Below are 54,207 nucleotides of genomic sequence, written 5' to 3' on the forward strand. Positions count from 1 at the left end.
GAGCGCCGCCCGTACCGCCAGGTTGCCGGCCGCGAGCAGCGCCTCCGGCACCGCCACCGCCAGGAACGCCGGAAACGAACCGACCAGCAGGTACGCCAGCGCGGCGACCGCCTGACCCACCTGGAGGACGGCCCGGAGCGTACGCGGATCCCATCTGTCGGCCAGCGCGCCCAGCGGCACGCTGGCGCTCAGCCCGACCAGCCCCGCGACTGTGAGCCCGGCGCCCACCGAGGTGGCGGAGAGGCCCACGTCCCGGGTCAGGTAGAGCGCACCGCCCGCCAGCCACAGCCCCGCGCCGACGGTGTTCACCAGCGTGGCGTACGCGAGGGTGCGCAGCGGCCCGGGCGGCGGGAGCGGCGAGACGCGTCCCATCAGCGGCGTCCGGCGAGGGCCATGCGATCGACGCTAAGCGTGGGCCAGCTGTCGCGGCGTCCCGGAACCGGCGACCCCTGTCACACCCGAGGGCTCGGGAGGCATGTTGCGTCGCCGAGCAGCCGTCCGGTCCAGTCGGTGAAACCGCCGTCGCCGAGCATCGGACGGACCGTGTCGGCGAGCGCGTGGCGGCTACCGGCTGGCATTGCCGCTCACACCCGATTCTCGGCCGGCCGGTGACGTGGCGGCACCGAAACGGCGCTCGGCCCGGCGTGGCTGTGTCAATCGCGGCCGGCAGCTCCCCGCGGAAAGGATGAGCTTCCGAGCGTTATGCCTCTCAGTCATAAATATGACCGAGAGGCATAATGCCGGAGGGACAACCCTTCTGTTCCGGCGCGACACGCCGCTTCCGGGCGGGCGCGTTAACCGGTCGACCGGGGGCGCGGACCGTGCCACGATCGCGCGGTGCCCGCCTCCGTGACCGCCTCCGTGCCCGCCCTGCTGCGCCGGCAGTTCGACCTGACCTGGGCGCTCGCCGAGTACCACCTCGACCGGCTGGAGCCGGGTGATTTCCTCTGGGAACCGGCCGCGCTGTGCTGGACCATGCGCCAGGACCCGGCCGGCGGGTGGCGTGCCGACTGGGCCGACACCGAGCCGGACCCGGTCCCGGTGCCCACGATCGCGTGGCTGACCTGGCACATCGGCTGGTGGTGGTCGGTGGCGGCCGACCACGTGCGGCAGCGGCCGGCGCGGGAGCGCGACGACATCCGCTGGCCCGGACCGGGCGCGGAGACTGTGGCGTGGCTGCGGGAGCTGCGGTCGGAGTGGACGGACACGCTGGACGGGCTGACCGAGGCCGGCCTGGACCGGCCGTCCGCGTACCCCTGGCCCGCCGACGCCGGGCTCACCGTCGCGGACCTGGCCGCGTGGGTGAACGCCGAGCTGATGAAGAACGTGGCCGAGATCGGGCAGCTCCGGCTTATGCGGGCGGCAGGGCGGGCGGCCTGAGCCGGGCCGCGCTCAGTGCGCGCCGCCGAGGTTGAGCACCACCACCCCGGCGATGACGAGTCCCGCCCCGACCACCTTCGTCACGCTCAGCGGCTCACCGAGGAACGCCGCGCCGATCGCCATGATGGCGGCGGTGCCGAGGCCGGACCAGACTGCGTACGCGACGCCGACCGGGATGTCCTTCACTGCGAGCGAGAGCAGGCCGAACGCGGACAGGTACGCCACGGCGAGGCCGACAGTGGGCCAGAGCCGGGTGAAGCCGTCGGTGGCCTTGAGCAGGCTGGTGCCGATCACCTCGGCGGTGATCGCGCCGAGCAGGAACAGGTACGCCATCGCAGGACCGTACCCGGTCCTGCGATGGCGCCTGAGTGGAGCTCGAATCCCGGTCAGGAGACCGTGCAGGCCTTTCCGTTCAGCGTGACAAGCCCCGGATCCGGGTTGGGAGACCGGGAGGCGGTCCCGTTGAAGCCGAACGTGGTGGACGCGCCCGGTGCCAGCTTCGCGTTCCAGGACAGGTTCTTCGCGGTGACAGTGGCGCCGCTCTGGCCGAGCTGCGCCGACCACGCGTGGCCCACCTTCTGGTCGCCGAGGAAGGCCCAGCGCAGGCTCCACCCGTTCACCGCCGTCGTGCCGGTGTTGCGCACCGTCACCTGGGTGGTGAAGCCGGACGGCCAGCTCCCGTGCGTGGTGTAGGTGACCGCGCAGGACGGCGCCGGCACCGCGCCCGCGTCACCCTGGTCGGCCAGGAACGACGCGAGCCACGCCAGCGCCGAGTTCCAGTTGATCGCCACCTCGTTCGTCGCGTACGAGTTGATGTCGTCGACGTAGCAGAACATCGGCGCGCACCCGGCGAGCAGGTTCGCCGCGAACGGGTCCTGGAGCGCGGCGTTCGGACCACCGGCGAGCGAACCGGCCGGCGGGCGCGGCAGGTCCGGGTTCAGCTGGTGGCCGAAGATCCGGCTGTGCTGGTTGCGGGCGTGCTGCTCACCCCACCCGGTCACGTACGACATGTTCAGCGCGTTGCGGCCGAACAGGTAGTCCGCGGCCTGCACCGCGCCGTCCCGGTACTTCGCGTCCCGGCTCAGGTCGAACGCGGTGGCGAGCACGATGGCGTTGTTCACCAGGTTGCTGTTGCTGCCCCAGACGTACGCGTCGGCGCTGCCCGGGAACGGCAGCCCGTACGCCTGGCCGGCGATCGTGGCCAGGTAGCTGTCGGCGGCGGCGGTGATCGACTCGCGGATGCGGGTCTTCTCCGCGGCGGGCAGCGTGTTCGGCACGGTCGCCAGGTCGAGGCGGCCCAGCGCGGCGACGCTCTGCCAGCCGAACGCGCCGTTCGGGGCGAACACGTCGGCGGTGTGCAGCGGCGAGCCGGTGACGTCGGCCAGGTACGCCTTGTCGCCGGTGGTCAGCCACAGCTCGACGGCGGCCCAGTAGAACTCGTCGGTGACGTTGGTGTCGTCGTACGCGCCGCCGCCGGTGCCGTCGCTGGCCGAGGCGTAGATCGCCGGGTGCGCCTTGGCCGCCGCGTACGCGGTCTTCGCGGCGGTGCCGCAGCGCGCGGCGAACGCGGCGTCGTACGGGGCGTACAGCCGCTGGCACTGCGCCGCGACGGCGGCCAGGTTCAGCGTGGCGGCTGTGGACGGCGCGTGCAGCTCACGCGGCTGCGGGTCGTCCTGGGGCTGCAGCGGCAGGCCGGTCCAGTTCCGGTCGTGGATCTTGTGGTGGACCATCCCGGCCAGTTGCTCACCCGCCGGCACCTGCATGCGCAGCAGGAACTCCAGCTCCCAGCGGGCCTCGTCGAGCACGTCCGGCACGTCGTTGCCGCGCTCGGGCAGCCGCAGCGTGGAGTCGCCCAGTGCGGCGCCGCCGCCGGCGGTCTCGGCCGTCTTGGTCCGCTCGAACGTGCTCAGGAGCTGGTAGGCGGCGATGCCGCCGTTGACGACGTACTTGCCGTGGTCACCCGCGTCGTACCAGCCGCCGCGCACGTCCAGCGAGTAGTCGCAGACGCCGGCCTGGCACGGCACGTCGGTGTCGCCCTGGTTGGGCGCGACGCCGAGGTGGCCGGCCGGGCGGGCGTACTCCTCGCCGATCAGGTCGCCGTCGATCTCGATGCCGCTGCGCTGGGCGTAGAAGAACTGGAGCGAGTCGGCGCGCAGCCGGTCGTAGAGCGCGCCGGAGATGTCGAACGGGTGGCTGGTCTCGCCGTCGACGGTCAACGTGTAGCCGGTGCCCGGAGTGCGGTACGCGGAGAAGTCGGCCGTCTGCACGTTCTGCGCGGAGGCCGCGTCGGTGCCGCGCGGCGTGGTCCGCCCGCTGGCGACCACCGCGCCGCCGGCGGACTTGAGCTGCCAGGGCAGCGCCTCGGTGGCCTCGGTGACCACAGTCGCGTGCTTCGGCCCGCCGGGCAGGTAGCCGACCTGGTTGACCCGGACCCGGGGGCCGGTGTCCGGCTCGTACGGCGGCGCCGGCTCCCCGCCGCGCAGCGACACGTTGTCCAGGCAGAACGTCTGCGCCTGGGCGCTGCCGCCGACCTGGAAGATCAGCTGGGCGGTGGGGTTGTCGGCCGGCGAGGTGAACGTGGTGGTGACGCGCTTCGCGGTGCCGGTTGCGGTCGCGTCGACGCTCGCGTACGTGGTGTAGGGGGCGCTGCCGAGCTGGAGCACCGCCTTGACGGCCGCGCCGGGGGTCGCGGAGACGTCGAAGGACAGCTCGTACTCGGCACCCTGGGTCAGCGGCACCGCGTCCTGGCCGATGCCGGCGTCCCACGGGTTGGCGGTGCCCGCCGCGACGGAGGTGCAGAGACGGCCGTCGACGACCGCGAGGTCGCCGGTGCCGTACGAGAACCAGGGTGAGACACCGGCGCTGAAGTCGCCGTTGCGGAGTTGTTCGGGGGCGTCCGGCGGCACCTCGGCGCTCGCCGGGCCGGCGGTGAGGCCGGTGAGCGCCAGCGTGGTGGCCGCGAGTGCGGCGAGCCGACGACGGGATCGGGTCACGGAGGTTCCTTCCGTGCTCGGGGGTGGTGGGGGAGGCCAGGAGCTGGGAGCGCTCCCAATATCAGCCCGATGTTTCCATCGCGTTCCGCCGCTGTCAATCGATCCGGCCCGATGAGCGCCGCGCGCCCGCGCGCGGTGGGATTCGGCGCGCCACGTACGATGTCAGTGATCTCCTAGAGACATCCGAGCCCTCGACCTGGCAGGCTGCGACCCATGACCCTGAAGCTTCGTTCCGTCGGAGCGAGCGACCGTGGGCTGATCCGCAGCGGTAACCAGGACGCGCAGCACGCGGGCGCCTGGCTGGTCGCGGTCGCCGACGGCATGGGCGGCATGGCGGCCGGCGACCTGGCCAGCCGCATCGCCATCGACGCGATCGCCCCGCTGGACGTGGAGACGCCGGAGGACGCGCTCGTCGCCGCGCTCCAGGGCGGGATCGAGCTGGCCACCGCGCAGATCCGGCAGGCCGTCGAGGAGGACCCGGAACGCCAGGGCATGGGCACCACGCTCACCGCGCTGCTGTTCGCCCGCACCGGCAGCTGCCTCGCGCTGGCGCACGTCGGCGACTCCCGGGCCTACCTGTACCGCGAGGGCGTGCTCAAGCAGGTCACCCGGGACGACACGTTCGTGCAGATGCTCGTCGACCAGGGCGTCATCACCGCCGAGCAGGCCAGCAGCCACCCCCGCCGCGCGGTGGTGACCCAGGCGTTGCAGGGCGACGAGGTCTCCCCGTCGTACGCCACGATGGTGCCCCGGGCCGGTGACCGCTGGCTGCTGTGCAGCGACGGCCTCTCCAACGTGGTCCGCGCGGACACGCTCACCGAGGTGCTCAGCGAGCAGCCGGAACGCGACGCCTGCGCGGCCCGGCTGATCGACCTGGCGCTGCGGGCCGGCGGCCCGGACAACATCACCGTCGTGATCGCCGACGTCGTCGAGGAGTAGCCCTCACCGCCGTCGCGGAGCGGCACGGCGGGTCGGCTCGGCTGTGGTCGGGTCCTCCGGCCACGGATGGCGCGGGTAGCGTCCGCGCAGCTCCGCACGTACCTGCGGGTATCCGGTGCGCCAGAACGAGGCCAGGTCCGCGGTGACCGCCACCGGCCGCCCGGCGGGGGAGAGCAGGTGCAGCAGCACCGGCACCCGCCCGTCGGCGATGCGCGGCACGTCCCGCCAGCCGAACGTCTCCTGGAGCTTGACCGCCAGCACCGGCGCGGCCGGGTCCGCGTAGTCGATCCGGATCCGCGAGCCGCTCGGCACCTCCAGGCGCTCCGGAGCCAGCTCGTCCAGCCGCGCGGCCTGCCGCCAGTCGAGCAGCCGCCGCAGCGCCGCCGCCACGTCCACCCGGCCGAGGTCGGCCCGGCGCCGGGCGCGGGCCAGCTCCGGGCCCAGCCAGACGGGCGCGCCGGCGGTCAGCGCGGCGTCGGAGACGTCCGGCCAGCCGTCGCCGAGCGCCTGGCGGCAGAACGCCAGCCGGAGGCGCAGCCCGGTCGCCTCCGGCGTCCAGCGCAGCAGGCCCGGCCCTTCCTGCCGCAGCCCGTCCAGCAGAGCCGCCGCGACCAGCTCCGGGTCCGGCGCGGTGAGCGGCCGGTCGACCAGTTCGACGGCGCCGAGCCGGACTACCTCGCGGGCCACCACGTCCCCGCCGGACCAGGCCACCTCCCGTCCGGTGTCCAGCAGCGCCGCCCCGGCCTCCCGGGCGGTCGCCTCGTCGATCGGTGCGGCCAGCCGCACCCGGGCGGCGGGCGCGCCGGGGGAGCGGTCGGCCACCGCGACGGCCAGCCACGCCGCTCCGGTCAGCCCCGACCCGGGCGCCAGCTCCGCGGCGGTCCCGCCGGCCATCAGGTACGCGGACCCGCCCGGCCGCCGTGAGCGGGCCAGCCGTTCCGGGTACGCCAGTCCGGCGAGCAGCCCCGCGGCCAGATCGTCCGGCAGGCGCTCCCGCTCGTTCCCCGCCGACCGTCCGCCGCTCACGCTGCGGTGCGGCGTCGAGTCGGCGCGCGTGCCGGCGGAATGCCGGTCGGCGGGCAGGGCGGCGCGCAGGCGGCGTACCTCGGTGCGCCAGCGCGCGGTGGCGGCCGGGTCGGCGCCGTCGCGCAGCCGGCGCCAGCGGGCGGGCAGGTCGTCTCCCGTCCCGCCCAGCGTGTCCTCGCCGAGGATCGCCACCACCTGGGCGGCCCGGTCGGCACCCACCCGGGGCGCGCCGTCCAGCAGCGCCCGCGCCAGCCGGGGATGCGTGCCCGCCGCCGCGACCGCCCGTCCCCGCGCGGTGATCCGGCCGTCGTGGTCCACCGCGCCGAGCGTGGTCAGCGTCTCCCGCGCCACAGTGAGCGCGGCCGGCGGCGGTGGGTCGGGCAGCGCCAGCCCGGTGCCGTCCGGTGTGCCCCAGGCCGCCAGCTCCAGCGCGAACCCGGTCAGGTCGGCGGTGGCGATCTCCGGTTCGGGCTGCGGGGCGAGCCGCTCGTGCGCCGCCTCCGACCAGCAGCGGTAGACCGCCCCGGGCGTCTCCCGTCCGGCCCGGCCGGCGCGCTGGGTGGCCCCGGCCCGCGACACCGGCACGGTCACCAGCGCGCCCAGCCCTCGGGCCAGGTCGGTGCGGGGCACCCGGCTCAGTCCGGCGTCCACCACCACCCGGACGCCGGGGACGGTGAGGCTGCTCTCCGCCACCGCCGTCGCGAGCACCACGCGCCGTCCGGCAGCAGGGGTGAGCGCCGCGTCCTGGGCGGCCCCGGGCAGCCGTCCGTGCAACGGCAGCACCGCGATGTCGCGGAGGTCGGCCAGGCGGCGCGCGACGGCGCCGATCTCACCCGCGCCGGGCAGGAAGACGAGCACGTCACCGTCGCGTTCGCGCAGCGCCCGGCGGACCGTGGCTGCCACGTGGTCGAGCAGCGCCGGGTCGACCCGGCCGGCACCGGGCGGCGTCACCGGGCGCGGCGGCGGCGCCCACACCCGCTCGACCGGGTGCAGCGCGGCCTCGGCGCGTACCACGGGGGCGGGGTCGCCGGCGCCGAGCAGCGCGGCGAACCGGTCCGTCTGCGGGGTGGCCGACATCGCCAGCAGCCAGAGGTCCGGGCGCAGTGTGGCGCGGGCCTCGACGCTGAACGCCAGCGCCAGGTCGGCGTCGAGGTGCCGTTCGTGGCACTCGTCGAGCACCACCGCGTCCACGCCCGGCAGCTCGGGGTCGTGGTGCAGGCGGCGGACCAGCAGGCCGGTGGTCACCACCTCGACCCGGGTACGCGGCCCGGTCCGGCGCTCGCCGCGCACCGCGTACCCGATCCGGTCGCCGACCCGCTCGCCGAGCAGGGCGGCCATCCGGTGCGCGGCGGCGCGGGCGGCCACCCGCCGGGGCTGGGCGATCACCACGCGGCCGGTGACCGCGTCGGCGACCGCGAGCGGCGCGGTGGTGGTCTTGCCGGTGCCGGGCGGCGCCACCAGGACGGCGGCGCCGCGCTCGCGCAGCGCGCCGACGAGCGCCGGCAGGACCGGGCGGACCGGCAGGTCGAGCGGGATGTCGGCGAGCACGGCCCCACTCTCGCACCGCTCCGTCGGTCGGTCCGCGCTGCCCCCGGAACGCGGAACGGCCCGGCCGGCGCACCGCCGACCGGGCCGGGTGGGCCGCCGCGCCGGGTCCGCCGACCCGGCCGCCGCCCCCCTTGCTAGTACGTTCCGTCGAGCTGACCGCGCAGCTTGGTGAGCGCCCGGGCCAGTAGCCGGGACACGTGCATCTGCGAGACGCCGATCTGCTCGGCGATCTGCGACTGGGTCAGGTTGCCGTAGAAGCGCAGTGTGAGGATCTTCTGCTCGCGCTGGTCGAGCGTGGCGAGCGCCGGGCCGAGGGCGACACGCATCTCGGCCAGCTCGAACTCGCCGTCCTCGCCGCCGAGCAGATCGCCCAGCTCGGTGGCCCGCTCGCCGTCGCCGGTGGGGGTGGACAGCGACACCGCGTTGTACGCGCGGGCGCCCTCCAGGCCCTCCAGCACCTCTTCCTCGGTGAGCTTGAGGTGGGCGGCGATGTCGGCGACCGTCGGCGAGCGGCCGAGCGTCTGGAGCAGCGTGCTGTTGGCGTCGGAGATCGCCAGGCGCAGCTCCTGGAGCCGGCGGGGCACCCGGATGTCCCAGGTGCGGTCGCGGAAGTGGCGCTTCAGCTCGCCGATGATGGTGGGGATGGCGTAGCCGGCGAAGTCGACGCCGCGCGACGGGTCGAACTTGTCGATCGCCTTGATCAGGCCGATCGCTGCGGTCTGCGCCAGGTCGTCGTTGGGCTCGCCCCGGCCGCTGTAGCGGTGGGCCAGGTGGTTCGCCAGCGGCAGCCACGCCTCGATGGCGCGGTCGCGCAGCGCCGGCCGGGACGGGTGGTCGGCGGGCAGCGCGGCCATCGCGGCGAGCAGGTCGGCGGCGCTGTCGGTGAGCGAGCGGGGGTCGAGCTTCGCGGAGGCGGCCGGCGTGGTCGCCCGGGCGCTGATCGTGGGAGCGGTCATGGGTGGTCCTCCCTGCACCTCGTCCACGGAAGAAAAAAGACGTGACGCTTAGGTTTAGGTTTCGGTCGTACGTTCGGAAGCCACCATAGCCCGATCGTGCTGCGGAAATCTAGCCGAAAGTACGATGTACTTAAGGTGTAAGCAGCCACGAAAGACGTGAGCCGGTCGATATCGCGCTCGGCAGGCTGGTGGGGTGGCGCTGACCGGTCGGCCCCGGTCGTACCCCGACCGGTCAACGTGGAATCCGACAGGTGGGCGAAGTGTCGCCTTTCTGTCGTTGTCCCGCCGACGGGACCGCCCGTAGCGTCCGTAGCGACACGTCAACGGAGGCACCGTGCTGGATCCCGCCGCGCCGCAACTCGTCATCAACGCCCGGACGCTGCTGTTCAGCTGGCTCCCGGCGGATCCCGGCGCGGTCGAGACGCTGGTGCCCGCCGGTCTGCGCCCGCACCCGCAGCGGCAGGTGTTCGTCAACCAGTACGTGGTCGACGACGAGACGCAGACCTCCGGCTTCGGGGCGTACTCGCTCACCTACCTGGGTGTCTCACTGGCGGACATGGACCCGCCCGACGGCGAGACGCCCGGCGGCTTGTGGACGCACTACCTCGCCTCCAGCGAGCGGGTCCGGCGGTACGCGGCCGCGCGGGGCGCTCCCGCCGCCGCCGGGGAGACCCGCCTCGACCTGCGCGGCGATCAGCTCACCGCCGAGACCCGGGCCGCCGACGGCACGCTGCTGATCCGGGTCACCGCCCGGATCGGGCACACCGGCACCGAGGCGCACAACGGCCACCACCGCTACCTCACCCGCCGCGACGGCGAGCTGATCGTCACCGACTACCCGTACGTGGCCGAGCCGGTGTCACCGTTCGAGGTCGAGTCGGTGGAGTTCCCGGCGCCGGAGCACCCGGTCCACGCGCTGCGGCCGGCCAACCCGCTGCACGTCTGCTGGGGCTTCTACTCGCCACGCGTGTCGTTCGCGTACCCGGCCCGCCCGAACGTGCCGGACGAGGTGGCGGACCTTCACCAGGTGCCCGCCCGCCGGGCCCGCAGCGGCCTGCCGTCCGGGTCGTAGACCAGCCGGTACGCGGGCAGCGCCCAGAGCCGCGTACGCCAGGGCAACCGCTCCGGACGGTGGGGCCGCAACCGGCCCGGCGGACGGGGACCGGCCCGGCCCCCGGCGTGCCAGCGATCCAGTTCCTCCGCCGCCGCGGTGATCGCCGCGACCGCGTCCGCCGGGTCCAGCAGGTCGTCGTCCTGCGCGCCGCCGGGATCACGGTCCAGGTGCTCGCGCCACAGCCTCAGCCGCAGGTCGCGGGCGAACACCCGGGCGCCGTCGCCCAGTCCGGCCAGGTCGGCCGGCGCCCGCTCGTCGCGGGTGTCGTCGAGCACCGCGCAGGACAGCTCGCTGTCGTGCGTCCAGGACCGGCGGTTGAAGTTGTCGCTGCCCACGCTGGCCCAGACGTCGTCCACCACGCAGACCTTGGCGTGCACGTACACCGGCGTCCCGTCGTGATTCTCCACGTCGAACACGTGCACCCGTTCCGGCGCGGCCCGGTGGCACAGCGACAGCGCCTGCTCCCGGCCGACCATGTTGGGCGGCAGCGCGAGCCGGCCGTCCACGTCCGGGTGCCGGGGCACGACCGCGACCAGGTGCAGGTCCGGGTGCTCGTGCAGCGCCTGCGCGAACAGCTCGGCCACCTCGGTCGACCAGAGGTACTGGTCCTCCAGGTAGATCAGCCGCCGGGCCCGGCGTACCGCCTTGGTGTAGCCGCGGGCCACCGTGCGCTCGCCGTCGGGGGCGAAGGAGTAGCGGGGCCGCACCGCCGGGTAGGTGCGCAGCACCTGCACGTGGTGCGGCCCGCAGGGCGGCGGGTCGGCGGGCTGCTCGGGCAGCGGGTCCGGGCGCAGGTCGGAGCCGCGCAGCCGGTCCCGCAGGTACGCCATCGGGTTCTCCGAGTCCAGCGGCATCGGGTCGGTCCACCGCTCCCGGAACGTGGTGTCCAGCGCGCCGACCACCGGCCCGCGCACCGCCAGCTGCACGTCGTGCCAGGGCGGCGTGGGGCCGTACCGGGGGGACATGCCGATCGGCTGCGGGTCGCCGGCGTGGCCGGCGTCGTCGCGGCGGCTGTGGCACAGGTCGATGCCGCCGGCGAAGGCGACGTCGCGGCGCGGTTCGCCGGGGCGGCGCAGCACCACGAGCTTCTGGTGGTGCGAGCCGCCGCGCCGGACCCGCTGGTCGAGCAGCACCTCGCCGCCGGCGGCGCGGATCGCCTCGCTGAGGTCGCGGTTCTCCTCCTCGCTGTAGGAGAGCGTGTCGAGGTGGGAGCGCCAGATCAGGCCCTTGACGATGACCCCGCGCTGGGCGGCCTGGGCGAACAACTGCGCCACCGTGGGGCCGTCCGGGCGCATCCGCTCGTCCGGGTCACCACGCCAGTCGGTGAAGAACAGGTGGTCGCCTGCTGTGAGCGACTCCACCTCGCTGACCAGGCGGTCGAAGTACGCGGCACCGTGAATGAGGGGCTCGGCGAGGTTTCCATCGGTCCAGACGGGTAACTCTGACCTCGGGTTGGCGCGTTCCTGTGCGGTGAGGAACCAGTCCCGCAGAGTCACGTTCCACCCCCCGAGGTCGACGACGTCCTCACACGGTAGGACCCCCGGCAGGGCCCCGCACGTCGAGCAGCAGGTCGGCGTGGGTGCCGCGCGTCAGGGGTGCGCCGGACCCCTGGATCGCGATACCGAGGAGGCACCGACATGCCCGCCGAGACGACGAACACCGTGACCGACCGCGACCAGGCGGTGGAGGGGGAGCGGGGTGCGCTGGTGGCGGTCCTGTTGATGGTGATCCTCGGGGTGGCCGGGATCTTCGCCGTCTCCTGAGACCGCGGCCGGGCGCCCCGGCGAACCGGGGCGCCCGTAGCAGGTCAGGGCCGGTCGCCCTGGCCGTCGCTGTGCGGCACCCGCCCGGTCGGGATCACCCCGAGCCGGCCGGCCTGGAAGTCCTCGACCGCCTGGATCAGCTCGGCGCGGGTGTTCATCACGAACGGGCCGTAGTGCGCCACCGGCTCGCGGATCGGCTGGCCGCCCATCAGGTAGAGCTCCAGCGCCGGGGCGTTGGAGTCCTGCGTCCGGTCGGCGGTGATCCGCAACGCCTCACCGGGACCGTGCACGGCGAGCTGGCCGAGGTGGATCGGCCGCCGGTCGGTGCCGACCGTGCCGCGGCCGGCCAGCACGTACACCAGCGCGTTGAAGTCGGACCGCCAGGGCAGGCTCAGCTCGGCGCCGGGCTGCAACGTGACGTGCGCGATGGTGATCGGCGTGTGCGTCGAGCCCGGACCCCGGTGCCCGGCGACCTCGCCCGCGATGACCCGGATCAGGCCGCCGCCGTCGGGCGTGGTCAGCAGCGCCGACTCCCGGCCGCGGATGTCCTGGTAGCGCGGCGCGCTCATCTTGGCGACCCGGGGCAGGTTGACCCAGAGCTGGAGGCCGTGGAACAGCCCGCCGCTCATCACCAGGTGCTCCGGCGGCGCCTCGATGTGAAGCAGGCCACTGCCTGCAGTCATCCACTGGGTGTCGCCGTCGGTGATGGTGCCGCCGCCACCCGTCGAGTCCTGGTGGTCCATGATCCCGTCGATCATGTAGGTCACCGTCTCGAAGCCGCGGTGCGGGTGCCAGGAGGTGCCCTTCGGCTCGCCCGGCGCGTAGTCGACCTCGCCCATCTGGTCGAGGTGGATGAACGGGTCCAGCTCGGTCATCGGCACGCCGGCGAAGGCCCGGCGGACCGGGAAGCCTTCGCCCTCGTACCCGCTGGGGGCGGTGGTGACCCGGCGGACCTGGCGGTATTCGGTGGCCTCGCCGAGTTCGGGCAGGCGGGGCAGGACGAGGACGTCGTCGACGGTGATCGCGGGCATCGCGGGACTCCTTACTTGTCGGCCGGGGTGGACGACGCGGTGCGGTCGGCGCGCAGGCGCCGGCCGAGCCGCTCGAAGACCCGGGTGAGGCAGGCGACCTCGGCGTCGTCGAGGTCGTCGATCAGGTGGGCGCGTACGGAGCGCAGGTGGTGCGGCGCGGCCTCGCGCAGGGCGAGCAGGCCGGCCGCGGTGAGCACTGCCTCGCTGCCGCGCCGGTCCGCCGGACACGCCTCCTTCGCGACGAGGCCGCGCTTGCGCATCGTGGTGATCTGGTAGGTCAGCCGGCTCGGTGAGAACACCAGCCGGTCGGCCAGCTCACCCATGCGCAGCCGCTGGCCGGGCGCCTCGGAGAGCAGCACCAGCACGTGGTAGTCGGCGAAGCTCAGGTCGCTGTCGGCGCGCAGGTCGTCCTCGAGCCGGGTGAACAGCCGCTGGCTCGACTCGATGTACGCGCGCCAGCAGGCCATCCGCTCCGCGTCCAGGCTCTCCGTCATGCCTCCGAGACTAGCACTATTTAAAATTTAAACAAGTGCCCTGTCGTGCTCGGCCGGCCAGGCTGGGATGACTCTTCAAAACTTGAACGGGTGACCCCGGCTAGGGTCGGGGGATGGACGATCTCGACCTGCTCGACTGGCGGGAGCGGGTGGCCCGGCTCTACCTGTCCGACCTCGACCTGACCGGCTTCCGGGCCGCGCGCGACGAGCTGTTCCGCACCCATCCGAGCAGCCCGGTGCCGCCCGCCGACCGGCCCGGCTTCACCGGCCTGCGCTGGTACCCGCCCGACCCGTCGGCGGTGGTGGAGGCGCCGCTGCGCCCCGCCTCCGGTGAGCTGCGCATCGACACCGGCGGCCCGGACGGGGTGGTCGCGTACCGGCGGGTCGCGGTCGCCGGGACGCCGTGGGGACCGCTCACGCTGTGGTGGATCGAGGCGTACGGGGGCGGGCTGTTCCTGCCGCTGCGCGACGGCACCTGCGGCGACGGCTCGTACGGCGGGGGCCGGTACCTCACCGACACGGTCAAGGGCACCTTCGGCCGGGGCCTGACAGTGCTCCCCGGTGACCGGGTCCGCCTGGACGCCAACTACCTCTACAACCCCAGTTGCGCCTACGACGACAGGTGGGCCTGCCCGCTGGCGCCGCCGGAGAACCGGGTGGACGTGCCGCTGCGTGCAGGGGAGCGGGCGTACCACTGACGCGGCGAGGGAGGACCCCGGCGGGGCCCTCCCTCGATGTCGCGTACCGCCGGTCAGCGGGCGGTGGCACCGGTCGGTGTCAGGTGCATCCGGCTCAGCAGCTGCTGGGCCTGGCCGGCCATCTCCGCGTCCACAGTCACCGCGTACTGGGCGGCGCGCAGTGAACTGGCCGACGTGAAGTCACGCTGCCCACCGCTCATGGCGTGCGCGACAGCGCCGAACACGGCTCCCCAGATCGCGCCGATCACCAGCCCGACCAGGATCACCGCCAGCCAGTTCCCGGCGGTGAAGATGCCGAACAACAAGCCGATGAACAAGCCGAACCAGGCGCCGGTCCCGGCCCCGAGCAGGGCCGCCCGGCCCGTGGTGAGCCGTCCCATCACGGTCTCCACGAGCGTGAGGTCCGTACCGACGATCGAGGTACGTTCCACCGGGAACCGGTTGTCGGCCAGATAGTCCACCACGCGCTGGGCGGACGGATAGTCCGGGTACGAGCCGATCGTGACGGTCGGCGCCCCGGCATGCGGGCCGTGCCCGTCCCCGCTCGGCGGCGTCGGGCGACCGCCCGGTCCGGACGGGAGGTTGTCGCTGCCCGGCATTCCGGGTTGCCAGGCCGCGGTCGGAGTCGAGGGTCTGGTCATGAGCATCCTCCTTCGTCAACCCGCCGCGTTCCCGGCGCCGGGCAGCGGTAACGCGCCGGGCCGGACCGATGTGGCGAGGCATGCCGGTGCCCCGGGCCGGGTAGCCACACCCGTGCCGACCCGACACATCAGCGAGCACGGCTTCCTCGCCGACGGGCGTAGCGCGGCGCTGGTCGACCGCGACGGCTCGGTCAACTGGTGGTGCCCGCCCCGGTTCGACGCGCCGTCGGTGTTCGGGCGGCTGCTCGACGAGGGCGCCGGGCACTGGAGCATCCGCCCCGAGGGCGCGGCCACCAGCACGCGGTCCTACCTGGACGACACGCTGGTGCTGCGTACCGTCTTCACCACGGCGACCGGCACGGTCGCCGTCACCGACGCGCTGGCGCTGGAGCCCGGCGCGCGCGGTCACGACATCGGGATGCACTCGCCCCGGGTGCTCGCCCGGCTGGTCGAGGGGCTCACCGGCGAGGTGCCGATGCGCGTCGAGTACGCGCCGCGGTTCGAGTACGGCCGGGTCGGCGCCTACCTGACCGATCGCGACGGGGTGGTGGCCGCCACCGCCGGCGCCTGCCGGCTGGAGCTGCGCGCCGACGTTCCGCTGACAGTCGCCGAGGGGGCCGCCGCCGGGCGGTTCACCGCCCGCGCCGGCAGCACCCACCGCTTCACCCTCGGGTACGCCCCGACGTACGCCGGCGCCGCGCCCGCGCTGCCCGACGCCGCCGAGGTGGTGGCCGGGACGGTCGCCGGCTGGCGGTCCTGGTCGGCGCTGCACGACTACCGGGGCGAGTACCGCGACGAGGTGCGGCGCAGCGCGCTCGCGGTGCAGGGCATGACGTACGCGCCCAGCGGCGCGGTCGTCGCGGCGGCCACCACCTCGGTGCCGGAGCGGCTCGGCGGCGACCGCAACTACGACTACCGCTACGTCTGGCTGCGCGACTTCAGCCTCACCCTCCAGGCGCTCTGGCGGGCGGCCTGCCCGGACGAGGCGGACCGGCAGTTCACCTGGGTGGCGCGGGCGATGGGCCGGATCGGCGACGAGCCGGTGCCGATCATGTACGGCGTCGAGGGGGAGCGGGACCTGACCGAGCACGACCTCGACCACCTGGCCGGGTACGAGCACAGCCGGCCGGTGCTCGTCGGCAACGACGCCTGGCGGCAGCGGCAGAACGACGTGCTGGGCGAGGTGCTCGACGCCGCCTGGCTGATGCGGTACTACCTCGACCCGATGTCACCCGAGGTCCGCGACCTGCTGCGTACGCTCGCCGACCAGGCCGAGCGCGGCTGGCACCGGCCCGACGCGGGGATGTGGGAGGGGCGCGGGCCGGAGCGGCACTACGTGTCGTCGAAGGTGGAGTGCTGGACCGCGCTGGACCGGGCGGTCCGGTTCGGCTCCCGCATCGGCGAGCCCGCCGACGTGGCGCGCTGGGTCGCCGCGCGCGACGAGATACGGGCGGCCGTGCTCACTCACGGCTGGAACGAGCGGGTCGGCGCGTACACCGGGGCGTTCGGGTCCGACGATCTGGACGCCTCGGTTCTGGTCATGCCGCTCGTCGGTTTCCTGCCGGCGCACGATCCGCGGATGCGCGCCACGATGGACGTGCTGGAGCGGCGGTTGTCCCGCGACGGGCTGCTGCGCCGCTGGGACGGCGACCCGGCCGGGTTCGTGATCTGCTCGTTCTGGCTGGCCGCCTGCCTGGCCGAGGCGGGGGAGCTGGACCGGGCCCGGCGGCTGTTCGAACGGCTGGCCGCCCGCACGAACGACCTCGGCCTGTACGCCGAGCAGATCGACCAGGACACCGGCGAGCAGGTCGGCAACTTCCCGCAGGCGTACTCACACATCGGCCTGATCATCGCCGCCGGCCGCATCACCGACGCCGCCGCCCGCGCCCCCGCCCCCACCTCCCACCGCCACCCCGCGCCCGCTTCGCGTCGATCATGAGGTTGACGCCGAAGTCGATCTCCCTGAGTGCCGCCAACTTCATGATCGCCGCGGGCAACGGGGGGTGGGGGAGGATGAGGGGGTGGAACTCGTGATCATGGCGGACACGCATGTGCCCAAGCGGGCGCGGGATCTTCCGGCGGTGCTGTGGGGGGCCGTGGAGGCCGCGGATGTCGTGGTGCACGCGGGGGACTGGGTGGACGTGGCGCTGCTGGACGCGCTGGAGGAGCGGTCGCGCCGCCTGGTCGGCGTGTACGGCAACAACGACGGGCCGGAGCTGCGCGCCCGGCTGCCCGAGGTGGCCCGGGTCGAGCTGGACGGCCTGCGCGTCGCCGTGGTGCACGAGACCGGCCCGAAGACCCGCCGCGAGGAGCGCTGCGCCGCCGCGTACGGCGACTGCGACCTGCTCGTCTTCGGGCACTCGCACATCCCGTGGGACACCGTCGCCCCGGGTGGTCTGCGCCTGCTCAACCCCGGCTCACCCACCGACCGGCGGGCGCAGCCGTACGCCACCTACCTGACCGCCCGGGTGGTGGCGGGGCGGCTCGACCGCGTCGAGCTGCACCGCCTGCCCCCGCGCTGACCTCAGCGGCCCCGGCCGGTCTCCGCCTGGAGCTCGTCGATCCGCCGGGACGCCTCGGCCTTGGTCAGGCCCTCCGGCACCGGCTCGCCCGCCTCCTGGGCCAGGGTGTGCAGGTACGACTCCTGGGCGGCGGTGGGCGGCTCGTCGCCGGTGACCCAGTCGTCCGGGTCCTTGACGGCGGCGTCCGGGTTCACGTTCCTGTCGTTGGTGTTGGCGCGGTCGGCCATGCTGATCACCTCTCCTCGAACAGGTGTACCACTACCCCCGGCCCGGCGGGTTCATGCCGCCCGCCGCCTACGATCAGCTGGTGACGGCGGAGCGGGCGGGCGTGGTGGTGGTCGGCGCGGGCATCGCCGGGGTGGCGTGCGCGACCGAGTTGGCGCGGGCCGGTGTCCCGGTGCGGGTACGCGAACGGGCCCGGGTCACCGGCGGGCGGATGGCCAGCAAGCGCTTCGACGGCCGCCCGGCCGACCTGGGCGCCGCGTACTTCACGGTGGACGACCCGGACTTCGCCGCCGTGGTGGACCGGTGGCGGGCCGCCGGGCTGGCGCGGGAGTGGACCGACACGCTCGTCGCGTACGGGCCGGGCGGGCGCGAGCAGGTCACCGGCCCGATGCGCTGGGCCGCCCCGCGCGGGCTGCGCTCACTCGTCGAGCAGCTCGCAGGCGACCTGCCGGTGACGCACGACCGGCTGGTGATGAGCGTCGAGCCCGGCCTCCGGGTGGACGGCGCCGAGGCCGAGGCGGTCGTGCTCGCCATGCCCGGCCCGCAGGCGGCGCTGCTGCTGGACCCGGCGCTGGCCGAGGCGACCCGGGCGGTGGCCGCGCAACGCTGGTCGCCGGCGCTGAGCGGGGTGCTGCACTTCCCGGCCCGCCGCTGGACGGACTTCCGCGGGGCGTTCGTCAACGGCCACCCCGTACTCAGCCTGGTCTGCGACGACGGCGACCGCCGTGGTGACGGCGCGCCGGTGCTCGTCGCGCACACCACAGCCGAGTTCGCCGCCGGGCACCTGCTCCAGCCCACAGCCGCCCGCCCGGCGATCGAGCAGGCGGTCCGCGACCTGCTCGGACTGCCCGAGCCGGCGGTGTCGGCCCACGTGCACCGCTGGACGTACGCGTCCCCGGCCGCGCACGCCGGGAGCGCCACGTTCCACCTGGACGACGACGGCATCGGTCTGGCCGGTGACGCGTTCGGCCGCCCGCGCGTGCAGACCGCCTGGCGCTCCGGACGGGACCTGGGCCGCGCGCTCGCCGCCCGGCTGGGCTGACAGCCCTCGGCCCGGGCCGGTCAGCCGGTGGCGCCCACCGGTTGCGCCGCCGACCCGGCCCGCGTGTCCTCGCCGGTGCGTTCGCCCTCCCGGTCCAGCAACTGCATGACCGGTGTCGCGGCGATCCCGTGCGCCACCACCGACACCACCACCACGAGACCGACTGTGGCCCAGACCAGATCCGCCTGCGGGAAGTCGGTCTTGCTGGTGGCGTACGCCAGGTAGTAGAACGAGCCGACGCCGCGGATGCCGAACAGCGAGATCACCCAGTGCTCGGCCGGTCTGCCCGGCGCCCCGCGCAGCGACAGCCACGCGGCCAGCGGCCGGACCACCAGCACCAGCGCCAGCCCGGCCAGTGCCGCCGGCCAGGTCAGCGGCGCGAGCAGCCCGCCGATCACCGCGCCGCCGAACAGCAGCAGCAACAGCACCGTGAGCAGCCGCTCCACCTGCTCGGCGAAGTCGTGCAGCACGGAATGGAACTCGTGCGTACGTTCGGCGGCCCGGATCGCGCGGGCGGCCACGAACACGGCCAGGAAGCCGTACCCGCCGATCACCTCGACCAGCCCGTACGCGAGGAACGTCGCGGCCAGCGCGAGGAAGCCCTCGGAGTGCCGGGCCAGCCGCAGCTTGCTCGGGGCACGGAAGAACAGCTTGCCGAGCAGCCAGCCGACGAGCAGCCCGCCACCCACCCCGGCGGCGAGCTTGTAGAACACGTCCACCGCGAACCACTCGGCGAGCCAGCCGGACGGCGCGAGCCCGGTGGTGGCGATCGCGATGGCCGCGTACACGAACGGGAAGGCGAGCCCGTCGTTCAGGCCCGCCTCCGAGGTGAGCGCGAAGCGCACCTCGTCCTCCGAGTCCTCCACATCGGTCGGTTCGCCCACCTGCACGTCGGAGGCGAGCACCGGGTCGGTCGGCGCGAGCGCCGCGCCGAGCAGCAGCGCCGCGGCCGGCACCAGACCGGCCCACCACCAGCCGAGCAGCGCCACCGCGGCGATGCACAGCGGCATGGCGATCGCCAGCAGCCGCCACGTCGACGACCAGCGGGCCCAGCTCAGCGGACGGTCGATCTTCAGGCCGGCGCCCATCAGCGCGACGATCACCCCGACCTCGGTGAGGTGGGTGGTCAGTTCCGGCCAGCGCAGCGGGTCCGGTGTGGGCAGACCGGTGGGCAGCACGAACACGAGCATGCCGAGCCCGAGGAACGCGATCGGCATCGACAGCGGCCGCCGCTCCAGGACCCGGGGCAGCACCCCGGCCAGCAGCGCACCGACGCCCAGCAGAGCGAACGCGACATCGACCGGTTCCACGACACCACCCTTCCGGCGCCCGGCGGCCGGGCGGTGGAGTCCAGCAGTGCCCCGAAGCGGGTCCGGTTAAGCGTGCGCGTGCCCGCCGGTCGACCGGCGGTCAGCCGAGCGTGCCGATGGCGCTGTCCGGCAGGGCGTGCAGCAGCGCCGCCGGGTCGTCGTAGACCGCCACCGCGCCCGCGCCGGCCAGCTCCGCCCGGCCGGTGCCGCCGCAGGTCAGCCCGATGCACGGGATGTCCAGCTTGCCGGCCGCTGCCACGTCCCAGACCGAGTCGCCGACGAACACCACTCGCTCGGCGGTCAGCCCCGACTGGTCCAGCGCGGCGACCAGGATGTCCGGCGCCGGCTTGCTCTCCTGCGCGTCGGCCGACGAGGTGACCGAGTCGATCACGTCGTCCGCGTCCAGCGCGGCCCGCAGCGCTGTCACCTCGTGCTCGGCGGCCGAGGTCGCCAGCACCACCCGCAGCCCGCGCTCGGCGCAGGCGCGCAGCAGTTCCCGGGCACCGGGCAGCGGCGCCAGCCGCTCCCAGTACTCCGCGTACAGCGCGTCGTGCGCGTCGCGCAGCCGGCCGTCGGCGTCCCGGTCCCGCTCGGCGCGGAGCAGGTGGTCGAGCAGCTTGTCCGAGCCCATGCCGATGGACCTGTGGATCCGCGCCATCGGCACCCGGTGGTCGGCCTGGCGCAGCGCCTCCCACCAGCTCACCGTGTGCAGGTACGTCGTGTCGACCAGGGTGCCGTCCACGTCGAACAGGACACCGCGTCGCTTGTCGTCGGCCATGTCCGGCTCCTACCCGGCCGGGGCGTCGCCGACGCGCGGCTCACCCGCCGGAATGAGGATCTCGAACCAGACCGTCGAGCCGCGTACGGTCGGGTCGGTGCCCCAGGCGTCGCTCAGCTCCTCGATCAGGCCGAGCCCGCGGCCGCGGCTGCTGAGCGTGTCGGTCTGCGCCCGGGTGACCTGACCCCGGGTGCCCGAGTCGGCAACCGACACCAGCAACCGCTCGGCGGACAGGTCGACCTCGACCCGGGCGGCGGTGCCGGCGTGCAGCAGCGCGTTGGTGGTCAGCTCGCTCGTGCACAGCACCGCCGCGCCGATCACCGCCTCCGGCACCCGCCACTCGCCGAGCTGCGCGGTCATCCAGTGCCGGACCCGGCTCGGCGCGGTCGGCTCGGCCGGCACCTCCATGCTCGCCGACCGGCTGGGGCGCACCGCGTACTCGACGGCGAGCACCGCCACGTCGTCCTCGGTGGCGCCCGGCACCGACGCGGTCGCCACCGCGCACAGCGCGCGCGGGTCGCCGCCGGCCGCCCCGGTCACCGCCGCGCCCAGCCCGGCCATCCCGGCGGCCAGGTCCTGCCAGCGCCGCTCCACCACGCCGTCGCTGTAGAGCAGCAGCGTGTCGCCGGGCCGGAACGGCACGGTGGCGGTACGCGCCCGCCCACCCAGGCCCAGCGGAGGAGCGGGCGGCACGTCGACGAACTCGGCCACCGCCGCGCCGGGTCCGGCGCGCCGGATCAGCGGCGCGGGATGACCGGCGCTGGCCAGCGTGACCAGCTCCCGGTCCGCCTCGACCACGCCGAAGACCACTGTCACGAACAGCTCCTGGGTGCCGCCCTCGACGCCGAGGCTGGCGACCAGCCGGTCCAGCCCGTCGAGCACCGCGTCCGGCCGGGAGTCGACCAGGGCGAGCGCGCGCAGCGCGGCGCGTACCTGGCCCATCCGGGCGGCGGCCTGCACGTCGTGCCCGGCCACGTCGCCCAGCACCACGCCCAGCGCGCCGGTCGGCAGCAGGAACGCGTCGTAGAAGTCGCCGCCGGCCGCGTTGCCGTCCACGCCCGGGTCGTAGCGGGCGGCGATGCGCAGCCGGGGCAGGTCCGGGAGCCGTTCCGGCAGCATGCTGCGTTGCAGCATCTGGGCGGTGCCGTGCTGGGTCTCGAAGCGGCGGGCCCGCTCGGCGGCCTGGCCGACCAGCTCCGAGGAGGCGGTCAGCAGCGCCCGTTCGGCGGGGGACCAGGAGCGCGGCGTCCGGTAGCCCACTGTCAGCGAGCCCCGGACCACCGTGGTACGCAGCGGCAGCGCCGCCAGCGCGCGGATCTTCTCGTCGTGCCGGTCCGCCGCGACGCCGCGCAGCGGCTGCCCGTCGGCGGTGAAAGAGGCCACGCCGCTGCGCGCGGTCACCACCGCGGGCAGCGGTGACTCGGCGGACATCCGGCGCCACAGCGGGGGCAGCCGCTCGTCGGCCTCGTCGAGCAGTTCGCCGCGGATGCGGCGGACCAGCCGCCACGCGCTGCCCTCGTCCACCGCGAACGACACCCGGTCGGCGTCGAAGGAGTGCAGGCAGTAGCGCAACGTCACCCGGGCCACGTCGTCGAGCGTGAGCGTGCCGGCCAGTGCCGCCGCGAAGTCGCTCAGGCTCTGCAACTGCTGGGTCAGCTGGGTGGTCTGCGCCGAGACGGTCAGCACGCCGACGATGCGGCCGGTGGAGTCGCGTACCGGGCAGTGGCCCCTGGTGAACACGGCCGGCTCGGCCGGGTCCTGCCGGTCGGCCGGCAGCACCGCCTCCCGTTGCAGGAACGGCTCGCCGTGCCGGTAGACCCGTTCCAGCGCCTCGCCGGCGCTCGGGTCGCGCCACACCTCGGCGAACGCCTCGGCCGCCGGCCGGCCCAGCGCGTCCGGGTGCCGGTCGCCGATCAGCTCGGCGTACCCGTCGTTGTAGAAGACCACCAGGTCGTCGCCGAGGAGCAGGGCCATCGGTACGGGGGAGGCGAGTACCACGTCCGTCACGGCGCGTACCGCGGGATCCCAGGTGTGCGGAGCGCCCAGCGACGTGCCGGCCCACGGGTGGGCGGTCCCGGCCGCCTGCCCGCCGACGACGGGATCGGTGGGCGCTCCCGGTGCGGGGGCGGACGGTGTGGGAACCCGACCGACGGTGCCTGGCATGACCGCAGCCTAACCGGAGCGTGGCCGGGTGGTTCCGATCATGCGTCCGTGGCGGGTGCGGGTGCCGGGCGGCGCGGATGTTCGGGCAGGTCAGACCGGTTCGGCAGGGCATGTCGGGAAATTGCCCCGGTCCGGCTCGGCGTGCTGCCCAGGTCACCGGGTATGCGGGCGGCGCAGTTCACGCGACAGGAGGGACATCATGCCGAAAACCCTCGCGGTCGGACAGGTCGACATCAGTGCGGCCTGGACCGACTTCTGGAGGTCGGTGCTGCTCTTCGTACCGCGGGCGATCGCGTTCATCGCGATCCTCGTCGTGGGTTGGCTCATCGCCCGAGCCGTCCTCAAAATCGTGGACGCGGCACTGGAACGGGTGGGATTCGACCGCGCCGTCGAACGCGGCGGCGTCAAACGGGCCCTGGAACGCACCAAGTACGACGCCAGCGACATCCTGGCCAAACTGGCCTACTACGCGGTCCTGCTGTTCACCCTGCAGTTCGCCTTCGGGGTGTGGGGACCGAACGCGATCAGCGACCTGATCCGCGGGGTGGTGTCCTGGCTGCCGCGGGCCTTCGTGGCGATCGTGATCGTGGTGATCGCCGCCGCCATCGCCAACGCCGTCCGGGACCTGGTCTCCGGCGCGCTGGGTGGGCTCTCGTACGGCCGGGTGCTGGCCGACGTGACGGCGATCTTCATCCTGGCGCTCGGCATCATCGCCGCGCTGAACCAGGTGGGCATCGCCACCACGGTGACCACACCGGTGCTCGTGGCGTTCCTCGCCACCGTGGCCGGCATCCTGATCGTCGGTGTCGGTGGTGGTCTGGTCAAGCCGATGCAGGACCGCTGGGACGGCTGGCTGCACCGGGCCGCCGAGGAGTCCCGGGCGATCCGGCAGCAGCGGCAGGCGCAGCAGGCCGGCCGCGGCGACTACGAGCGGCGGATGGCCGACCGGGGCGGGCAACCGGCACCGGCGGCGCCGCAGTCGTCCATGTCGGGCGCGGGCACGTACCGCTCCGGCGAGGCAGGGGACGAGACACAGCAGTTCCGCCGGCCGAACGGCTGACGGCAACGGGTGACGGGGTGTCCGCGGGGCGATCGCGGGCGCCCCGTAGCCGTGTCCGGGTCAGGCCAGGTGGCGCGGGTCCAGCCCGCGGGCCAGCAGGCACACCGCGAGCAGGCGGGTGAGCGTCCAGTCCGGCTCGGACCAGTCCACCGGCTCGGCCGGCGGCGTCCAGCCGTACTCGGCCGCCGCGTCGCGCAGCCCTTCGACGTACCCGGCGAGCGCCGCCACCGTCAGTGGCCGGCGGTCGCCGTCGAGGCTGTCGCGTACCCCGGCGGCGTGCTGGTCGACCTCGGCGAGCAGCCCGGGGTTCGCGTGGGCCGCGGCGAGGCCGGCGGTGCCGACGGTGGCGGTCAGCGAGGTGAGGGTCGTCCGCGCGGCCACGGCCGCGGAGCGGCGGGTCGCGACCCGGTTGTTCGGCACGCGCATGGTGTCCGAGGCTAACGCCGCCCGCCGCGGGCCGGCCTCGGCCGAGCGGGGGATGCCCGGGTCGTCCGGGGGAGCGGTCTCGTCGTCCGGCGGGATTGAGTCGCCCGTGCGGGGGCAGAAGTCCGGTACGCAGACCACGCGACCGGGGTCACGGAGGGACACGATGGGACAGCGGGCCGACGGACCGGACCGGGCACACCGGCGCCCGGAGGGAGTGAGTGACGCCACGGTCGAGGCGCTGGGCAAGCTCAGCGAGGCCCTGGAGTGCGTCGAGCGGGCCCGCGGCCACCTGTACGAGCTGCACCAGCTCATCGGCCACGCCGACCTGATGCTCGACGACGCGGTGGAGATGTTCCGCGCCGCCGGTCACCCGGCGCTCGCCGAGCGGATCGACAGGGAACTGCTCGGCCGCAACGTCATCGCCGGGCGGTGGACGTTCCAGATCGTCGAGGACTTCGACGACGGGTACTACGCGCTCTTCCGGGAGCTGGACCGGCAGGCCCGCGACGAGCTGGTCGAGGGCCGGCGGCACCTCTACGAGGCGGAGATGAAGGAGCGCCGCCGCAGCCGGGGGATGCCGGGGCACGAGGCGCGCCCCGGCACGCGCTGACTCAGTCGGAGGAGCGGGCGTCGGCCGGGCGGCGGCGGGCGCCGTCGTCGGCGATGATCACGGTCGCGACCATCAGCGCCACCACCAGGCTGAACAGCCAGGAGCTGTCCTCGGTGAACCGGGCGGAGACCGGAGCCTGGAGCGCGGCGAGCAGGAAGCCCAGCCACGCGAGCTTGCGCTGACGGTTGGAGAGGAAACCGGAGCCCTGTTGCATCCCGAAAGTCTTGCGCGCATCAGGGGGAGTGCCGTCAGCCGTTCGGCCGATTCTAGATGGGCTGTCCGTTTTCCCGGCCGTCCGTACCGCACTTTTTGTCGTTTCGGCCGAGCATGAATCCGGCGGCTGCGGGCATCGGCACGGGTGCCGCAGCCGCCGGCGGATCACATGCTGTCGGGGCCGGTCCGCCCGATCGTCGACGGCCGGTAGGCCCGGTCCGCATCGGTCATCTCACGCCGCTCGGCCTCCAGGCCGGCGCCCCGGTCGACCGCCTCCGGGCCGTGCCCGAACGCGGCCTCCTCGCCGGCGTCGTTGGCGGTGACGTCGTCGCCCTGGCCGTCCGTGGCCGACCGGGCGATGGCCTGGTCCAGCTCGTGCAGGGGAGTGCGGTCCTCGTCGCGCCACACGTGGCGGTCGTTGTCGGTCATTCCCCTGCGGTACCCGGACCGGATGATCGCAAACGGCCGGACACGGCGATGGCCGCCGGCACCGCCGGCGGCCATCGAAACTCGGGTACGGGGGAGGTGGCTCAGGGGGTGGGGCGGTCGACAGCGCCGCGCCAGGCGCCGGTCTCCTGACCGCGCCGCTCGATGAACTGCTTGAACCGCTCCAGGTCGCCCTTGGCGCGCCGGTCGACCACGCCCAGCTTGTCGCCGGCCTGCTCGACCACGCCGTGCGGCTCGAACTCCATCTGGAGCGTGACCCGGGTGTGCCCCTCGTCGAGGCGGTGGAAGGTCACCACGCCCGCCTGCTGGGTGCCCCCGGTGGAGCGCCAGGCCACCCGCTCGTCCGGCAGCTGCTCGGTGATCTCGGCGTCGAACTCGCGCTTCACGCCCGCGATCTCGACGGTCCAGTGGGTCATCGTGTCGGAGAGCTGCCGCACCTCCTGCACGCCGTCCATGAAGTGCGGGAACTCCTCGAACTGGGTCCACTGGTCGTACGCGGTCCGGATCGGGACGTCCACGTCCACGTGCTCGGTAACGCCACTCATGTCGGGGTTCCTCCTCTTCCGCCGGTGTGTGTCTCGTACGGGCCGTGGGCCGGCCCGCTCACCAGCGCGTCGTCTCGTTCCTGTGCCCGAGTGCGGCCCACACCTCGGAGATCGTCTGGTAGTGGGCCCCCGCGGGCAGGGTCTCCAGGGCGGCGACGATGTCCGTCGGCGCCTCGTTCTCCCGCGCGTTTGCCAGCAGCGCCTCCCGGTCACCGGGCAGGGCGGTCATGGTGATGAACCGTCCCAGCCGGCTGCGCGCCTCGACGTCCTCGGAGCTCATGCCCTGCGGCGTGCCGCTGCGCAGCTCCCCGGCGGGCGCCGTGGTGGCCTCCGGCTGGTCCTCGCCGGCCGGCTCGGGGATCCGGAACTCCTCGGCCCGCGAACCGCCGGTCCCGGTGCTCTGGACGAGACCGCTGACCTCGCTGCTCATCTGGTCGTCGACCCTGGGCGAGTGCTTGCTGCTGCCACGTTCCATGCCTTGGGAGATGCCCCGGGGGATCGCCGGTAAACCGGCGCGGGCCGGGAGAGCCGGTCATCCGGGCGGCAACCGGTCGGCCGTCTTCTCCCCGTCCGCCTTCTCGTCGTCGGCCGGGGAGCGCGGCGGCAGCACCGGGTCGTCCGGCTCCTCGACCCCCGCCTGCATCGCCCGCCCGCGTTGCAGCTCGGCGTTCACCTGCACGCCGAGCATCAGCGCGCAGTTGGACAGGTAGAGCCACACCAGGAACGCGATGACCGCGCCGAGACTGCCGTACGTGACGTCGTACGAGCCGAAGTTCGCCACGTACAGGCCGAAGCCGAAGGAGGCGAGCACCCAGGCCGCGAGCGCCAGCGCGCCGCCCGGGGTGAGCCAGCGGAACCGCGGCTGGCGGACGTTCGGCGCGATCCAGAACAGCAGCGACAGCAGCGTCATCGCGACCACGGCGAGCAGCGGCCACTTCGCCACCGACCATGTCGTGCGGGCCACCGCCCCGGCGTGCAGCAGGTCACCCACCGCGTCGGTGACCGGGCCGCTGACGATCAGCCCGGTGGCCACCACCGCCAGCAGCACGATCGTCACCGCGGCCATGCCGATCTGCAACGGGCGCAGCCGGTAGAACGGCCGTCCCTCCCGTACCCCGTAGATCGCGTTGGAGGCGCGGGTGAACGCGCCGATGAACCCGGACGCGGACCAGAGGGCGCCGAGCAGACCGAAGCTGAGCAGCACCTTCGCCGAGCCCTGCTGCTCGACCACGTTGCGCACCACGCCCACGAACGCGTCGTTGCCGACCACCGAGCCGGCGCCGATCTCCCGGGCCAGGTCGATCACGGTGTCGACGGTGCGCGGGCCGTCGGAGACCAGGCCGACCAGCGCGACCACCACGATCGTGGACGGGAACAGGGCCAGCACGCCGTAGTAGGTGAGCGCCGCGGCCCAGTCCGCGCAGTTGTCGGTGACGAAGCCCTTGCCGCTGCGTACCAGCACACCGCGCCAGGTGCGCCAGTTGAGCTGGCGGATCCGGCGGGGGAGACGGGACCGCGTCCGGCCGTCGACCGTCTGTGGTGTCGTCACGGTCATGTCCGCCTCCTCCAGGCCCCGCCACCGGGCGTGGCCGGGCGGTACCCCCGGGGGGAAATCGACAAACCGGGTGCCGGTTTGCCCGCCGGGCGGGAGGGAACCACACCAGACACCCGATCGAGACTCCAGAAGGAGGACGAGATGCCCGGGCGCGAGGTACTGCCCAGCACGCTGCGGCGCTCCCCGGCGAAGGCGCAGCGGACCTGGGAGAAGACACACGACTCGGCGGTCGAGACGTACGGCGAGGGGGAGCGGGCGCACCGCACCGCCTTCGCCGCGGTCAAGCACGAGTTCGAGAAGGTGGGCGACCACTGGGAGCCCAAGGGCCGCAAGGGGCCCAGCGACAAGCAGGCCGAAGGCGGCGGCCCGGCCCGGCGCGCGCCGACGGCCGGCGGGGTGGACGCCAACGCCACCAAGGACCACCTCATGGAGGTGGCGAAGAAACTGGACGTGCGTGGCCGGTCCCGGATGACCAAGCCGGAACTGGTCACGGCGATCGAGAAGGCCAACAACAACGCGACCCGCAAGGCCCGCGGGGGTCGCTGACCCCTGGGGGTACGCGTCGAGCCCGGGACCGAGGCGGTCCCGGGCTCGCTCTGTGCCGTCTCACCAGTGGCCGCCGCCCGGCGCCTCCAGGTGCACCGCCTTGACGGTGCTGAACTCGTCCAGCAGCTCCGGGCCGTACCCGAAGCCCTGGCCACTGCCCCGGCGCGGCTGGGCCGCGCCACCCGGCGCCCCGCCGAACACCGAATTGATCTTCACGGTGCCGACCGGCAGTTCCCGCCAGGCGCGCTGGGCGTGGCTCATCGAGCCGGTCAGCACTGTGGCGGCCAGCCCGTACGGGGAGTCGGCCGCGCACCGCAGCCCCTCGCTGAACGAGTCGACCACCACCACCGGGGCTACCGGCCCGAACGTCTCCTCCCGGACCAGCGCCATGTCGTGGCGGCAGCCCTCGACCACGGTGGCCGGGTAGAACGCGCCCGGTCCGTCCGGCAGCACGCCGCCGGCGCGTACCCGGGCACCGTCGGCGAGCGCGGCGGTCACCTGCCCGTGCACGTGGTCCCGGTGCCGCCGGTCCACGAGCGGCGCGAGCTGTGTGCCCGGGTCACGGCCGGGGCCCACTGTGAGCGCCTCGGCGCGCGCCACGAGCGCGTCCAGGAAGCCCTCGGCGACGTCGCGGTGCACGTAGATCCGCTCCACCGCCACGCAGATCTGACCGGCGTTGGCGAAGCAGCCGAGCGCCGCCTGTTCGGCCGCCCAAATCGGGTCGACGTCCGCGTCCACCACGAGCGGATCGCTGCCGCCGTTCTCCAGCAGCACCTTCGCCCCGGTACGCGCGCCCGCGGCGGCGATCACCCGGCCGGTCGCAGTGGAACCGACGTGCGCGATGACGTCCAGCTCCTGCCCGGCCAGCGCGGCACCCACCTCGCCGCCGCCGGTGATCAGCGACAGCACCCCGGCCGGCAACGCCGAGTCCAGCGCGCGGGCGAGCAGCCAGCCGGTGGCAGGGGTCCGCTCGCTCGGCTTGTAGACCACCACGTTGCCGGTGACCAGCGCCGCGCCGAGCAGGCCGCAGGACACCGCCACCGGGTCGTTCCACGGGGTGATCGCGGCGACCACGCCGCGCGGCTCGGGAGCCATGAAGTCCAGCGCGCCGTGCGCGCCGTGCAGCGTCCGGCCGCCCCGTAGCGGGGCCAGTTCGGCGTACTGTCGCAGCGTGCCGACGCCCGCCGCCACCCCGCCCCGCGCGTCGTCGAGCGGCTTGCCCATCTCCGCCGTGGTCGCCTCGGCCAACTCGTCGGCCGCCGCCTCGACGGCGTCCGCCGCCCGGTGCAGCGCCGCGGCCCGGTCCGCGGGTGCGGTCGCGGCCCACTCCGCCGCCACGCCCCGGGCCGCCTCCACCGCCTTGGCCACCTCGTCGGCCGTCGCGACGGGCGTCCGCGTCACCGGCGACCCGTCCGCCGGATCGTGGACGACCAGCTCGCCGCCCTCGCCGCCGGCGCCCCACACTCCACCAATGAGCTGCGCAACCGTGTACATGCGGCCGTGCTTGCCCCGGCATGGGCTGGGCAAACGCGTTTCGCCCGGTGACCGGCCGGGTAGGCGGATCGGATGACCTCCACCGCAGACGCCGTCGTCATCGGGGCCGGGCACAACGGGCTGGTGGCCGCGAACCTGCTGGTGGACGCCGGCTGGGACGTCGAGGTCCTGGAGGCCACCGAGGCGCCCGGCGGGGCCGTCCGCTCCGCGTACGTGACCGCGCCCGGTTACCTCAGCGACCTCTACAGCTCCTTCTATCCGCTCGGCTACGCCTCCCCGGTGCTCGACGGGCTGGGCCTGGAACGGCACGGCCTGTCCTGGACGCACGCGCCGGACGTGCTGGCGCACCTGCTACCGGACGGCCGGGCCGCAGTGGTCAACCGCGACCTGGACGCCACCGCCGCCTCGCTGGAGGCGTTCGCGCCCGGCGACGGGGAGCGCTGGCGGCACGCGTACGCCGACTGGTGCCAGGTCTCCGAGCCGATGTTGCAGACGATCACCACCCCGTTCCCGCCGGTACGCGGCGGGCTGGGCCTGCTGCGGCAGCTCCGGGTCGGCGGCGCGCTCCGGCTCGCCCGCCGCCTCGTGCTCCCGGTCCGCAAGCTCGGCGCGGAGCTGTTCGAGGGCGAGGGCGGCACTGTGCTGCTGGCCGGATGCGCCCTGCACACCGACCTGTCCCCGGAGGAGGCCGGCTCCGGCGTGTACGGCTGGCTGCTCGCCATGCTCGGCCAGCAGGTGGGCTGGCCGGTGCCGGTGGGCGGCGCCCAGAAGATCACCGACGCGCTGGTGGCGCGGCTGGTCGAGCGGGGCGGGCGGATCACGTACGGCGCCCGGGTCGAGCGGGTGCTCACCGCCCGGGGCCGGGCGATGGGCGTACGCACCGCCGGCGGCACCGACTGGCGGGCCCGGCGCGCCGTGCTCGCCGACGTACCAGCGCCTGCGCTCTTCCTCGACCTGGTCGGCGCGGCGGCGCTGCCGCCCCGGATGGTCGAGGACCTGGCGCACTTCAAGTGGGACGGCTCCACGCTCAAGGTCGACTGGGCGCTGTCCGCGCCGGTGCCGTGGAAGAACCGCGACCTGGCCGGCGCCGGCACCGTGCACCTGGGCGCCGACCTCGACGGCCTCACCACGTACGCGGCCGAGCTGGCCCGCGGCGAGCTGCCACGGGATCCGTTCCTGCTGGTGGGGCAGATGTCGGTAGCCGACCCGAGCCACTCACCGCCCGGCACCGAGTCGCTCTGGTCCTACACCCACCTGCCGTTCCGCCGGAACTGGCGGGCCGAGGAGGTGGCGGGGCACGTGGAGCGGATGGAGGAGGTGCTGGAGGCGGCGGCGCCGGGTTTCCGGGCGTCGATCGTCGGGCGCCACGTGGCCGGCCCGGCCGACCTGGAGGCCGCCGAGCCGAGCCTGGTCGGGGGAGCGCTGGGCGGCGGCACTGCCGCGGCGTACCAGCAGTTGTTCCTGCGGCCGATCCCCGGGCTGGGCCGGGCCGACACCCCGGTCGACCGGCTCTACCTGGCCAGCGCCTCCGCCCACCCGGGCGGCGGCGTCCACGGCGCGCCGGGGGCGAACGCGGCGCGGGCCGCGCTGGCCCGCGACCGGGCCGTCACCGGCGCGGTGTACGCCCGGACGATCGCCGCCGCCCACCGCACCGTCTACCGCTGACCCGACCGCGCCTCCACCCGGATGCAGCCATAGATCTTGGTACGAAAGTGCCCCTGTGGGGGCCGTTTCCTACCAAGATCTGCGAGCTGTTCGCGACGAGGCGCTCAAGCGGTGTCGGCTGACCGCCGCCTGCGCCGACGGCTGACCGCCGCCGCGCAATCGACGGCTGACGACCGTTCACGGTGCGTCACGCTGAGTATTCGGCGCTGCCCCGGCGGTATCAACGCACCACCGCCTTTGCTCTGCACCCGCATACGCATCGGTCACGCAGCGTGTCCGCAGCGGGCGCCCGGCGAAACGGTGTCCCGGACAGCGTCCCTGCTCAGGGCGGTGCTGCGCCGATGGCTGCAGAGCAAAGGGGTCGACGAGGAAAGTGGCGGGACGACCGCGCCCTCACGCGCGGTGACAATGACGCAGCGTGAGGGCGCGGTGGAGGTGCGGTAGAGCGGGTCAGGAGTCGAGGTTGCGGTGCCGGCTGCGCAGCTTGAACGGCATCAGCGCGCTCTCGATCTTCGTGGCGGTGGTCATCTTCGAGTCGCCGTCGCGGCGCTCCTCGAAGCGGATCGGCACCTCCAGGATCGTGTGGCCCAGCTTGGTGGCGAGGTAGTGCATCTCCACCTGGAAGCTGTAGCCGTTGGACTGCACCCGGTCCAGCCCGATCGCGCGCAGCGCATCCGCCCGCCAGATCTTGAAGCCGGCGGTCAGGTCTCGGATGCGTACCCGCAGCAGCGTGTGCACGTACAGGTTCGCCCAGCCGCTGAGCGCGCGCCGGTACAGCGGCCAGTTCTCGTCCAGCTCACCGCCGGGCACGTAGCGCGAGCCGATGACCACCGAAGCCTGGGTGGACAGCAGCGCGCCGAGCATGCCGGGCAGCGCCTCCGGCGGGTGCGACAGGTCGGCGTCCATCTGCGCGACGAAGTCCGCGCCGTCGTCGAGCGCCCGGCCGATGCCGTCCACGTACGCCCGGCCGAGACCCTCCTTGCCCGGGCGGTGCAGCACCGTCACCCGGTCCGGGTGCTCGATGGCCAGCTTGTCGGCGACCTCGCCGGTACCGTCCGGGGAGTTGTCGTCGGCGACCAGCACCTTCAGCCCCGGCAGCGGCAGCGCGAGGAGGCGCTCGACCAGCACCGGGAGGTTGCCCGCCTCGTTGTAGGTCGGAACGACGACGGTCAGGCGCGCATCCCCCCACGGGGAGGGTAACTGCACGGGTTCGATCATCACGGACATCCTCGGTCAGCCGACAGGTTCACCTGAGAGGGTAGCCAGTCCCTTGCGCGGCAGCCGCACAGACGCCCCGCCACCGATCGATCACCGCTCCGGCTTCTGCCTCGTCGCGATGTCGGACAGCCGGGCCAGCGTCTCCCGGTTGCGAAGATGCAGCACCAGGTCGTTGAGCTTGGTCCGGACCCACCGCAGCGGTCCGGCGGCGAAGTCCTCGCCGATCGTCACCCGGGTCCTGCCGTCGTCCAGCGGCTCCAGGGCGAACGCCACGATCGCCTCCCCGGCCGGCCACAGCCCGGCGCGCAGCACCAGCCGGTGCGGCGACTGGCACTCCAGCACCGTCGACTTGTCCTGGAGCGAGAACGGCCACGGCCCGGCCCGGTGGTGCAGCCGGCTGCCGACGCGCGGCCACGTGTCGTCCACGTCCCGCACGTGCGCGGTGCCCACCACCCAGTCGCTGTACGTCCACCCGTCCGCGAGCACCTCGAAGACCTGCTCCGGGGGCGCGTCGATCACCTTCTCCACAACCGCCATCACCGAGCGGTACCCCGGCGTGGGCCGTCGCTAACGGCGATCCGGGTTAGCTTCTCCGGGGCGGCGGGTATCGCCGGACCGGGCCGGTCGTGGCAGGCGTGCACCCGGCTGTGCGGCACCGGCGGGGCGGCCTGGCGCCGACGTCGACGTTTACTCCTCGGGGCCTCGGGAACCCGCCGCCCGTGCGACGGGACCACGAGCGGGATCAGTGCAGGTCAGCCCGGGTTGACCCGGGTGCTGACCGGTTCCCGTCCGGCCTGTACGACGCGGTCCTGCTGGACCGGGACGGCACGCTGGTGGAGGACGTGCCGTACAACGGCGACCCGGAGAAGGTCCGGCCGGTGCCGGGCGCCCGGGAGGCGCTGGACCGGTTGCGGGCGGCCGGGTTGCGGCTGGCGGTGGTCACCAACCAGTCCGGCCTGGCCCGGGGCTGCTTCACGGCGCACGACCTGCGTCTGGTCAACGCCCGGGTGGAGGAACTGCTCGGGCCCTTCGACCACTGGGCGATCTGCCCGCACGCCGAGGCCGACGGGTGCGTCTGCCGCAAGCCCGCGCCCGGCCTCGTGCACGAGGCCGCGGCCGCGCTGGGGACCACGCCGACCCGCTGCGTGCTGATCGGGGACATCGGCGCGGACACGGCAGCCGCCGCCGCGGCCGGCGCCGCGGCGATCATGGTGCCCACGCCCGCCACCCGGGCCGCCGAGGTGGCTGCCGCGCCCACTGTCGCGGCCGACCTGCCGGACGCGGTGGGCATCGTGCTGGCCCGGATGCGCCTGACGGCCGCGCCGCAGCCCGCGCGCCGGTCAGGCCGGGACACGGTGCTGGTGGTGCGCAGCGACGCGGCGGGCGACGTGCTGGTGACCGGGCCGGGCATCCGGGCGGTCGCGGCCGGAGCGGAGCGGGTGGTGCTGCTGTGCGGGCCACGTGGCCGGGCCGCCGCCGAACTGCTCCCAGGCGTGGACGAGATCATCGAGGCGCCGCTGCCGTGGATCGACGCGCCCGCCCCACCCGTCGACCCCGGCGCCGTGCGCGCGCTGACCGACCGGCTGTCGGAGGTACGCGCCGACGAGGCGGTCGTGTTCACCTCCTTCCACCAGTCCGCCCTGCCCCTGGCCCTGCTTCTGCGCCTGGCCGGGGTACCCCGGATCAGCGCCATCAGCGACGACTACCCCGGCAGCCTGCTCGACGTCCGCCACCGCGTTCCGGCAGGCGTACCCGAACCCGAACGCGCCCTGTCCCTCGCCGCCGCAGCCGGCTTCGCGCTGCCCGGCCACGACGAACCGGCGCTGCGCATCCGCACCGACCGGCTTCCGCCGCGCGCGGCCGACGCCGGCGAGCCCGGCTACGTGGTCCTGCACCCGGGCTCCTCGGTGGAGACCCGCGCCTGCCCCGAGGAACTGGCCACCCGCGTGGTCCGCGTGCTCGGCGCCGCAGGCTACCGGGTCGTGGTCACCGGCGGACCGGACGAGCGGGAGCTGACCGCGCGCGTCGCCGCGGCGGGCGGCGTCGACCTGGGCGGGCGGACCGGGCTGGACGACCTGGCGGCGGTCATCGCCGACGCCGGGGCGCTCGTGGTGGGCAACACCGGCCCGGCGCACCTGGCCGCCGCGCTCGGCGTGCCGGTGGTGAGCCTGTTCGCGCCGACGGTGCCGTTCGGGCAGTGGGGGCCCTACCGGGTGCCGACGGTGCGGCTGGGCGACGCGGGGGCGGCGTGCCGGGACACCCGCGCCACCGTCTGCCCGGTCCCCGGCCACCCGTGCCTGTCGGCTGTCGAGCCGGGACGGGTCCTGGAGGCGTTGCGGCTGCTCGGCGTGCCGGCACCGGTGGCGGGCGGGGTGGCCGGATGAACATCCTGCTGTGGCACGTCCACGGGTCGTGGACGACCTCCTTCGTGCACGGCAAGCACCGCTACCTGGTGCCGGTCACGCCGGACCGGGGTCCGTACGGGCTGGGCCGGGCGCGCACCTACCCGTGGCCGGACAGCGCCGTCGAGGTCACTCCCGAAGACCTGCGCGACACCGACGTGGACCTGGTGATCCTGCAACGCCCGGAGGAACTCGACCTGGCGGCGGAGTGGCTCGGCCGCCGGCCGGGCCGGGACGTGCCGGCCATCTACGTCGAGCACAACACCCCGAAAGGCGACGTGCCGAACACCCGGCACCCGATGGCCGACCGCGACGACCTGCTGCTCACGCACGTCACCGCGTTCAACGAGCTGTTCTGGGACAACGGCGCGACCAGGACCACAGTCGTCGACCACGGCGTCGTACCGCCGAACGTCGAGTGGACCGGGGAACTCGACCGCCTCGCCGTGGTCATCAACGAGCCGGTACGCCGCTGGCGCGTCACCGGCACCGACCTGCTCGCCCGGTTCGCCGCGCTGGCGCCGCTGGACGTCTACGGGATGAAAGTGGACGGTCTCGCCGCCCACCTCGGCCTGCCCGAGGACCGGCTGACCAGCCACGACGACGTACCCCAGCACGCCATGCACGCCGAACTCGCCAAACGGCGCGCGTACCTGCACCTGTGCCGCTGGACCTCACTCGGCCTCAGCCTCGTCGAGGCCATGACCATGGGCATGCCCGTGGTGGCACTGGCCACGACCGAGGCGGTGGAGGCGGTGCCGCCCGCCGCGGGCGCGCTGTCCACCCGCGTCGACACGCTCGTCGACGCCGCCCGTGGCCTGCTGGACGACAGGGAGTCCGCCCGCCGGGCGGGCGCCGTGGCCCGGGCCGCCGCCCGGGACCGCTACGGCCTGGATCGATTCCTCGCCGACTGGGACCGGCTGCTGGAGGAGGAAGTATGCGCATCGCGATGATCTCGGAGCATGCCAGCCCGCTCGCCGTCCTCGGCGGGGAGGACGCCGGTGGCCAGAACACGCATGTCGCGGAGCTCTCCGCCGCGCTCGCGGCCGCCGGTCACGACGTGCGCGTCTACACCCGCCTCGACGCGGTGGATCTGCCGGTGAGCGTCCGCACCCCGGACGGGTACGAGGTGGTCCACGTACCGGCCGGGCCGGCCGAACCGGTGGCCAAGGACGACCTGCTGCCGTACATGCCGTCGTTCGGGCAGTGGCTGGCCGACCGGTGGCGCACCGGCGACTGGCAGCCCGAGGTGGTGCACGCGCACTTCTGGATGAGCGGGCTGGCGGGTCTCGCCGCGGCCCGCCGCGCGGGCGTGCCGATGGTGCAGACGTACCACGCGCTCGGCACCGTCAAGCGCCGCCACCAGGGCGTGCAGGACACCAGCCCGCCGGGCCGGGTCGAGCACGAGCGGAAGCTGGGCCGCTCGGTGGACCGGGTGGTCGCCCAGTGCCAGGACGAGGTCGCCGAACTGGTCCGGATGGGCGTACCCCGGTCCCGGATGACTGTCGTGCCGTCGGGGGTGAACCTCACGACGTTCTCCCCGCTCGGCCCGGTCGCCGACCGTGACGGCGGCCGGGCCCGCGTCCTCACCGTCGGCCGGCTGGTCGAACGCAAGGGCTTCCAGGACGTCATCCGGGCCGTCGCCGAGGTGCCGGACGCCGAGTGCGTGGTCGTCGGCGGGCCGCCGGCCGGGCTGCTGGAGACCGACCCGTACGCGTTGCGCCTGCGCGCGCTGGCCCACTCGCTCGGCGTCGCCGACCGGGTACGGCTGGTCGGCGCGGTCCCCCGGGAGGAGATGGGCCGCTGGTACCGGTCGGCCGACGTGCTCGTGGCCGCCCCCTGGTACGAGCCGTTCGGGCTCACCCCGCTGGAGGCGATGGCCTGCGGCGTACCGGTGGTCGCGACGGCTGTCGGCGGGCTGATCGACACGGTGGTGGCCGGACGCACCGGCGACCTGGTGCCACCCCGGGAGCCGGCGGCGCTCGGCGCGGCGATCCGGGGTCTGCTCGGCGACCGGATCCGCCGCTTCGCCTACGCCACCGCCGCGCTGGAGCGGGCACGCACCCGCTACTCCTGGGCCACCACCGCGGACCGCCTCACCGAGCTGTACGGCGAGGTGGCCACCGTGCGCCGCCCGACCCGGGTGGTCGCCTGATGACGGCCGGGACGCCGGCCGCCGGCGCGACGGTGCTGGAGGACCACCTGAGCCTGCTGGCCGCCGCGTTGCTGCCGCTGCGGGAGGCGGAGCAGATGCTGGCCCGCTGGGGCGAGGAGCTGGCGCAGCGGCTCGCCGCCGGTGGCCGGTTGCTGGTGGCGGGCAACGGCGGCAGCGCCGCCGAAGCCCAGCACCTCACCGCCGAACTCGTCGGCAAACTCCGCCACGACCGCCAACCCCTCTCCGCCATCGCCCTGCACGCCGAGACCAGCGCCGTCACCGCCATCGCCAACGACTACGGATACGACGAAACCTTCGCCCGGCAGGTCCGCGCCCACGGCCGGCCCCACGATCACCTCCTGCTCATGACCACCAGCGGCACCAGCACCAACCTCCTCGCCGCCGCCCACGCCGCACACCAGGCGGGCCTGCGCTGCTGGGCCTTCACCGGACCCGCACCCAACCCCCTCGCCGACCTCTGCCACGAGCATCTGGCGATCGACTCGCCGGACGGGCAGGTGGTGCAGGAACTGCACCTGGTGGCCTCGCACGTGCTCTGCGAGTACGTCGAACTGGCGCTGCCCGCCGCGCTCGCCGCCCAGCCGGCGGCCGGGCCGGTACGCGCGGGTGTCGAGGTCGTCGTCGGCGAGCCGGACCCGACGGCGACGGCCGGCCGGGGAGGCCCGGCATGAGGGGACCGGTGGTGGTGCTCGGTGACACGCTGCTGGACCGCGACGTCGAAGGTCTGGTGAACCGGCTCTGCCCGGACTCCCCGGTGCCGGTGCTGGACGAGACCGTATCCGTCGACCGGCCCGGTGGCGCCGGGCTGGCCGCCGTCTTCGCCGCCGCGCAGGGCGCCGAGGTCGCGCTGGTCACCGCCGTCGCCGACGACGCGGGCGGGGCCCGGCTGGGCACGCTGCTCGCCGCCGCCGGGGTCCGCTTGTACGCGCTTCCGCTGGCCGGCGCCACCCCGGAGAAGATCCGGCTGCGGGCGCGCGGACGGGTGCTGCTGCGCCACGACCGGGGCGGGAGCGCCGGTGCGCCCGGTCAGCCCAGCGACGCCGTGCTGCGGCTGATCGCCGACGCGTCCGCCGTACTGGTGAGCGACTACGGCCGGGGCGTGGCCGGGCATCCGGCGCTGCGGGCGGCGCTGGCCGCAACCCGGGCGCCTGTGGTCTGGGATCCGCATCCGCGCGGGCCGGCCGCCGTACCCGGGGTGCACCTGGCCACCCCGAACGAGCCGGAGGCCCGCGAGCTGGCCAAGACGCCGCCGGGCGGCTCCCGCCTGGCCGTCGCGTCGCGTAGCGCGCACGCCTTGCGCCGCCGCTGGCAGGCGCGCGCGGTGGCGGTGACGCTCGGCGGCGACGGCGCGCTGCTCAGCCACGCCGGGTCCACGCCCCTGGTGGTGCCGGCGCCGCCCGCCGAGGGGGACACCTGCGGGGCCGGCGACCGGTTCGCGTCCACCGCGACGCTGGCCCTGGCCCGGGGCGCGCTCGTGTCCGAGGCGGTGCAGGAGGCGGTCACCGAGGCGTCGGCGTACGTGGCCGGCGGCGGTGTCGCCGCCGCGCTGCCCGCGCCGGTGCGGGCGGTCGCCCCGGCGGTGGTCACCGGCGGCGGGGACCGGATCGGCGCCGGGGCGGCCGGCGAGGTGGTGGCGCGGGTACGTGCGGCCGGCGGAACGGTGGTCGCCACCGGCGGCTGCTTCGACCTGCTGCACGCCGGGCACGTGGCGACGCTCCAGGCGGCCCGGCAGCTCGGCGACTGCCTGGTGGTCTGCCTCAACTCCGACGCCAGCGTGGCGGGGCTCAAGGGTCCGGAGCGCCCGGTCGTGCCGCAGGGCGACAGGGGGCGGCTGCTCGCCGCGCTCGGCTGCGTCGACGCGGTGCTGATCTTCGACGAGCCGACACCGGAGGCGGCGCTGTCCTGGCTGCGCCCGGACATCTGGGTCAAGGGCGGCGACTACGCCAGCGGCGGCGGCCCGGAGACCTTGCCCGAGACGGAGATCCTGGCCCGCTGGGGCGGTCACACGGTGGTCGTGCCGTACCTCGACGGGCGCTCGACCACCGACATGATCGCGGCGGCGCGGGCCGGGCGGGGCAGCGGCGGCTGGCCGGCCGCGTCGGGCGACCCGGCCGAGGCCGTCGCGCAGGTCCGGTCCACGGCGAAGGGAGCACGATGAACGAGCGACGCATCCGACCCGGCGCGGTCGCGCCCGCCGGTCCGACGGTGGCGGCGTGAGCGCCGGCGCGCCCGGAGCCGGGCCGACCGTCCTGGTCACCGGCGGCTCCAGCGGGCTCGGCGCGGCGGTGGTCGCCGCGGTGGCCCGCGCCGGCGGGCGCCCGCTGGTGCTGGACCGGCAGCGCCCCGCCGACGGGGTGCCCTGGGTCGAGTGCGACCTGGCCGACACCCGCGCCGCCGAGGCCGCCACCCGCGACCTCGCGGAACGCTCCGGCGGGCTGGACGCCGTGGTCACCGCCGCCGGGATGGACGTGCCCGGGAAGCTGGCCGACATCCCGGCCGAGACCTGGGAGCGGATCGTCACAGTGGACCTGCTCGCCACCGCCGCGGTGATCCGGGCCGCGCTGCCCTGGCTGGAGGCGTCCCGGGGCAGCATCGTCACTGTGGCCTCCACGCTCGGGGTGAAGGCGGTCAGCGACGCGACAGCGTACTGCGCGGCGAAGTTCGGGGTGGTGGGCTTCACCCGGGCGCTCGCCGCGGAACTCGCCGGCGCTGTCGGCGTGACGCTGCTGATCCCGGGCGGGATGCGGACCGCGTTCTTCGACGAGCGGGACGCGCAGTACCGCCCCGGCCCGGACGCGGTGCTCAACGAGCCGGCCGACACCGCCGCCGCCGTCATGTTCGCGCTGTCCCAGCCGGCCGGCTGCGCGGTACGCGAGATGGTGGTCTGCGCCGCGCAGGAGTCCTCGTACCCGTGATCCTGGTGCTGCGGGCGCTCGGGGTCGGCGACCTGGCCACCGCCGTGCCGGCGCTGCGTGGCCTGCGCGCCGGCCTGCCGGGCCGGGAGCTGGTGCTCGCCGCGCCGGGCTGGCTGGCGCCGCTGGCGGAGCTGACCGGGGCGGTCGACCGGGTGCTGCCCACCGCCGGGCCGGACCGGATCGCGTGGACCGGCCCGCCCCCCGAGGTGGCGGTCAACCTGCACGGCCGTGGGCCGCAGTCGCACCGGGCGCTGGCCGCCGTACGCCCCGGCCGGCTGCTCGCCCACAGCAACCCGGGCGCCGGGCACCCGGACGGCCCGGCCTGGGACGACGACGAGCACGAGGTCCGCCGCTGGTGCCGGCTGCTGCACGCGTACGGGCTGCCGGCCGACCCGGGGGACCTCGCGCTGCGGCGTCCGGCGTTGACCGGCGTACCGGCCGGGGTGACGCTGCTGCACCCGGGCGGCAAGATCCCGGCGAAGCGCTGGCCGGCGGACCGGTTCGCCGGGCTGGCCCGGGAGCTGGCCGCGCGCGGGCACCGGGTGGCGGTCACCGGCTCGCCGGACGAGCGGGCGCTGGCCGAGCGGGTCGCCCGCGACGCCGGGCTGCCGCCGGAGGCGGTGCTGGCCGGCCGGACCGGACTGGCCGAGATGGCCGCGCTCGTCGCGGGCGCGCGGCTGGTGGTCAGCGGGGACACCGGCGTGGCGCACCTCGCCACCGGCTACGGCACCGCGTCGGTGGTGCTGTTCGGCCCGGTGCCGGCGGCGCACTGGGGCCCGCCGCCGGACCGGCCCCGGCACCGGGCGCTGGGTGCGATCGAGCCCACGCCCGTCAACCCGGATTCGACCGGGTCAGGCGGGGTAGGAACCCACCCGACATTGGATGCCATCGGGATCGACGAGGTGGTGGCTGCGGTGGCAGACGTGGAACGGGTCTCCGGTGCGGTTGCGGCGTAGCGATCCGGGCCGGCCGGGATACGCGCGCCGGCGGCGCGGCAAGGGCTGGCTCTTCCTCGACCCGGCCGGCGAGCCGGTGCGCGACGCCGGGGAGCTGACCCGGCTGCGCGAGCTGGTGATCCCGCCCGCCTGGCGGGACGTGTGGATCTCGCCGTACCCGAACGGCCACATCCAGGCCACCGGCATCGACGCGGCGGGCCGCAAGCAGTACCTCTACCACCCGGGCTGGCGGCGCAAGCGCGACGAGGCCAAGTTCGACCACGTGCTGGAGGTGGCGCACCGGCTGCCCGCGCTGCGCGACCGGGTCACGCACGACCTGGCGCTGCGCGGCCTGCGCCGCGAACGGGTGCTGGCCACCGTCGCCCGGCTGCTCGACATGGGCGCGTTCCGGGTCGGCAGCGACCAGTACGCCACCGGCGACGACCCCACGTTCGGCGTGTCCACGCTGCGCCCTGAGCACGCCCGCTCCCGGGGCGGCTGCGTGGTGTTCGAGTTCCCGGCCAAGGGCGGCATCGACCAGGTCCGCCGGATCGAGGACGCCGAACTGTGCCGGGTGCTGCTCAACCTGCGCCGTCGCCGGCGCGCCCAGGAGCGGCTGTTCGGTTACTGGGACGGCCGCTCCTGGCGCGACGTGCGCAGCGACGAGGTGAACGACTACCTGCGCGACGCCAGCGGCGGCGAGATGACGGCGAAGGACTTCCGTACCTGGCACGCGACGGTGCTCGCCGCAGCCGAACTGGCCACTGTGGGTCCGCAGCGCTCCGCCACCGCCCGCAGGCGCGCCGTGGCGGGGGTGATGCGTTCGGTGGCCGAACTGCTCGGCAACACCCCGACTGTGGCCCGGACCTCGTACGTGGACCCGCGCGTGGTCGACCTCTACCACGACGGGGTGCTGGCGCCGGTGCAGCCGGAGATGCCGCGCGAGGCGGTGGAGAAGTCGGTGCTGGCGTTGCTGGAGGAGGAGGCCGGCTGACCGCCGACCGGCCCCGTCGGTCCTGGGGGAAGCGCGACGGGGCCGGAAATCTCGGCCGCCGGTGCGGTCCCGGGAAACATCACCGGGCGGGGCCGCCCGCGGCCGGGACCGCCGCGGACGCCGCGCCCGGCCCCCCGATATCCGCGGGCCCACCGCGAGCGGTACAGGCCCGGGTTTCAGTATGTACGGGACAGGTTGACGGCGGATGCCGTGCTGTTGACGATCCGTGCTGATTCCAGGTGACGGGCCCGGTACTCCTGCGGCGTCTCGCCCTGCGTGGTCCGGAAGACCCGGCTGAAGTGCGCCTTGTCCCGGAAGCCCCAGCGGGCGGCGATGACCTGGATCGAGCGGTCGCTCAGCGCCGGGTCGGCGAGGTCGCGGCGGCACCGGGCCAGCCGCTCGTCCCTGATGTACGCGGCAACTGTGGTCTCCTCGTCCTCGAAGAGCCGGTGCAGGGAGCGCACCGAGATGTGGTGCGCGTCGGCGATCGCGCCCGGGTCGAGCGTGGCGTCGCCGAGGTGCTGGCGCACGTACGCGCGTACCTGGGCCTGGAGGGCCCGGCGCCGGACCTCGGTGGGCATCTCGTCCTCGGAGACGAGGTTGCGGCCGAGCAGCGTGGCGACCAGGTCGAGACCGACGGCGCCGAGCCGCTCCGCGTCGGCCGCGTGGTACTGCTCGGGGTTCGCGGTGATCCGGATGAGGAAGTCGGCGACCAGCCCGCCGACGCCCTCGGAGCCGGACATCCGGCCGGCGAACAGGGGAGCGAGCCGGCGGGGCGGCAACGGCAGCGCGTCGTACGGCATCAGGGCCACGATCGAATGGGCGTACGCGGACCCCGCGGGGTCGGCGTGGTGACTGACCTCGTGCGGGCGGGAGCAGTCGTAGAAGGTGAGGTCGCCGGGGCGGCACCGGGCGCGCTGCCCCTCCTGGTCGGCCTGGCTGGTGCCGCTGAGCGTCAGCGCGAGCAGGTAGTAGTCGGGGTCGGAGCGCTGGATCAGTTTCGAGGTGCGCACGCAGTCCACCGACGGGTAGCGGTAGCGGATGAGCTGCATCCGGCCCAGGTCGACGAACTCGGCCCGGGCGACGAAGTCGTCGGCGTGCGCGGTGCGCACCCGCAGCGGCGTCGGGGTGCTCGCCATCATGTCCAGCCACATGCCGAACCGCTCCCGCGGCGGCAGCGCCTGCGTGTCGAGGACCTGCCGGTGCAGCTTCCCGTCCATAGAACGACTCCCCGTGTTCGTCACGCCCTGCACAAACAGGACGCCCCACGGGGCCGAAAGCGACACCCGTGGGGCCGTGACGTCCGTCATTGACGGACCGGGGAAACCTCTGTTAGGAGTCCGTTCAGTCGTTCAGCACCTGGGACAGCCGGTCGCGGAAACGGCGCTCGGAGTCGGTCACCGCGTCGCCGCCGAGGCCCAGGATGCCGCCCGTGGAGGCCGCGCCCACCACCTGTTCGGCGATGTCCACCAGCCAGTGCCGGTACGCCCCGGCCTGCCCCTCGTCCACCCGCGCGGCGAGCAGCGCGGACGCCTGCCCGGCCCGGGCCAGCACGTCCTCGATCATCGCCTTCGGGTCCTGCGGCGTGATCACCGGCAGCTCCGCGCCGGTCTCCGGGTCGCCCACCCGGTCGACGACCTCACCGGCCACCGCGGCGACCAGCGGGCTGGCCGACTCCCGGCCGGCGGCGATGGTCTCCAGCCCGGCGGCGTTCTCGGCCATGGTGCGACGGGTGCCGTCGGACTCGGCGGCGGCCGCCGCGGTGAGCACCGACTGCGGCAGCCCCACAAGCAGTCCCCACTCCTCGTCGGAGACGCCGAACCGGGTGTACGCCGGCTGCTCGATCACGATCAGGCCCCTTTCGCCGTGGTCGTCGTTGTCGACGGGCGCCCCCGCGGCGCCCGGGTCAGGCTAGTCCAGCTCCAGCAGGCCCTGTTCGGACACCACGCGCACGGACAGCGTCTTGTAGCCCACCTCGTCGAAGAGCACCGTCATCCGGTCCTCCTCGTAGCTGAGCACCAGACCGGCGCCCCACTCCGGGTGGCGTACCTGGCTGTGCACCGGGAACGGCCCGACCGCGCCGTCACCCGCCACACTGGTGCCCGCGTGGCAGTTGTCGCAGTGCCCGCAGACCTCGTGCATCTGCTCACCGAAGTACGCCAGCAGGGCCTGCCCCCGGCAGCCGGTGGTCTCGGCGAAGGCGCGCATCATGTCGGTACGCGACCGGGTCACTGTCTGCTGCCGTTCCGCCTCGGCCAGCGCGGCGCGGCCGGAGTCGGCGGCCGCCGGCGCGTACCGGGGTGCGCCGATGCGCTGCTTGGCCCGTGGCTCGGCGGCGCCGACCTGCTCCAGCAGGGACAGGTACTGCCCCAGCTTGCGCGGACCGAGGCCGGTCAGCTCGCGCAGCTCCTTGCGGTTGCGGGCCTTGCCGCGCAGCACCGCGGCGAGTTCGGTCAGTTCCTTCTCGTCCGGCAGACCGCCGCTGAAGTAACGCTGGAGGCCGACGTCCTCGGCGCGCCACAGCAGCAGCACCCGGGCCGGTGAGCCGTCGCGCCCGGCCCGGCCGATCTCCTGGAAGTAGCTGTCCGGCGAGTCGGGCAGCGCCATGTGCACCACCCAGGCGATGTTCGGCTTGTCGATCCCCATGCCGAACGCCGACGTGGCCACCATGATCGGCACCCGGTCGGCGAGGAACGCCTCGTGCAGCTCGTGCCGGGCCGCGGTGGGCATGCCGCCGTGGTAGAACTCGGCCGGGAAACCGGCGCCGGTGAGCCGCTCGGCCAGTTCCTCGGCCGCCCGCCGGGTCGGCACGTAGATGATGCCGGGCCGCTCGTCGTCGCGCAGCAGCGCGATCAGCCGCCGCCACCGGTAGTCGTCGGTCGGGCAGTGGGCCACCTCCAGGAAGAGGTTGGGCCGGTCCAGCCCGGAGACCACCACCTCCGGCTCGCGCAGCCGCAGCCGGGCGATGATGTCGTCGCGTACCGGCGGGGAGGCGGTCGCGGTGAGCGCCACCACCGGCGGGCGGCCCAGGCCGTCGATCAGGTGACCGAGCGCCAGGTAGTCCGGCCGGAAGTCGTGGCCCCACGCGGAGATGCAGTGCGCCTCGTCGATCGCCACCAGCGCCGGCTTCAGCTCGCGGACCTCGGCGAGCCGGTCCGGGTTGCTCAGCGCCTCCGGCGTGATGAACAGGAACTCCGCGCGCCCGGCGCGGATGTCCTCGATCGCCTCGGCCTGCTGGGCGGCGCTCTCGTCCGAGCTGATCCGCACCGCGCGCAGCTCCGGGCGCTGCCGTTCGTTGAGCGCGGCGATCTGGTCCTGCTGCAACGCCAGCAGGGGGGAGATCACCACAGTCGGGCCGGGGATCAGGCTGGCCGGGATCTGGTAGATCGCCGACTTGCCGGCGCCGGTGGGCAGCACCACCAGGGCGTCACGGCGCTTCATCACGGCGCGCATGGCGGCGAGCTGGTTGGGCCGCAGCGCGGTCCAGCCGAACAGGTTCCGCGCCGCCCGGCGCAGGCTGGAGGAGTGCGTGGTCAGTTTCATCAAGCGCCTCAGCTACCCCCGGCGATCCCGTGCGAAACCGGCACCGCCGCTCACCGCCCGGCGCGGATCAGCGGCGGAACATGGCCCGGATCGCGATCAGAAGGAACAGGCCGCCGACCACCAGGCCGAGCAGGCGTACGCCGGGGATGTCGGCGGCGCTGGTGGCGTCGGCGAGCGGCAGAGCGGACATGTGGGAACTCTCCCACGCGAGGTCCGGGGGCGCCAGCGGCTAACAGTAAGGATTGTTGACTATTTAGCTGCGCGGTGTGACCATGTCAGCACCCGCCGGCCCCGGCGGGTCCGTGGGGGAGACGGGGGTACGACAGCACATGAGCGAGCGGACCGAGGGATCGACCGGAGACCTGGCGGCGCTCGCCGCCGCCGTCCTGCAACCGGGGTTCGTCGGCACCACACCGCCGCCGTGGGTGTGCCGCTGGCTCGGCGAGGGCCTCGGCTCGGTGGTCCTGTTCGCCCGCAACGTCGTCGACCACGAGCAGGTCGCCACGCTCACCGCGAACCTGCGCGCCGAGCGGCCCGACGTCATCGTGGCGATCGACGAGGAGGCCGGCGACGTCACGCGGATCGAGTCCGCCCGGGGCAGTTCCCGTCCCGGCAACTACGCGCTCGGCGCTGTCGACGACCCGGCGCTGACCGAGGAGGTCGCCCGCGACCTGGGCGCCGAACTCGCGGCCGTCGGCGTCACGCTGGACTACGCCCCGGACGCCGACGTCAACTCCAACCCGGCCAACCCGGTCATCGGGGTGCGCTCCTTCGGCGCCGACCCGGACATGGTCGCCCGGCACACCGCCGCCTGGGTACGCGGCCTCCAGGCCGGCGGCGTCGCCGCCTGCGCCAAGCACTTCCCCGGGCACGGCGACACCCGTGTCGACTCGCACCACGACCTGCCCCGCATCGGCGGCGACCTGGCCCGCCTCGACGCGGTCGAGCTGGCCCCGTTCCGCGCCGCCGTGGCCGCCGGGGTGCAGGCGGTGATGACCGGCCACCTGCTGGTGCCGGCGCTGGACCCGGAGCTGCCCGCCACGCTCAGCCCGCGCGTGCTCGGCGGCCTGCTGCGCGAGGAGATGGGCTTCGGCGGCGTGGTGGTCACCGACGCGGTGGAGATGCGCGCGGTGGCCGACCGGTACGGCTTCACCGGCGCCGCCGTGCGCGCGCTCGTGGCCGGCGCGGACGCGATCTGCGTCGGCGGGGAACGGGCCACCGAGGCCGACGCCCGCGAGCTGCGCGACGCGATCGTCGCGGCGGTGATCAGCGGGGAGCTGCCCGAGGAGCGGCTCGCCGAGGCGGCCAAGCGCGTCGGTCAGCTCGCCGCGTGGAGCGTCGCCGCCCGCGCCCGCCGGGCCACCGGCACGCCGCCCGCCGACGGCTCACCGATCGGGCTCGCCGCCGCCCGCCGCGCGGTCCGGGTCACCGGCGACGCCGGGCTGCTGCCGCTGACCGGTCCGGCCCACGTCGTGGAGTTCGCGCCCCCGCGCAACATCGCCATCGGCGAGGAGACGCCGTGGGGCATCGCCGCACCGCTGGCCCACCTGGCGCCCGGCACCACCACCGCCCGCTACGCCGCCGACGCCCTACCGGCCGACCCGGGCGCGACGCCCGCCGGCCGGCCGCTGGTGCTCGTGGTGCGCGACCTGCACCGGCACGACTGGATGCGGGACGCGGTACGCCGCGCGCTCACCGCCCGCCCGGACGCGGTGGTGGTCGAGCTGGGCGTGCCCGAGCTGGTCACCGGTGCGGTGCACCTGGCCACCCACGGCGCCACCGCCGCGGCGGCACGGGCCGCCGCCGAGGTGCTGACCGGGGCGCGCTGACTCCCGGTCCGGCCGGGTGGGGAGGTCCCCCGGCCGGACCGGGCCTCACGGCTTGTCTGCCACCAGGTCGGCGTACTCCGGGTGGCGCTCGATGAACGAGGCCACGAACGGGCACTGCGGCACGATCCGGCCGCCCCGGGCGCGGACCTGGTCCAGAGCGCCCCGGACCAGCGCGGCCCCGACGCCCTGACCCTGGAACTGGTCATCGACCTCGGTGTGCGTGAACACGAGCGTCTCGCCCCGGAGCGTGTACGCGGTGAACCCGGCCAGCGCGTCGTCCACCAGGATCTCGAAGCGGCGCTTGGCGGTGTTCTCCTCGACCAGAAAGCTCACCGGATCATTCTCCCCTCGGGCCCGGCCAGCCGGTCCAGTTCGGCCAGCAGCCGGTCCACCTCGTCGGCGGTGTTGTAGTGGTAGACGCTGGCCCGCACGGCGCCGCCGCTGCCCCGCAGGCCCATGCCCTCGAAGTACTCGTAGGCGTAGTAGTCGCCGTGCGACAGGCACAGGCCCGCCTCGCCCAGCGCCGCCGCGGTCTGCGCCGAGGCCAGGCCGGCCACCCGGAACGACACGGTCGGGCAGCGCCGCGCCGGTGCGCCGTACACGGTCACGAACGGGCGGTCGGCCAGCCCGGCGAGCAGCCGGTCGAAGACCGCCTCCTCGTGCGCCTGCGCGGCTGCCAGACCGGCGCGTACCCGCTCCCGCCGGTCGCCGGTCGCCTCCGGGTCCAGGCCGGCCAGGTGGTCCACCGCGGCCTTCACCCCGGCCAGCAGCGGGAAGCTCGGCGTGCCGTACTCGAACCGGTCCGGCACCGCGTCGGCGGAGGGCACGAGCTTCGCCGGGCGCAGCGCCTCCCAGCGCGCCGGGTCGGCGACCATCGCCGCCAGGTGCGGCCCGGACCACTTGTAGGCGCTGGTCACCAGGAAGTCCGCGCCGAGCGAGGCCAGGTCGGTCGGACCGTGCGGCACCGAGTGCACGCCGTCCACGCACACCAGCGCGCCGGCGGCGTGCGCGGTCTTGGCGATCGCCGCCACGTCCGGCACGGTGCCGATCGCGTTGCTGCCGGCGGTCACCGCGACCAGCCTAGTGCGCTCGGTGACCAGGTCGGCGTACTGACCGGCGGGCAGCTCACCGGTCGCCGGGTCGAACTCGGCCCAGCGCACCGTGGCGCCGGACGCCTGCGCGGCCTGCACCCACGGGCGGACGTTCGCGTCGTGGTCCAGGCGGGAGACGACCACCTCGTCGCCCGGACGCCAGCCGGCGCCGAGCGTCCGGGCCAGCGTGTACGTCAGCGCTGTCGCGCTCGGCCCGAGCACCACGCCCGACGGCTGCGCGCCGAGCAGGTCGGCGACCGCGGCCCGCGCCCCGGCGACCAGATCCAGCGCCCGGCGCCCGGGCAGGAAGGCGGTGCTGCGGTTGCCCGTCGCGGCGCGCTCGCCCCGGCCACCGCCTCGACGACGGCGGCGGCGGTCTGGGTGCCCCCGGCGCCGTCGAAGTGGACGAATCCCTCGCTCAGGGCAGGGTAGGCGGCCCGGACCCGGGCGACGTCGAAAGCCATTCCGGCACCCTAGCGCGCACCCCGGACGCCCTGCCCGGCGTGGCCGTCCCGCGCTCGCCCGCGAGGCCGCTGTGGCGTTCGCCGCCTATCCTTGGACGGGTGACGATCCGACGCGCCACCTCCGCCCCCGCCCGTCGCGCCGCCGGTCTGCTCGCCGGTCTCGCCCTCGGCGCCGCACTGCTCGCCGGATGCAGCTCCGAAGGTGCCGAGACCGACTGCGGTCTGGACGCCTGCACGATCACCTTCGACCGCGGCGTGGAGGCCAGCGCCCGGATCCTCGGCGTCGAGGCGAAGCTGATCGGCGCCGAAGGCGACCAGGTCACGGTCGAGGTCGCCGGGGAACAGCTCTCGCTCACAGTGGGCCAGCAGGCCACCGAGGTCGCCGGCTTCCAGGTCAGCCTGGACAGCGTCAACGATCAGCAGGTGGTGGTGCGGGTCGCCCGCGACCTCAGCGCCTGATCCGTTTCGGCCGTCCCGGCGGGCGGCGACGTTTGGAAAATCGCCCGCCGGGAGATTGAGGGCTCATGTCTCTCACCCGGAACGCCGGAGCCACCGCCGCCCAGGCTCGAAACAGCCGGTGGCTCGAACTGTTGACCCGTGCCGGCTTCATCGGATACGGAATCGTGCACCTGCTCCTCGCCTGGCTGGCGCTGCAGATCGCCTTCGGGAACTCGGGCGAGGAGGGAAACCAGAACGGCGCGCTGCGCACTCTCGGTGAACAGCCGCTCGGGAAGTTCCTCCTGATCGCGATGGCGGTCGGCCTGTTCGCCATGGCGATCTGGCAGGCCTTCGAGGCGATCTCCGGCCACGTGTCCAGGACGGGCAAGGAACGACTGTTCGAACGGATCGCCTCGGTGGTCCGGGTCGTCGTGTTCGTCTGGCTGGGCTGGACCGCGATCAAGGTCTTCCAGGACGCCAGCTCCAACGCCTCCGACCAGCAGCAGCAGCTCTCCGAGAAGCTGATGGCCTCCGACGGCGGCCGGTGGCTGGTCGGCCTGGCCGGGCTCGCGCTCGCCGCGCTCGGCATCGGCATGGTCGTCTACGGCCTGAAAAAGAAGTTCGAGCGCAACCTCAAGACCGGCGAGATGAGCCCGAAGACCCGCCAGCTCACCCGTCGGCTCGGTATGGCCGGGTACGCCTCCCGGGGCGCCGTGTTCGCCATCGCCGGCCTGCTGATCGTGGTCGCCGCTGTGAACTACGACCCGGAGAAGGCGCGTGGCCTCGACGCCGCGCTGCGGACGCTGCGCGACCAGTCGTACGGGCCGTGGCTGCTGGCGCTCATGGCGCTCGGCATCGCCGCGTTCGGTGTCTACTGCTTCTTCCAGTCCCGGTACCGCAAGGTCTGATCCTGGTCGATACCCGGGCCGCCGGGCACCATTGGGCCTTTGCCCGATTCCCGCCCGGTCGGAGGGAGAGAGAGTTCGTGCAGAGTTACGTCGTGACAGTCGCCGCCGCGCTCGCCGCGGCGGCGATCGCGTTGGTGCTGGCCCAGGTGGTGCACCGCGTCATCCGCCGCCTCGGCCGCCGCTCGCTGCTGATGACCGAGCTGACCGAGCACGCGCACCGCGCGTTCCAGCTCGCCCTCACCGTGGCGGCGGTGCAGTTTGCGGTCCGGTTCACCACCGCGTACGCGGTCGGCAGCCCGTGGCGGCAGTTCGTCCTGCACACGCTGGTGCTGGCGACGATCGCCGCCACCGCATGGCTGGTGGCCTCGCTGCTGGTGGTGGCGGAGGACACCGCGCTGGCCCGGTTCCGGGTCGACGTGCCGAACAACAGGCACGCCCGCCGGGTGCGCACGCAGGTGGTGCTGCTGCGCCGGCTCACCATCGCGGTGATCGTGATCCTCACGGTCGGCGTGATGCTGATGACGTTCCCGGCCGTACGCGGGGTCGGCGCCGGTGTGCTGACCTCCGCCGGTGTCATCGCCGCGGTCGCCGCGCTGGCCGCACAGAGCCTGCTCGCCAACGTCTTCGCCGGTCTCCAACTCGCGTTCAGCGACGCGGTACGCCTGGACGACGTGGTGGTGGTCGAGGGGGAGTGGGGCCGGATCGAGGAGCTGACGCTCAGCTACGTGGTGGTGCAGATCTGGGACGACCGCCGGCTGATCCTGCCCACCTCGTACTTCACCAGCCGGCCGTTCCAGAACTGGACCCGGACCGAGGCGGCGGTGCTCGGCACCGCAGAGTTCGAGCTGGACTGGGCGATTCCGGTGCAGGCGATGCGGGAGGAGTTGCGCCGCCTGTGCGAGGGCACGGAGCTGTGGGACGGCCGGGTCTGCGTGCTCCAGGTGACCGACGCGACCGGCGGCATGGTCAAGGTCCGCGCGCTGGTCAGCGCCGCCGACGCGGGCAGCCTGTGGGACCTGCGGTGCCTGGTCCGCGAGCACCTGGTGACCTGGGTACGCGACCAGCGCCCGACCGCCCTGCCCCGGCTGCGCGCCGAGGTCGGCGAGGCCACCGGCCCGCTGCCCTGGCAGGCGGTGCAGCCGCGCCGCCCGGTACGCCGCCCGACCGGCACCGAGGCGCCCGACGACGCGCGTGTCTTCGGCGGCAGCGACGACGGCGAGGCCCGCAGCGAGGTGTTCGTGGGCCGGGAGGAGCACGCCGAGGCACGTCGCTGACCCCGTACCCCCGATCGGAGCCCCCGGCCGCCCACGGCGCCGGGGGTTCGGCGCGTACGAGCGGCTTTCCGGCCGGGCGGGTTTGGCCGGGCCGCTGCGGGGGACGTGGTGCGCACGCCCCGGATCCGGTGCCCGGCACCGGGTTCCGGCGGCGCGCGGCCGGGCGGACCGGCTGCTCCGCGCAGGATTGACGGGCGGCGACTCCGGGCATACAGCGCGGTGATGACGAAAGGAGGACAGCATGGCTGACGTCGCGAGTCGCAGCACGTCGCGGACCGGGAGCGAGCCGTCCACCGCCGAACTGGTACAGCGCGCCACCGAGCAGGTCACCCGCCTGGTGCGGGACGAGCTGGCCCTGGCCCGTGCGGAGCTGACCCAGAAGGGCAAGCACGCCGGGATCGGGATCGGTCTGTTCGGCGGCGGCGGGGTGATGGCGCTCTACGGCGCCGGCGCCCTGGTCGCCACCGTGATCCTGCTGCTGGCGCTTGTCATGCCGGCGTGGCTGGCCGCCCTGATCGTGGCGGTGGCGCTGTTCCTGCTCGCCGGGATCCTGGCGCTGGTGGGCAAGAAGCAGGTCAGCCGTGCCGTCCCGCCGGTGCCCCAGGCGGCGGTCCGCAGCGTTCGGGCGGACGTCGACACGGTCACCGCCGCGGTGAAGGACGGGAGGCGGGCATGACCGGTAACGGGACCGGGGACGTGGCGGCGCTCCGGGAGGAGATCCGCCGGACCCGGGTGGAGCTCGGTGAGACGATGGAGCTGCTCGCGGCCAGGGCCGATCCGAAGGCGCTGGTGCGGCACTCCGCCGAGGCGGCGAAGGCGCGGATGCGGGAGCAGGCGTCGCTGACCGCGGCCCGGGTGCGCGGGCGGGCGGCGGAGCGGGCCCGGCTGGTCCGGGCGCAGGCGTACGAGAAGGGTGAGGCGGTCGGGCGCAACCCGTTGCCGTGGGCGGCCATCGCGGCCGGCGCGCTGGTGACCGCGGTGGTGCTGGTGATCGTCCGAGGGAGGCGCAGGTGAGTGGCAGGGTCGGCAAGGCGGCGTACAAGCCGGTGGGGGTGCTGCTCGGCCTGGCCGCCGGTGCCGTCGCCGGGGCGATCTTCCGTCAGGTCTGGAAGGTGACGGCGGGCGACGGCGAGGCGCCGAGCGCCACCGACGAGGACCGCCGCTGGGGCGAGGTGCTGGCCGCCGCGGCCCTGCAGGGGGCCATCTTCTCGGTGGTGCGGGCCGCCGTCGACAGGGGCGGGGCGGTGGGCGTACGCCGTCTGACCGGTCGCTGGCCGGACTGACGAAAAGGCCGGAAAGGCCCCTTTCCCGAGCGCGGGAAAGGGGCCTTTCGCATGGCTCCGGCGGGCCGCGCAGCGCCGTCCGCACGACCTTCAGGTCACATGTCGGAGAATTTCGTCCGCTAGGCTGTGCGAAGTTTTTGCGTACGTGGTTTGCTGTCTCACGCTGTTGAGAGACGCGTGGGTTGAGAGAAGTCTCCTGCATTGGGGGCCGCCTCAGGCGCCGCTGCTCGAAAACGGCCAATCGGCCGCACGGCGTGCTCGGCCGCCAGTTTTAGAAGGAGATACACATGGCGCAGGGAACCGTGAAGTGGTTCAACGCTGACAAGGGCTTCGGCTTCATCACCGTCGACGGCGGGGGTGCTGACGTGTTCGTCCACTTCTCGGCCATCCAGACCAGCGGCTACCGCACGCTGGAGGAGAACCAGCGGGTGGAGTTCGAGATCGCCCAGGGTCAGAAGGGTCCGCAGGCCGAGCAGGTCCGCCCCATCTGAGCTGACCGCACCGGCCGCGCCGGCCGGTGCCGGAAGCCCCGCATCCCGCACGGGAGGCGGGGCTTCGCCTTACCCGGTGCCTCAGCGGCGTCGCGCCCGCATGCCCCACCAGAGCCCGGCCAGTCCGAACAGGACCAGCACCGGGCCGACCAGCGCCCAGATCCGCTGGTCGCTCATGATGCTGCCCTCGACGTACCCGAGGCCCAGCACCGTCCACAGCGCACCGAGCACCACGGCGAGCAGCCCCAGGGTGAGCCGGAACCAACCCCTCATCGTTCCCCCTCCGACGACGACAGTCCCGCTCCAGCATGCCCGCCGCCGCGGGTGCCCGGCGACGCCGCGCCGGACGGCCGGCTCACCACCGGTCGTGCACCTGCGGGCGGATCAGCTCGTCGTAGGTGGCCCGCACCGCGGCCAGCTCCACTTCGGTCAGTGCCGGCTGCCCGGCCGCCTCGGCGTTGCGCCGCGCCTGCTCGGGGGAGCGGGCGCCGGGGATCACCACAGTGACGCCGGGCTGGTCGAGAACCCACCGCAGCGCGAACTGTGCCATCGTGCGGTCCTCGCCGACCAGCGGCGCGAGCCGGCGTACCGCCTCCAGGCCGCTGTCGTAGTCCACGCCGGAGAACGTCTCGCCCACGTCGAACGACTCGCCGTGCCGGTTGAACGTGCGGTGGTCGTTCGCCGGGAACGTGGTGTTCTCGTCGTACCGGCCGGAGAGCAGGCCGCTCGCCAGCGGCACCCGGGCGATGATCCCGACCCCGGCGGCAGCGGCGGCGGGCAGCACCCGCTCCAGCGGCTTGTGCCGGACCGCGTTGAGGATGATCTGCACGCTCGCCACACCGGGCCGGGCGATGGCGGTGAGCGCCTGGTCGCAGGTCTCCACGCTGACGCCGTACCCGGCCACGCGTCCCTCGGCGACGAGGGTGTCGAGCGCGTCGAAGACCCGGTCGTCGGCGAAGACGGCGGTGGGCGGGCAGTGCAGCTGCACCAGGTCGAGCGTGTCGACGCCGAGGTTGGCCCGGGACCTGTCGGTCCAGGCCCGGAAGTTGTCGAGGGTGTACG

Annotated in this window: 58 protein-coding genes and 1 pseudogene (2 of these 59 only partly in view); 28 read left to right on the forward strand and 31 right to left on the reverse strand. The window is 74.4% G+C overall.

Annotation, left to right across the window (positions count from 1 at the left end; genetic code table 11):
* Both MICAU_RS10915 and MICAU_RS33415 read right to left on the reverse strand, forming a co-directional pair.
* A protein-coding gene (locus MICAU_RS10915; protein ID WP_013285362.1) for an MFS transporter crosses the window boundary here: on the reverse strand, positions 1-372 show its beginning. The gene continues 903 nt to the left of window position 1, outside the view; the window shows 372 of its 1,275 coding nt (coding positions 1-372); it begins with the start codon at positions 370-372; its stop codon lies off the left edge, out of view.
* 80 nt (positions 373-452) lie between these two features.
* Complete coding sequence (locus MICAU_RS33415) at positions 453-578, reverse strand: hypothetical protein (protein ID WP_280512926.1); 126 nt, start codon at positions 576-578, stop codon at positions 453-455.
* 259 nt (positions 579-837) lie between these two features.
* Between MICAU_RS33415 and MICAU_RS10920 the strand changes: the two genes are divergently transcribed.
* Positions 838-1,380 (forward strand): DinB family protein, encoded by a 543-nt coding sequence (locus MICAU_RS10920; RefSeq protein WP_013285363.1) that lies wholly within the window; start codon positions 838-840, stop codon positions 1,378-1,380.
* A gap of 12 nt (positions 1,381-1,392) precedes the next feature.
* On the opposite strand, the gene MICAU_RS10925 is transcribed toward MICAU_RS10920, so the two are convergent.
* Complete coding sequence (locus MICAU_RS10925; RefSeq protein WP_013285364.1) at positions 1,393-1,713, reverse strand: DMT family transporter; 321 nt, start codon at positions 1,711-1,713, stop codon at positions 1,393-1,395.
* A 53-nt stretch (positions 1,714-1,766) separates the two neighbouring features.
* The gene (locus tag MICAU_RS10930; protein WP_013285365.1) at positions 1,767-4,373 is read right to left on the reverse strand and encodes a glycoside hydrolase family 9 protein; all 2,607 of its coding nucleotides are present in this window, start codon (positions 4,371-4,373) and stop codon (positions 1,767-1,769) included.
* Positions 4,374-4,586: 213 nt separating this feature from the next.
* On the opposite strand from MICAU_RS10930, the gene MICAU_RS10935 reads away from it, so the two are divergent.
* Entirely contained in the window at positions 4,587-5,312 is a 726-nt protein-coding gene (locus MICAU_RS10935; protein ID WP_013285366.1) for a PP2C family protein-serine/threonine phosphatase, read from the forward strand.
* A gap of 3 nt (positions 5,313-5,315) precedes the next feature.
* Here MICAU_RS10935 and hrpB read toward each other — a convergent pair whose 3' ends face one another.
* Together hrpB and MICAU_RS10945 are read right to left on the reverse strand one after the other, a co-directional pair.
* A complete protein-coding gene (hrpB, locus tag MICAU_RS10940; RefSeq protein WP_013285367.1) occupies positions 5,316-7,886 on the reverse strand; it encodes an ATP-dependent helicase HrpB in 2,571 nt (856 codons plus the stop codon).
* A gap of 134 nt (positions 7,887-8,020) precedes the next feature.
* Positions 8,021-8,842, reverse strand: a complete 822-nt coding sequence (locus MICAU_RS10945) for a SigB/SigF/SigG family RNA polymerase sigma factor (RefSeq protein WP_013285368.1) — start codon at positions 8,840-8,842, stop codon at positions 8,021-8,023.
* Between the two features lie 334 nt (positions 8,843-9,176).
* On the opposite strand from MICAU_RS10945, the gene MICAU_RS10950 reads away from it, so the two are divergent.
* Entirely contained in the window at positions 9,177-9,914 is a 738-nt protein-coding gene (locus MICAU_RS10950; RefSeq protein ID WP_013285369.1) for a hypothetical protein, read from the forward strand.
* Here MICAU_RS10950 and MICAU_RS10955 read toward each other — a convergent pair.
* Positions 9,863-11,452: a phospholipase D family protein gene (locus tag MICAU_RS10955; protein ID WP_013285370.1), complete on the reverse strand. Its 1,590-nt coding sequence runs from the start codon at positions 11,450-11,452 to the stop codon at positions 9,863-9,865. The genes MICAU_RS10950 and MICAU_RS10955 overlap by 52 nt on opposite strands.
* A 141-nt stretch (positions 11,453-11,593) precedes the next feature.
* Here MICAU_RS10955 and MICAU_RS33420 point away from each other — a divergent pair, with 141 nt between their 5' ends.
* Complete coding sequence (locus MICAU_RS33420; RefSeq protein WP_013285371.1) at positions 11,594-11,719, forward strand: hypothetical protein; 126 nt, start codon at positions 11,594-11,596, stop codon at positions 11,717-11,719.
* A gap of 44 nt (positions 11,720-11,763) precedes the next feature.
* Here MICAU_RS33420 and MICAU_RS10960 read toward each other — a convergent pair whose 3' ends face one another.
* Together MICAU_RS10960 and MICAU_RS10965 are read right to left on the reverse strand one after the other, a co-directional pair.
* Positions 11,764-12,750: a pirin family protein gene (locus tag MICAU_RS10960; RefSeq protein ID WP_013285372.1), complete on the reverse strand. Its 987-nt coding sequence runs from the start codon at positions 12,748-12,750 to the stop codon at positions 11,764-11,766.
* An 11-nt stretch (positions 12,751-12,761) separates the two neighbouring features.
* On the reverse strand, positions 12,762-13,244 hold the full coding sequence (locus MICAU_RS10965; protein WP_013285373.1) for a MarR family winged helix-turn-helix transcriptional regulator: 483 nt from the start codon (positions 13,242-13,244) through the stop codon (positions 12,762-12,764).
* A 113-nt stretch (positions 13,245-13,357) separates the two neighbouring features.
* On the opposite strand from MICAU_RS10965, the gene MICAU_RS10970 reads away from it, so the two are divergent.
* On the forward strand, positions 13,358-13,942 hold the full coding sequence (locus tag MICAU_RS10970) for a DUF1684 domain-containing protein (RefSeq protein ID WP_013285374.1): 585 nt from the start codon (positions 13,358-13,360) through the stop codon (positions 13,940-13,942).
* Between the two features lie 53 nt (positions 13,943-13,995).
* Here MICAU_RS10970 and MICAU_RS10975 read toward each other — a convergent pair whose 3' ends face one another.
* Entirely contained in the window at positions 13,996-14,583 is a 588-nt protein-coding gene (locus MICAU_RS10975) for a general stress protein (RefSeq protein WP_013285375.1), read from the reverse strand.
* 112 nt (positions 14,584-14,695) lie between these two features.
* Between MICAU_RS10975 and MICAU_RS10980 the strand changes: the two genes are divergently transcribed.
* Both MICAU_RS10980 and MICAU_RS10985 read left to right on the forward strand, forming a co-directional pair.
* Positions 14,696-16,522, forward strand: a complete 1,827-nt coding sequence (locus MICAU_RS10980; RefSeq protein ID WP_013285376.1) for a glycoside hydrolase family 15 protein — start codon at positions 14,696-14,698, stop codon at positions 16,520-16,522.
* Positions 16,523-16,604: 82 nt separating this feature from the next.
* Entirely contained in the window at positions 16,605-17,105 is a 501-nt protein-coding gene (locus MICAU_RS10985) for a metallophosphoesterase family protein (RefSeq protein WP_013285378.1), read from the forward strand.
* A 2-nt stretch (positions 17,106-17,107) separates the two neighbouring features.
* Here MICAU_RS10985 and MICAU_RS10990 read toward each other — a convergent pair whose 3' ends face one another.
* Complete coding sequence (locus MICAU_RS10990; protein ID WP_013285379.1) at positions 17,108-17,332, reverse strand: DUF3072 domain-containing protein; 225 nt, start codon at positions 17,330-17,332, stop codon at positions 17,108-17,110.
* A gap of 53 nt (positions 17,333-17,385) precedes the next feature.
* Here MICAU_RS10990 and MICAU_RS10995 point away from each other — a divergent pair, with 53 nt between their 5' ends.
* Entirely contained in the window at positions 17,386-18,372 is a 987-nt protein-coding gene (locus MICAU_RS10995) for an NAD(P)/FAD-dependent oxidoreductase (protein WP_013285380.1), read from the forward strand.
* Positions 18,373-18,392: 20 nt separating this feature from the next.
* Here MICAU_RS10995 and MICAU_RS11000 read toward each other — a convergent pair whose 3' ends face one another.
* The 3 genes from MICAU_RS11000 to MICAU_RS11010 form a co-directional block, all read right to left on the reverse strand.
* Positions 18,393-19,682: a cation:proton antiporter domain-containing protein gene (locus tag MICAU_RS11000; RefSeq protein WP_013285381.1), complete on the reverse strand. Its 1,290-nt coding sequence runs from the start codon at positions 19,680-19,682 to the stop codon at positions 18,393-18,395.
* A gap of 100 nt (positions 19,683-19,782) precedes the next feature.
* Positions 19,783-20,460 (reverse strand): HAD family hydrolase, encoded by a 678-nt coding sequence (locus tag MICAU_RS11005; protein WP_013285382.1) that lies wholly within the window; start codon positions 20,458-20,460, stop codon positions 19,783-19,785.
* Between the two features lie 9 nt (positions 20,461-20,469).
* Complete coding sequence (locus MICAU_RS11010; protein ID WP_013285383.1) at positions 20,470-22,623, reverse strand: ATP-binding SpoIIE family protein phosphatase; 2,154 nt, start codon at positions 22,621-22,623, stop codon at positions 20,470-20,472.
* A gap of 199 nt (positions 22,624-22,822) precedes the next feature.
* On the opposite strand from MICAU_RS11010, the gene MICAU_RS11015 reads away from it, so the two are divergent.
* Positions 22,823-23,683: a mechanosensitive ion channel family protein gene (locus tag MICAU_RS11015; protein ID WP_013285384.1), complete on the forward strand. Its 861-nt coding sequence runs from the start codon at positions 22,823-22,825 to the stop codon at positions 23,681-23,683.
* A 60-nt stretch (positions 23,684-23,743) separates the two neighbouring features.
* Here MICAU_RS11015 and MICAU_RS11020 read toward each other — a convergent pair whose 3' ends face one another.
* Positions 23,744-24,109, reverse strand: a complete 366-nt coding sequence (locus MICAU_RS11020) for a DUF6401 family natural product biosynthesis protein (RefSeq protein ID WP_030270331.1) — start codon at positions 24,107-24,109, stop codon at positions 23,744-23,746.
* Between the two features lie 163 nt (positions 24,110-24,272).
* Here MICAU_RS11020 and MICAU_RS11025 point away from each other — a divergent pair, with 163 nt between their 5' ends.
* Positions 24,273-24,719: a hypothetical protein gene (locus tag MICAU_RS11025; RefSeq protein WP_013285386.1), complete on the forward strand. Its 447-nt coding sequence runs from the start codon at positions 24,273-24,275 to the stop codon at positions 24,717-24,719.
* A gap of 1 nt (position 24,720) precedes the next feature.
* On the opposite strand, the gene MICAU_RS11030 is transcribed toward MICAU_RS11025, so the two are convergent.
* From MICAU_RS11030 to MICAU_RS11050, 5 genes are all read right to left on the reverse strand, one after another.
* On the reverse strand, positions 24,721-24,933 hold the full coding sequence (locus MICAU_RS11030; protein ID WP_013285387.1) for a hypothetical protein: 213 nt from the start codon (positions 24,931-24,933) through the stop codon (positions 24,721-24,723).
* A 164-nt stretch (positions 24,934-25,097) separates the two neighbouring features.
* Positions 25,098-25,361, reverse strand: a complete 264-nt coding sequence (locus tag MICAU_RS11035) for a hypothetical protein (protein WP_041798959.1) — start codon at positions 25,359-25,361, stop codon at positions 25,098-25,100.
* Positions 25,362-25,462: 101 nt separating this feature from the next.
* Positions 25,463-25,924, reverse strand: a complete 462-nt coding sequence (locus MICAU_RS11040; RefSeq protein WP_013285389.1) for an SRPBCC family protein — start codon at positions 25,922-25,924, stop codon at positions 25,463-25,465.
* Between the two features lie 58 nt (positions 25,925-25,982).
* Entirely contained in the window at positions 25,983-26,399 is a 417-nt protein-coding gene (locus MICAU_RS11045; protein WP_013285390.1) for a DUF2795 domain-containing protein, read from the reverse strand.
* A gap of 57 nt (positions 26,400-26,456) precedes the next feature.
* Positions 26,457-27,479: a YihY/virulence factor BrkB family protein gene (locus MICAU_RS11050; RefSeq protein WP_013285391.1), complete on the reverse strand. Its 1,023-nt coding sequence runs from the start codon at positions 27,477-27,479 to the stop codon at positions 26,457-26,459.
* Positions 27,480-27,620: 141 nt separating this feature from the next.
* On the opposite strand from MICAU_RS11050, the gene MICAU_RS11055 reads away from it, so the two are divergent.
* Positions 27,621-28,025, forward strand: coding sequence for a ChaB family protein (locus tag MICAU_RS11055; protein ID WP_013285392.1), 405 nt, complete (start codon positions 27,621-27,623; stop codon positions 28,023-28,025).
* Positions 28,026-28,085: 60 nt separating this feature from the next.
* Here the strand turns inward: MICAU_RS11055 and MICAU_RS11060 are convergent, their stop codons facing one another.
* Complete coding sequence (locus tag MICAU_RS11060) at positions 28,086-29,519, reverse strand: aldehyde dehydrogenase family protein (RefSeq protein ID WP_013285393.1); 1,434 nt, start codon at positions 29,517-29,519, stop codon at positions 28,086-28,088.
* A gap of 72 nt (positions 29,520-29,591) precedes the next feature.
* Here MICAU_RS11060 and MICAU_RS11065 point away from each other — a divergent pair, with 72 nt between their 5' ends.
* On the forward strand, positions 29,592-31,184 hold the full coding sequence (locus tag MICAU_RS11065; protein ID WP_013285394.1) for a phytoene desaturase family protein: 1,593 nt from the start codon (positions 29,592-29,594) through the stop codon (positions 31,182-31,184).
* Positions 31,185-31,634: 450 nt separating this feature from the next.
* Here MICAU_RS11065 and MICAU_RS11070 read toward each other — a convergent pair whose 3' ends face one another.
* Complete coding sequence (locus MICAU_RS11070) at positions 31,635-32,402, reverse strand: polyprenol monophosphomannose synthase (protein ID WP_013285395.1); 768 nt, start codon at positions 32,400-32,402, stop codon at positions 31,635-31,637.
* Positions 32,403-32,492: 90 nt separating this feature from the next.
* Entirely contained in the window at positions 32,493-32,939 is a 447-nt protein-coding gene (locus tag MICAU_RS11075) for an SRPBCC family protein (RefSeq protein WP_013285396.1), read from the reverse strand.
* A gap of 182 nt (positions 32,940-33,121) precedes the next feature.
* On the opposite strand from MICAU_RS11075, the gene MICAU_RS11080 reads away from it, so the two are divergent.
* From MICAU_RS11080 to MICAU_RS11115, 8 genes are read left to right on the forward strand one after another with little or no spacing between them, the layout of a single operon-like run.
* Complete coding sequence (locus MICAU_RS11080) at positions 33,122-34,786, forward strand: HAD-IIIA family hydrolase (protein ID WP_013285397.1); 1,665 nt, start codon at positions 33,122-33,124, stop codon at positions 34,784-34,786.
* Positions 34,783-35,757, forward strand: a complete 975-nt coding sequence (locus MICAU_RS11085; RefSeq protein WP_013285398.1) for a glycosyltransferase — start codon at positions 34,783-34,785, stop codon at positions 35,755-35,757. Before MICAU_RS11080 ends, MICAU_RS11085 begins: the two co-directional genes overlap by 4 nt.
* A complete protein-coding gene (locus tag MICAU_RS11090; protein WP_013285399.1) occupies positions 35,742-36,959 on the forward strand; it encodes a glycosyltransferase in 1,218 nt (405 codons plus the stop codon). The genes MICAU_RS11085 and MICAU_RS11090 overlap by 16 nt, the downstream gene beginning before the upstream one ends.
* Positions 36,959-37,651 carry a D-sedoheptulose-7-phosphate isomerase gene (locus tag MICAU_RS11095; protein ID WP_013285400.1) on the forward strand — a complete coding sequence of 231 codons (693 nt, stop codon included), beginning with the start codon at positions 36,959-36,961 and terminating at the stop codon, positions 37,649-37,651. Before MICAU_RS11090 ends, MICAU_RS11095 begins: the two co-directional genes overlap by 1 nt.
* Complete coding sequence (locus MICAU_RS11100; RefSeq protein WP_013285401.1) at positions 37,648-39,138, forward strand: PfkB family carbohydrate kinase; 1,491 nt, start codon at positions 37,648-37,650, stop codon at positions 39,136-39,138. The genes MICAU_RS11095 and MICAU_RS11100 overlap by 4 nt, the downstream gene beginning before the upstream one ends.
* Positions 39,139-39,193: 55 nt before the next feature.
* Positions 39,194-39,895 (forward strand): SDR family oxidoreductase, encoded by a 702-nt coding sequence (locus MICAU_RS11105; protein ID WP_013285402.1) that lies wholly within the window; start codon positions 39,194-39,196, stop codon positions 39,893-39,895.
* Positions 39,892-40,851: a glycosyltransferase family 9 protein gene (locus tag MICAU_RS11110; RefSeq protein ID WP_013285403.1), complete on the forward strand. Its 960-nt coding sequence runs from the start codon at positions 39,892-39,894 to the stop codon at positions 40,849-40,851. Before MICAU_RS11105 ends, MICAU_RS11110 begins: the two co-directional genes overlap by 4 nt.
* On the forward strand, positions 40,835-41,824 hold the full coding sequence (locus MICAU_RS11115; RefSeq protein WP_013285404.1) for a DNA topoisomerase IB: 990 nt from the start codon (positions 40,835-40,837) through the stop codon (positions 41,822-41,824). The genes MICAU_RS11110 and MICAU_RS11115 overlap by 17 nt, the downstream gene beginning before the upstream one ends.
* Positions 41,825-42,000: 176 nt before the next feature.
* On the opposite strand, the gene MICAU_RS11120 is transcribed toward MICAU_RS11115, so the two are convergent.
* The 4 genes from MICAU_RS11120 to MICAU_RS33425 form a co-directional block, all read right to left on the reverse strand.
* Positions 42,001-43,044: an AraC-like ligand-binding domain-containing protein gene (locus MICAU_RS11120; RefSeq protein WP_013285405.1), complete on the reverse strand. Its 1,044-nt coding sequence runs from the start codon at positions 43,042-43,044 to the stop codon at positions 42,001-42,003.
* A gap of 124 nt (positions 43,045-43,168) precedes the next feature.
* The gene (locus MICAU_RS11125) at positions 43,169-43,672 is read right to left on the reverse strand and encodes a hypothetical protein (protein ID WP_013285406.1); all 504 of its coding nucleotides are present in this window, start codon (positions 43,670-43,672) and stop codon (positions 43,169-43,171) included.
* Between the two features lie 63 nt (positions 43,673-43,735).
* Positions 43,736-45,367: a RecQ family ATP-dependent DNA helicase gene (locus MICAU_RS11130; protein WP_013285407.1), complete on the reverse strand. Its 1,632-nt coding sequence runs from the start codon at positions 45,365-45,367 to the stop codon at positions 43,736-43,738.
* Between the two features lie 67 nt (positions 45,368-45,434).
* Entirely contained in the window at positions 45,435-45,557 is a 123-nt protein-coding gene (locus MICAU_RS33425) for a hypothetical protein (RefSeq protein WP_013285408.1), read from the reverse strand.
* Positions 45,558-45,696: 139 nt separating this feature from the next.
* Here MICAU_RS33425 and MICAU_RS11135 point away from each other — a divergent pair, with 139 nt between their 5' ends.
* Entirely contained in the window at positions 45,697-47,196 is a 1,500-nt protein-coding gene (locus MICAU_RS11135) for a glycoside hydrolase family 3 protein (RefSeq protein WP_013285409.1), read from the forward strand.
* 45 nt (positions 47,197-47,241) lie between these two features.
* On the opposite strand, the gene MICAU_RS11140 is transcribed toward MICAU_RS11135, so the two are convergent.
* A complete protein-coding gene (locus tag MICAU_RS11140) occupies positions 47,242-47,529 on the reverse strand; it encodes a GNAT family N-acetyltransferase (protein ID WP_013285410.1) in 288 nt (95 codons plus the stop codon).
* Positions 47,526-48,751: pseudogene (locus MICAU_RS11145) on the reverse strand (cysteine desulfurase-like protein). Before MICAU_RS11145 ends, MICAU_RS11140 begins: the two are co-directional and overlap by 4 nt.
* A 99-nt stretch (positions 48,752-48,850) precedes the next feature.
* Here MICAU_RS11145 and MICAU_RS11150 point away from each other — a divergent pair.
* The 7 genes from MICAU_RS11150 (at position 48,851) to MICAU_RS11180 (ending at position 53,145) form a co-directional block, all read left to right on the forward strand.
* A complete protein-coding gene (locus tag MICAU_RS11150; RefSeq protein ID WP_013285411.1) occupies positions 48,851-49,210 on the forward strand; it encodes a hypothetical protein in 360 nt (119 codons plus the stop codon).
* Between the two features lie 65 nt (positions 49,211-49,275).
* Entirely contained in the window at positions 49,276-50,097 is an 822-nt protein-coding gene (locus MICAU_RS11155) for a DUF1206 domain-containing protein (RefSeq protein WP_013285412.1), read from the forward strand.
* Positions 50,098-50,174: 77 nt separating this feature from the next.
* Positions 50,175-51,371 (forward strand): mechanosensitive ion channel family protein, encoded by a 1,197-nt coding sequence (locus tag MICAU_RS11160; protein WP_013285413.1) that lies wholly within the window; start codon positions 50,175-50,177, stop codon positions 51,369-51,371.
* A 241-nt stretch (positions 51,372-51,612) separates the two neighbouring features.
* Positions 51,613-52,047, forward strand: coding sequence for a phage holin family protein (locus tag MICAU_RS11165; protein WP_013285414.1), 435 nt, complete (start codon positions 51,613-51,615; stop codon positions 52,045-52,047).
* A complete protein-coding gene (locus tag MICAU_RS11170) occupies positions 52,044-52,385 on the forward strand; it encodes a DUF3618 domain-containing protein (RefSeq protein WP_013285415.1) in 342 nt (113 codons plus the stop codon). The genes MICAU_RS11165 and MICAU_RS11170 overlap by 4 nt, the downstream gene beginning before the upstream one ends.
* Positions 52,382-52,654, forward strand: coding sequence for a DUF4235 domain-containing protein (locus tag MICAU_RS11175; RefSeq protein ID WP_013285416.1), 273 nt, complete (start codon positions 52,382-52,384; stop codon positions 52,652-52,654). The genes MICAU_RS11170 and MICAU_RS11175 overlap by 4 nt, the downstream gene beginning before the upstream one ends.
* A gap of 287 nt (positions 52,655-52,941) precedes the next feature.
* Complete coding sequence (locus MICAU_RS11180; RefSeq protein WP_007075740.1) at positions 52,942-53,145, forward strand: cold-shock protein; 204 nt, start codon at positions 52,942-52,944, stop codon at positions 53,143-53,145.
* 81 nt (positions 53,146-53,226) lie between these two features.
* On the opposite strand, the gene MICAU_RS11185 is transcribed toward MICAU_RS11180, so the two are convergent.
* On the reverse strand, positions 53,227-53,418 hold the full coding sequence (locus MICAU_RS11185) for a hypothetical protein (protein WP_013285417.1): 192 nt from the start codon (positions 53,416-53,418) through the stop codon (positions 53,227-53,229).
* An 82-nt stretch (positions 53,419-53,500) separates the two neighbouring features.
* Positions 53,501-54,207, reverse strand: the 3' portion of a protein-coding gene (locus tag MICAU_RS11190; RefSeq protein WP_013285418.1) for an aldo/keto reductase. It continues 277 nt past the right edge of the window; only the last 707 of its 984 coding nucleotides appear in the window; the start codon falls outside the window, past its right edge; its stop codon occupies positions 53,501-53,503.

Origin of the sequence: Micromonospora aurantiaca ATCC 27029, assembly GCF_000145235.1 — a bacterium.
Classification (GTDB): Bacteria; Actinomycetota; Actinomycetes; order Mycobacteriales; family Micromonosporaceae; genus Micromonospora; species Micromonospora aurantiaca.

What these genes read in the sequence shown, in the direction of transcription:
- MICAU_RS33415 (WP_280512926.1), bottom strand. Translation starts at nt 578, where the DNA reads ATGCCAGCCGGTAGCCGCCACGCGCTCGCCGACACGGTCCGTCCGATG.
- MICAU_RS10925 (WP_013285364.1), bottom strand. Translation starts at nt 1,713, where the DNA reads ATGGCGTACCTGTTCCTGCTCGGCGCGATCACCGCCGAGGTGATCGGC.
- MICAU_RS10935 (WP_013285366.1), top strand. Translation starts at nt 4,587, where the DNA reads ATGACCCTGAAGCTTCGTTCCGTCGGAGCGAGCGACCGTGGGCTGATC.
- MICAU_RS10945 (WP_013285368.1), bottom strand. Translation starts at nt 8,842, where the DNA reads ATGACCGCTCCCACGATCAGCGCCCGGGCGACCACGCCGGCCGCCTCC.
- MICAU_RS33420 (WP_013285371.1), top strand. Translation starts at nt 11,594, where the DNA reads ATGCCCGCCGAGACGACGAACACCGTGACCGACCGCGACCAGGCGGTG.
- MICAU_RS10960 (WP_013285372.1), bottom strand. Translation starts at nt 12,750, where the DNA reads ATGCCCGCGATCACCGTCGACGACGTCCTCGTCCTGCCCCGCCTGCCC.
- MICAU_RS10965 (WP_013285373.1), bottom strand. Translation starts at nt 13,244, where the DNA reads ATGACGGAGAGCCTGGACGCGGAGCGGATGGCCTGCTGGCGCGCGTAC.
- MICAU_RS10970 (WP_013285374.1), top strand. Translation starts at nt 13,358, where the DNA reads ATGGACGATCTCGACCTGCTCGACTGGCGGGAGCGGGTGGCCCGGCTC.
- MICAU_RS10975 (WP_013285375.1), bottom strand. Translation starts at nt 14,583, where the DNA reads ATGACCAGACCCTCGACTCCGACCGCGGCCTGGCAACCCGGAATGCCG.
- MICAU_RS10990 (WP_013285379.1), bottom strand. Translation starts at nt 17,332, where the DNA reads ATGGCCGACCGCGCCAACACCAACGACAGGAACGTGAACCCGGACGCC.
- MICAU_RS10995 (WP_013285380.1), top strand. Translation starts at nt 17,386, where the DNA reads ATGCCGCCCGCCGCCTACGATCAGCTGGTGACGGCGGAGCGGGCGGGC.
- MICAU_RS11005 (WP_013285382.1), bottom strand. Translation starts at nt 20,460, where the DNA reads ATGGCCGACGACAAGCGACGCGGTGTCCTGTTCGACGTGGACGGCACC.
- MICAU_RS11010 (WP_013285383.1), bottom strand. Translation starts at nt 22,623, where the DNA reads ATGCCAGGCACCGTCGGTCGGGTTCCCACACCGTCCGCCCCCGCACCG.
- MICAU_RS11015 (WP_013285384.1), top strand. Translation starts at nt 22,823, where the DNA reads ATGCCGAAAACCCTCGCGGTCGGACAGGTCGACATCAGTGCGGCCTGG.
- MICAU_RS11020 (WP_030270331.1), bottom strand. Translation starts at nt 24,109, where the DNA reads ATGCGCGTGCCGAACAACCGGGTCGCGACCCGCCGCTCCGCGGCCGTG.
- MICAU_RS11025 (WP_013285386.1), top strand. Translation starts at nt 24,273, where the DNA reads ATGGGACAGCGGGCCGACGGACCGGACCGGGCACACCGGCGCCCGGAG.
- MICAU_RS11030 (WP_013285387.1), bottom strand. Translation starts at nt 24,933, where the DNA reads ATGCAACAGGGCTCCGGTTTCCTCTCCAACCGTCAGCGCAAGCTCGCG.
- MICAU_RS11035 (WP_041798959.1), bottom strand. Translation starts at nt 25,361, where the DNA reads ATGACCGACAACGACCGCCACGTGTGGCGCGACGAGGACCGCACTCCC.
- MICAU_RS11040 (WP_013285389.1), bottom strand. Translation starts at nt 25,924, where the DNA reads ATGAGTGGCGTTACCGAGCACGTGGACGTGGACGTCCCGATCCGGACC.
- MICAU_RS11045 (WP_013285390.1), bottom strand. Translation starts at nt 26,399, where the DNA reads ATGGAACGTGGCAGCAGCAAGCACTCGCCCAGGGTCGACGACCAGATG.
- MICAU_RS11050 (WP_013285391.1), bottom strand. Translation starts at nt 27,479, where the DNA reads ATGACCGTGACGACACCACAGACGGTCGACGGCCGGACGCGGTCCCGT.
- MICAU_RS11055 (WP_013285392.1), top strand. Translation starts at nt 27,621, where the DNA reads ATGCCCGGGCGCGAGGTACTGCCCAGCACGCTGCGGCGCTCCCCGGCG.
- MICAU_RS11060 (WP_013285393.1), bottom strand. Translation starts at nt 29,519, where the DNA reads ATGTACACGGTTGCGCAGCTCATTGGTGGAGTGTGGGGCGCCGGCGGC.
- MICAU_RS11065 (WP_013285394.1), top strand. Translation starts at nt 29,592, where the DNA reads ATGACCTCCACCGCAGACGCCGTCGTCATCGGGGCCGGGCACAACGGG.
- MICAU_RS11070 (WP_013285395.1), bottom strand. Translation starts at nt 32,402, where the DNA reads ATGATCGAACCCGTGCAGTTACCCTCCCCGTGGGGGGATGCGCGCCTG.
- MICAU_RS11075 (WP_013285396.1), bottom strand. Translation starts at nt 32,939, where the DNA reads ATGGCGGTTGTGGAGAAGGTGATCGACGCGCCCCCGGAGCAGGTCTTC.
- MICAU_RS11085 (WP_013285398.1), top strand. Translation starts at nt 34,783, where the DNA reads ATGAACATCCTGCTGTGGCACGTCCACGGGTCGTGGACGACCTCCTTC.
- MICAU_RS11090 (WP_013285399.1), top strand. Translation starts at nt 35,742, where the DNA reads ATGCGCATCGCGATGATCTCGGAGCATGCCAGCCCGCTCGCCGTCCTC.
- MICAU_RS11095 (WP_013285400.1), top strand. Translation starts at nt 36,959, where the DNA reads ATGACGGCCGGGACGCCGGCCGCCGGCGCGACGGTGCTGGAGGACCAC.
- MICAU_RS11100 (WP_013285401.1), top strand. Translation starts at nt 37,648, where the DNA reads ATGAGGGGACCGGTGGTGGTGCTCGGTGACACGCTGCTGGACCGCGAC.
- MICAU_RS11120 (WP_013285405.1), bottom strand. Translation starts at nt 43,044, where the DNA reads ATGGACGGGAAGCTGCACCGGCAGGTCCTCGACACGCAGGCGCTGCCG.
- MICAU_RS11130 (WP_013285407.1), bottom strand. Translation starts at nt 45,367, where the DNA reads ATGAAACTGACCACGCACTCCTCCAGCCTGCGCCGGGCGGCGCGGAAC.
- MICAU_RS33425 (WP_013285408.1), bottom strand. Translation starts at nt 45,557, where the DNA reads ATGTCCGCTCTGCCGCTCGCCGACGCCACCAGCGCCGCCGACATCCCC.
- MICAU_RS11135 (WP_013285409.1), top strand. Translation starts at nt 45,697, where the DNA reads ATGAGCGAGCGGACCGAGGGATCGACCGGAGACCTGGCGGCGCTCGCC.
- MICAU_RS11155 (WP_013285412.1), top strand. Translation starts at nt 49,276, where the DNA reads ATGTCTCTCACCCGGAACGCCGGAGCCACCGCCGCCCAGGCTCGAAAC.
- MICAU_RS11165 (WP_013285414.1), top strand. Translation starts at nt 51,613, where the DNA reads ATGGCTGACGTCGCGAGTCGCAGCACGTCGCGGACCGGGAGCGAGCCG.
- MICAU_RS11170 (WP_013285415.1), top strand. Translation starts at nt 52,044, where the DNA reads ATGACCGGTAACGGGACCGGGGACGTGGCGGCGCTCCGGGAGGAGATC.
- MICAU_RS11180 (WP_007075740.1), top strand. Translation starts at nt 52,942, where the DNA reads ATGGCGCAGGGAACCGTGAAGTGGTTCAACGCTGACAAGGGCTTCGGC.
- MICAU_RS11185 (WP_013285417.1), bottom strand. Translation starts at nt 53,418, where the DNA reads ATGAGGGGTTGGTTCCGGCTCACCCTGGGGCTGCTCGCCGTGGTGCTC.